Consider the following 57,671-nt stretch of genomic DNA (forward strand, 5'->3'; position numbering starts at 1 on the left):
CTATTCTATCCGTTGAACTACAAGGCTTTATGACGAATTATCAATATCTGTTGGCTCAGTTGTTCACTTAGTAAACGGCTTTGAGCTTCAATTTTATGCCCTTGAATAGCTCATACGTTTAGGAAACCTCTATTCTATCCGTTGAACTACCAGGCCGGATTGAGTGGTGCAAAGATAAGAAATTAATCTCACTTGTCACTATTTAGTTGAAGAAAAAAGATTAATGAGGGTGTAGCAAATGTCTTAATTTTGCTACACCCTCATCTGTTTTTGGGTCATCGGCAACGCGTTTAAAGCGCGTCGACCGCAGCTTTCTCGACCGCAAGACCGCGCTTGTAGCGCTCTATGTAGCGGTTGAAGCCTTCGACATCTTCAGGCGCAGGGGCTATCTCCGAGCCGGTATTGCCAAGGAACACACACTCGTTGAGCCATCCCGGTAGAGAGAGACGGCGGGGATTGTTGACAGCATAGGCGGCAAGCAGCGCTATACCCCAGGCTCCGCCTTCACCGGCTGTCTCCATCACAGAGATGGGAGAGTCGAGAGCGGCGGCAAGCACACGCTGCCCTACCCCCGGAGTCTTGAACAGACCGCCGTGACCCGTGATACGGTCAACCTCGACATTTTCTTCGTTGAAGAGGATGTCATTGCCTATCTTCAGCACGGCTACGGAGGCGTAGAGATTTGCCCTCATGAAATTGGCAAGATTGAACTTGTCGGTAGAGGAGCGCACAAACAGGGGACGCCCCTCGGCAAGACCCGTCACCGGCTCGCCGGAGAAATAGTTGTAGCTGAGAAGTCCGCCGCAGTCGGGCTGTCCGTCAAGAGCGGCATTGTAGAGCTTTCCGAATATCTCGTTCATGTCGACGGGGACACCGAGCAGTTGCTGGTATTCCTTGAATATGCCCACCCATGCGTTGAGGTCTGACGTGCAGTTATTGCAGTGGACCATCGCCACGAGGCTTCCGTCGGGGGTGGTCACCATGTCAATCATCTCGTAGGGGCGCGACAGCTCTTTTTCAAGCACAATCATCGAGAAAGACGAGGTGCCTGCCGACACATTGCCGGTGCGCTGAAGCACGGCGTTGGTAGCGACCATGCCGGTGCCGGCATCGCCTTCGGGCGGACAGAACGGCACTCCGGGTTTAAGATGGCCCGACACGTCAAGACGGCGCGCGCCATCTTCGGTGAGGCATCCCGCAGGTTCACCGGCGACAATGCTCTCAGGCAGGATGTCGGCGAGCTTCCAGGGATAGCCCTCCGGAGCCACAAGGTCATCAAACTTCTTCACCATGTCGGCACAGTAAGTCTTTGTCGACGGGTCGACGGGGAGCATACCTGACGCGTCGCCCACTCCAAGCACCTTCTTGCCTGTGAGCTGCCAGTGGATGTAGCCGGCAAGAGTCGTGAGAAACTTTATATCCTTCACGTGGGGCTCTCCGTCAAGTATAGCCTGATAGAGATGGGAGATGCTCCAGCGCAACGGTATATTATAGACAAACAGCTCTGAAAGACGCGCGGCAGCCTCACCGGTATTGGTGTTACGCCATGTGCGGAACGGGACAAGGATGTCGCCGTCGGCGCCAAAAGGCATATATCCGTGCATCATGGCGCTTACGCCTATCGCGGCGAGACTTTCAATCTCGATGTCGTAACGGTCGCGCACATCCTCGCGCAATCGTGCATAACTGTCCTGGAGCCCATACCATATCGCCTCGGTGCTGTAGGTCCAGAGCTTGTCGACAAGCTGGTTTTCCCACTCGTGGGCACCTTGTGCGATAGGGTTGTTGTCTTCATCGATAAGCACCGCCTTGATTCGGGTCGAGCCAAACTCTATGCCGAGTATCGCCTTACCCGACTCAATCGTGGCTTTGGGATTATTCTTAGTTTCCGCCATATCGCTTACTTGTTAAGCATGTAATAGACCTCGTTGTAGCGCAACTCTTTCTTGAGGGCGCTTATAGTGGTCGACTTGTCGATATGCACCATCTCTATGCCGGCAATCTCGGCGTAGTCTTCCCAGTATTCGGGAGTGAGGTCGTAGGAGAAGCAGGAGTGGTGAGTGCCGCCGGCAAGAATCCACGCGCCCGCGCCTGTCGCGAAGTCGGGCATCGGAATCCAGAGAGCCGATGCAACCGGAAGCTTGGGTAGAGGCTTGGATTTAATACACTCGACGTCGTTGACAATGAGGCGGAAACGATTGCCCATGTCGATGACAGTAGCGGTGATACCTGTGCCGGGGTTTGAGGTGAACACAAGGCGGGCTGTCTGCGCCTTGCGGATGCCGATACCGAGATGATGGACCTCAAGGCGGGGTTTCTGCTCGGCGATAAGCGGACACACCTCAAGCATATGGGCCTGAAGGATAGAGCTTTCGGCTCCGTTGAAGTTAAGCGTATAGTCTTCAAGGAAAGAGCATCCGCCCTTGAGCCCGCGGGTCATGTACCATACCGTGCGGTAAAGAGCCGCCGACTTCCAGTCGCCTTCGGCGCCAAATCCGTAACCCTCCGCCATAAGACGCTGTGAGGCAAGACCGGGTATCTGGTCGAAGCCTACAAACTTCGGGTCGTTGATGTCGTCGGTGCCGAGGTCGTCAAAATTGGTGGTGAAGCCCTTGGCGCCCTTTGCCTGCAGACAGGCACGGATGGCAAGCTCGGCACGCGCGGCATTGCGCACCGATGTATTGGCTGTTGTGCCGGGACGGGCAAGTTCCTCGTCATAGTCATATAGAGAGAAGTATGTGTCGACAAGCGCGTTGACATCATCTTCATTGACCTTCTTGTAATATTCCATAAGCTCGCTTACCGGACAATAGTCGACATGATAGCCGAGCTGCATCTCTGCGGCAACCTTGTCGCCGTCGGTCACAGCCACATTGTTCATCTGGTCGCCGAAACGGATAATCAGCATGTCCTGTGCATCGGCCCATGCCGCGGCAACCCTTGACCACACTGCGATGCGCTCCTGAGTGGCAGGGTCGCTCCAGTGGCCTACGACCACCTTGCGGCGCACGTGCATGCGGGCGCATATGTGTCCAAACTCGCGGTCACCGTGGGCCGACTGGTTGAGGTTCATGAAATCCATGTCCATGGTGTCCCAGGGAATCTCGGCGTTATACTGGGTGTGGAGATGCAGAAGAGGCTTGGTAAGCTTCTGAAGCCCGTGAATCCACATCTTTGCGGGAGAGAAGGTGTGCATCCATGTAATCACGCCGACACACTTTGAGTCGGCGCTCGCAGCCTTCATCACCTCCTCGACCTCCTTGGATGAGTTGGCGGTGCCTTTATACACGATTTTAACAGGCAGATTTCCGGAATTGTTAAGACCCTCTACCATCTCCTTGGAATGAGCGTCAACGAACTTTACCGCGTCACCACCATAAAGAAGCTGGGCACCTGTCACCCACCACACTTCAAGATTATCAAAAATATTGCTCATAAGTTACTTGTTTTTTTTTACGTTTTTTTAATCGGTTGATATTGTTATTAATCGGCAAGCGCTTGTCAACGCTGTCCGTAATAGGCATTGGGACCATGCTTGCGGTTGAAATGCTTCTCGATAAGCAATTGATTCATGGTAAGCCCAGGATTTATCTGATAGGCGATAGCAGCCATCTTGGCAACCTGCTCCATCACCACCGCGTTATGCACGGCGTCATGAGGATTCTTCCCCCAGGCAAAGGGACCGTGGTTCTTAACAAGAACACCCGGAGTGTGCATAGGATTTATGCCCTCAAACCGCTTCACAATCACGTTGCCGGTCTCAAGCTCATAGTCACCGTTGACCTCCTCGGCAGTCATGTCGTCGGTACAGGGAATCGCGTTATGGAAATAATCGGCATGGGTAGTGCCTATATTGGGGAGGTCGATGCCCGCCTGCGCCCATGCGGTAGCATAGGTCGAATGAGTGTGTACGACTCCGCCTATTTCGGGAAACGCCTTATAAAGCGCTATATGGGTGGGAGTGTCGGACGAGGGGCGCAAAGAACCCTCGACCACATTTCCTTCAAGGTCGACGACAACCATGTCAGACGCTTTCATCACGTCGTAGTCGACGCCGCTCGGCTTGATTACCACAAGACCGCTTTCACGGTCGATACCTGACACATTTCCCCAGGTAAATATCACAAGTCCGTGTTTCACCAGGTCAAGATTGGCACGAAACACTTCTTCTTTCAATTTTTCAAGCATGATCGTTATATCTTAAATTTTAATGTATCGTTATAAGAGTCTTTATTAAACCTGTACATCGTGGCTCCGCGACGCGAGGTGAGCTTATCAATCTTGTCGGTAGCCTCGACACACTCGTTTTCAAGCAGCCGCCGGCGGAAATTGCGCTTGTCGACCGGCTCGCCGAGTATCTTCTCACACAAAGCCTGCACCTGCGCGATAGTGAACAGCTCGGGAAGCAGATTGAACGCCACAGGCTCACGCGTCACCTTACGGCGCAGAGCGGCGAGAGCGCGCTCTATCATGAGCGGATGGTCAAACTCAAGGTCGGGCAGCGACATCACGCTGACCCACTCCGCCCCATAACCGCCTACCCTCCTGTCGATAGCCGCGTCGCTCTTAATCAACGCATAATACGCGACAGAGATAACCCTGTCGCCGGGGTCGCGGTCAAGAGCGCCAAAGGCGCCCACCTGCTCCATGTACACGTCATCAAGTCCGGTCAGTTCCGACAAGACCCTGCTCGCCGCCTCGTCAAGAGTCTCTGTGAGCTTGACAAAACCTCCCATGAGCGACGGGGCGCCAAGCTTGGGCTCAAACCGTCGCGGCGCGAGCAGCACACTCAGCTCCCCGCCGTGCAGACTGAATATTATACAGTCCACACTGACGGGATAGCGGTCGCAGGCGGCATAAAAGCCTCCGGATGTAGAATTAATAAAGTCAGTCATTTACCAGAAATACCAATAGAATGCTGCGGTTATACAAAGTATTATCACTGTATGGATTACATCCCATGAGTTCCAGCTCGCACGAGTCGCCGCCTTCTGCTCAGGAGTGGATGTGCCAAATACAAGACCTTTGATTTTCTCGGGGTCGGGCGCTTTGGTAAAGAGACTCACCACAATCACCACCGCCATACAGAACACAAGCATCCATCCGCAGAAGAAGAGCCAGTTGGAGTCGTAGAACATCCACTTGAACCAGTTCTGCTCGCCGGGAAGCAACGCCGCGTTGCTGTAATAGATCTTTGCACAGAGGCGGGTGATGCCGATACCGAGTCCGGCGATCAGTCCCCACATTCCACCCTGCGCAGTGGCGCGTTTCCAGCATATACCCATGAGGAATGCCGCGGCGATACCGGGAGCAAGCACTGACTGCACGTCCTGCAGGTAATTGTAAAGCACGTTGCCGATAGAGCGCATGACAGGAATCCACAGCACACCGAGCAACACGATAACCACCGTCGCGGCCTGTCCGATCTTGACAAGCTTCTTGGGGTCGGTGTCGGGTTTGTAGCGCTGATAGAAGTCGATAGTGAAGAGTGCGGCAGAGGAGTTGAAGAGCGACGCGAGCGAGCTCATAAGCGCGGCAAGTATACCACACACGATAAGACCCTTGACTCCGGCGGGAAGAAGCTTTGCGACCAGTGTCGGGAAAGCGGCGTCGGGAGTCGTCAGCTTGAACACCTCACCGTTAATCTCGATGCCACGGGTGCTGAGCGCGAAGGCAATCATGCCGGGAATAAGGAAAAGGAACACGGGGAGAAGCTTGAGGTAAGCGCCGAAGATTGTGCCTCGGCGAGCCTCTTTCTCATCTTTGCCCGACAGCACTCGCTGCACGATAAACTGGTCGGTACACCAATACCAGAAACCGATCACAGCCGAGCCTATCAGCGCGCCGAGCCAGGGATATTGCGGGTCACGGTTGTCGCGGATAAGATTGGTCATCGTGTCGCCATAGTCATTGACCACCACCTGCGAGCATGTGGCAATCATCTCGTCCCAGCCGCCGAGAGCCTTCAGCCCGAGCACAAGGATGATAAGCGAGCCGAGGAGCAGTATCGGGGTCTGTAGCACAGAGGTGTAGAGCACTGACTTCATACCTCCGACAATAGTATAGAGCGCGGTAAGCACGACAAGGCCTATAGCCGCAATCCAGAAGAAGTCGATGCCCCACAGGGTGTCGATACCAAACACCTGCTGAAACACGAGTCCGCCGGCATACACGGTAACGGCTACCTTGGTGAGCACATAGCTTATAAGCGAGATAAGCGACAGGATGGTGCGTGACGCGGAGTTATAGCGTCGTTCAAGAAACTCCGGCATGGTGTAGACCATGCTTCGGGTGTAGAACGGGACAAAGACCCATCCGAGGATAAGTATCATCCAGCCCTGTATCTCCCAGTGAGCCATAGCCATACCGCTTGACGCGCCGGCTCCGGCAAGTCCGATAAGATGTTCAGAGCCTATATTGGACGCGAAAATCGAGGCACCGATGGCAATCCAGGTTGCATCCTTTCCGCCGAGGAAGTAGTCGGCGGCATTGTTCTGCTTTTGCCGCATTACCCATACGATAATGCCGATAAGGGCGATAAAAAAGAGCCCTATTACAATCCAGTCAAGTAATTGCATGATAATTTAAGTGCTTATTAAGGTTATTATTTTTCGACGCCAAACTTATAGATGCAACGGCTTGAATAAGTCTGTCCCGGCTCAAGCCATGCCGAAGGCCATTCGGGCTTGTTGGGAGAGTCGGGATAATGCTGTGACTCAAGTGCCACACCGCTGTTGCGCACGTATTTCACGCCGCCTTTGCCCTCTACCGTGCCGTCAAGGAAGTTGCCGGCATAGAACTGAACGCCCGGCTCGTCGGTGTATACCGACAGGGTGATGCCGGTCTCGGGCGAATACATCTCCACGGCAAGCTTCTCGATGTCGCCTGCTGTATTAAGCACCCAGTTATGGTCATATCCACCGCCGTAGATTACCTGGCGGTCGGTAATAGAGTCGCCATATCCGTCACCGATAGCGTGGCGCGTTGTGAAGTCCATCGCTGTGCCCTTCACGGGGAGTATCTCGCCTGTGGTCATGAATGTCGAGTCAACCGGGGTAAAGCTGTCGGCATTGATGTAGATTGTATTGTCAAGGATGTCGCGCGAGGGGTCGCCGTTAAGATTGAAGTAGGAGTGGTTGGTAAGATTGACGGGGGTCTTCTTGTCGGTCACGGCGCTATAGGAGATATCAATCGCGTTGTCGGGGGTAAGACGGTAAGTCACCTCGGCGTTTACATTGCCCGGGAAACCGTTGTCACCGTCAGGCGAAGCCATTGTGAGGGTCAGGGTCGAGTCGGTCGACTCCTTAACGCCATAGACCTTATACTGCCATCCGCGCGGACCGCCATGCAGTGTGTGTCCGAAATTATTGGTCGGAAGTTTGACGGTGTCTCCGTCGACCACAATGATGCCGTGACCTATGCGGTTGGCGTAGCGACCGATTGCAGCGCCGAAGTCAGAGAGGTTGTTTTCAGGGAAATATGCCTGAACGCTGTCGAAGCCAAGCACGACATCGCGAAGGTCGCCCTGACGGTCGGGCACCATGACGGAGACTATGCGGCCTCCATAGTTAGTGATGCACACCTCCATGCCGGAAGCGTTTTTCAGTGTGTAGAGTCCGGTCGCTTTACCGTCGACCTCGGCAAGAAACTTTGCGGGATCAAGTCCCGATTCTGTCAGCTGCGGAGCTTTTTCACTGCGTCCGCATGCACCTAAAACTAAGATTGCGGCAGCCGCTGTGGCTGCACCGGTTTTCATGTTAAGCATTTGGTTAGCAATTAATAGATGAAGAATAAGTGTAAAATTAACACTCATTCCATTCGCCACCAAATTTTATTATATGTTTTACAACATAAAACTCCACACTTGACTTGCAAAATCAGCCGATATGACATAATTCAATATGCCACTGCCGCCGTCCTCATACCATATGACAAGGGTTCGACTCCAAATTGCAGATTAACTTGTAAATGTCAGAATTTTGTGATAATTTCGCAACAATATGACTAATCAAACTCTTGACAACAAACCACATATTGTCAGAGCCAAGGATTTTCGGATTGACTCCGACTATGTAACATGGCTCTCGGAAATCAAGCGACGCTATGTTTCCGCTCAAATCAAAGCCTCCATCAAAATCAACATAGAAAAGTTACGTTTTAACTGGAGCATGGGGCGTGACCTTGTAATACGTAAGGCTGAAGAGAAATGGGGCAGTGGTGTTGTAGAGCAGCTAAGCCTCGATTTACAGGAGACATTCCCGAAAGAGAAAGGATTCAGCAGCAGGAATATGTGGCGAATGAAGCAGTGGTATCTGTTTTTTTCTACTACGGAGGCTAATGAAAAACTGCCACATCTTGTGGCAGAATTGCAAAATATAAAATCCCCATATCTCATAAATGTGCCACAATCTATGGCAGTTTTAAATGGCGAACTGTGCTTTCCAACGGTTCTCGGCATGATTCCATGGGGACATCAGACTGACATAGTCTCAAAATGCAAGACTATTGATGAAGCCATCTTCTATTTGCGCGAGTGTATATTGGGCGGTTGGAGTCGACAGACATTGAATAATTCGCTTAAAGCAAACTTATACAAAACTCAAGGTAAGGCTATCAGCAACTTCACTGAATATCTCCCTGAAGCACAAAGCCGTATGGCTCAAGAAATCACCAAAGACAATTATGACTTTGGATTTGTCTCCGTGCCAATCAATTACAAGGAAGAACAGTTGGAGGTCGCGCTTGAACAAAACATAACCCGGTTTCTCCTTGAGCTTGGCACCGGCTTTGCATTTGTAGGACGGCAAAAAGAACTTATAGTTGGCAATCATTCTCGAAAGATTGATATGCTGTTTTATCATATACGCCTAAAAGCATACGTTGTAGTAGAACTTAAAGTCAAACCTTTTAATCCTGAATATGCCGGCAAACTAAATTACTATGTAAATGCTGTTGATGAACTATTGAAAGGACCTGATGACAACCCTACAATAGGCTTGCTTATATGTAGCGACAAGGATGAAACCGATGTGAGATGGGCTTTTAAAGGCATTCAGACTCCTATGGGAGTCGCATCTTACGATAATGTTCAGATAGCGCCACCATCATCTTTTCTTCCATCAGCAGAAGAGTTGCAAGCTCGTGTAAGGTTAGTGGAAGAGGAGCTAAACAATAACCAAAGTAAAAATTTGACGGATTGACAATTGTAATGTTTATTATTAAACCAATACTTGCAAAATGATTATCAGAAAAGTATCTCTTTTACTTCTATTATGATTCTCTGATAATCGGTCAAGCACTTTTTTTATATTATGGATATAGAGTCATTAAGAGAGTATTGCCTGTCATTGCCGCTTACGACAGAGGATTCCGCGTTTGGCGAGGGTATTTTGCTATTCAGGGTAGGAGGCAGGATATTTGGCTGCCTGTCGCTTGACGGCGACGACTATTTCGCTTTAAAATGCAATCCGGAATATGCCATCGAACTGCGTGAGACCCACGAAGAAATCGATGGTGCATATCACTGGAACAAAAAATACTGGAATCAGCTACGCCTCTCAGGCTCTCTGCCCGACGAGCTTATAAAATCGCTTATACGCCACAGCTATTCAGAAGTCGTGAAGAAGCTGACGAAACGCATGAGGACAGAACATCCGGAAATCACGGAAATCCACGGGGAGGCATAGCCGGTCGTCATGCCTCGACCGCGCCTATGCCGGGGCGGTCGCGGGGGATTTCGACCTTGCCGTCGACAATCTTGGCTCCGTCAAAGCAGTCGTTGGTTATGAGGAGGTTTCCGTCAAGGTCGGCCCACTTCGCCACGGGTGCAAGCTGAGAGGCGGCGGAGATGGCACACGAGGTCTCCGTCATGCAGCCGAGCATCACGTCCATGCCGAGCGCCTGAGCAAGCTCCGCCATCTGTTTTGCCTCGCGCATCCCGGTGCTCTTCATAAGCTTTATGTTGATGGCATCGTAGACCCCGTAGGCGCGCCTTACATCGTCAAGGCGCTGCAGAAACTCGTCGGCTACGATGGGGAGCGGGGAGCGTTCGCGAAGCCACGCCGTCTCGTCAATCATCTCTTTCGGCATCGGCTGCTCCACAAAGAGGCAGTTGCGCTCGGCGAGCCAGTGACACATCTCCAGCGCGTGGTGCTTGTCGGTCCACCCTTGGTTGACATCCACACATATGGGGCGAGCCGTCATCCGGCGTATGATGTCGACGGTCTCCGTGTCATGGTCAAGCCCCATTTTCACTTTCAGTATCTTGTAAGGTTCGGCCTCGGCTACTTTCTGACGCACAATGTCGGGGGTGTCTATGCCTATGGTAAACGAGGTGTCGGGTGTATTTTCAGGCGAGAGCCCCCATATCCTGTACCAAGGCTGCCCCATCAGCTTTCCGGTAAGGTCGTGGAGCGCGATGTCGACCGACGCCTTTGCAGCACGGTTGTCGGGCGCCACCCTGTCCATGTAATCGTGGATTTCAGCAAGGCGAAACGGATCGGCAAACTGAGACAAGTCGAGCGACGAGAGGTAGCGCGTGACCGACTCCACGCTCTCTCCGAGATAGGGAGGCATGGACGCCTCGCCATAGCCCGTCACGCCGTCAAGCTCAATCTTGACAAGTACATCGGGCGTAGTAGTGCGGCTGAATTTCGCAAGGTTAAACGAGTGGCGCAACTGCAGCTCGTAAGGCGCAAATGAGAGTTTCATCCTCCCTCCTGTCATCTCCCTGACCGGTGACCCGGGCGCCGACACGGCAGATGCCGCGGCTGTAATCCACCTTGGAGCGGCAATCACAGCCGCCCCCATCATAGCTCCTTTTAAAAATTTACGTCGATCCATAGATTACAAATATAACACATCTCCCCCACTCCCGCACCGCTTCCCACAAAATTTCCCCTTAAATAATATAAAAAATGGCATGCCTTATTTTGACATACCATATATTATAAGAAGTATCAATTATTTCGCGCTTTTATTTTGAGCGTCTTGAACATGGCGACACCGTATGTGATTCGCGATACGCAGACTGTCGTCATGTGCCACGCTTTCCATTTTAACACCGTCGGCACTGACAGCATCACCATACCTTACACTTCCGAGAAGCTTTTGTATATAATCATCTCTCCGTGATAAACCCTCGTCAGTCATGACCACTTTCATAAGCAATGCGGGATGCGCATACTTGCGAAGATACAAGCCTACACAATTAGAGTATCTTCCGAGGTATGATTCAGGGAGTTTCATATCATAAACATACACGACATCAGCATTACCATATCGCGACATGTCTTCAAGCTTAATTTTTCTGACGCTACCGCTAACATCCTTATTCTCATCACCCAAAGCCGCATGCAGTTCACGCTCAGGCGTACCGTGCAGCATAGGGATTGTCGGTGAGATTACCGGATAAAGCAACACACACTCTTTATTATCCGACTCAAGAGCCACAGGGTGCAGCGCAATCACCCGTTCACCTTCATACAGAGCGTCGGCGGGTTTATAATTCTTATTGACTACAAGCACATCGGCGCCATTCTCGTAAACCGGGTGAAATCCATCAGGCTTCTGAATATAAACATCAGCCTTCTCCGCATTGCCATCCCAATTATAGCACTTGTCAAACAATCCATCTTGGGCATATTGCGAAAGACAGCACATAACAAACATAAAAAATACAAACAGTCTCTCCATAATCTCAAATTCTAATAGTTATACACGTATTTATCAGCATCTTATATGGCTTTACTTTTTCTCCCACATAAAATACACATAATGATATTAAGAAACAGAATTGCATTAAATAATATTTAGGGGCAATATATTTATCAATGAATCCTTCTGAGCATGTAAATACAGCACCTCCAAATAAAAGTGCCACTATTAGACATTCAATATTTATATATCTCTTAATATTTGAATGTACCATCTTTTTTATAGCATAATTGCGGATTAACACTATATCAATCATGTTGCAAATTAAGGTAATTTTTTTACAATCTGATGCAGCAATATATTACAAATACGTCTTAATACGTAACATTTTTACACCTAAAAAGAAAAATAAATCATATTCCACAATTATAACATATAGTATAAGACATGCCAAGCGGAGGTCTATATATATTGCGAAACCTCACAAAAGGACATGAAGAACGTATTTTCACTTATGAAAACGGGCAACAAATCTGGTGGTAAATAAAAAGGTCGTGCATAACTTCAATGGTATGCACGACCTTTTTCAGCTATATATGATAGCGGTTATTTTCTGGAGGGGTTGATGTCGGCAACCTCAACTTCAAATACGAGAGTCTGGTTGGGGCCGATCTTAGCGTAGGGCTGACCCTTCACACCGTAGGCAAGGTCGCCGGGGATGTAAAGCACATACTTGGCGCCTTTCTTCATGAGCTTCAGACCTTCACCGAAGCCGGGGACTACCTGATTCGGGCGGAAGTTGCGTGCCTCTCCCTTGGAATCATCAAATACAGTGCCGTCGGTAAGAGTACCCTTGTAGATTACGGCAACCTGGTCGTTGTCAGTGATGGCTGCGCCTTCACCTTCTGAAATCACCTTGTAGGAAAGGCCTGAAGCGGTAGTCTTCACTGTAGCGTCAGCTTTCTTCACAGAGTCGATGAAAGCCTCGCCTGCCTTGCGGCCGGCAACCGCCTCGGGAGCGTTGTTAAGCTCTTCAAGCTTGCGTTCCTCGGCAGCCTTCTGGGCGCGCTCTATAAGGCTGTTGAGAAGAGCCTGGTCAATTGCAGTGTCAGCGACAGAGTCGGCGGTGAGAGCAGCCTTGAACTCTTTCATGAAAAGGTCGCGGTCAACGTCAACACCAATCTCCTTTGAGAAATAGTTGAACTGCTGCGCGAAACGCACACCTGTGCTCAGACCCTGGAGGTAAGACTCCTGGGTAGAATCAGCGGCAACGGCGGTCTGTATACCGCGGAGGAAAGCCTGCTTGTCAAACTTGCCGTCGCTCTGACGGGCGAAGTTTTCAGAGAACTGGCTACCGATAACCTTACCGAAGAGGATTGAAACAGAGTCGTTGAGAGCAGCGTCACCGGTTGAAGCCGCATTGGATTTGCCACAAGCGGTGGCGCTCATAAGGATAGCACCTACACCACAGGCAAGAATAAATTTCTTCATGTGAATAATGTTTTATTGTCTTATTGTCTTGTTTAGTTTACCTTGATAAGCTCCACGTCGAAGATAAGGGTGGAGTTAGGTCCGATTATATTGCCGGCTCCGTTAGGACCGTAGGCAAGCTGAGAGGGGATGAAAAGACGCCACTTGGCACCTTCCTTCATCAACTGGAGAGCCTCAACCCATCCGGGGATTACCTGAGTCACACCGAATGTGGCGGGAGCGCCACGCTCGACAGAGCTGTCAAACACGGTGCCGTCAATCAGTTTTCCGGTATAGTGGACAGTTACGCTGTCAGTTGCCACGGGCTGCTTGCCTGTGCCTTCCTGAAGCACCTCATACTGAAGTCCTGAAGGGGTCACGCTGACTTCAACGCGCTTGCCGTTTTCTTCAAGAAATTTCTTTCCCGCAGCTTCATTGACTTCTCCCATCTTGGCGGCGGCAGCCTGCTGCTCAGCCTCCATAGCCTCAAAGAAATTCTTTATCTCAAGCTTTGCCTCGTCGTAGGTCATCTTGGGCTCTGCGCCTTCAAACACGGCTGCGACACCATCGGCAAAGTCCTTTACATTAATAGTCTTGATACCGGAGCTGCGGAAATTGTTTCCCATGCTCAGGCCCAACGCATAGCTTATGCGGTCTAAATTCTGGTTATCCATAAAAAAGTAATTTTAATTTTCTATCCTTTTCGGCTCGCAAATTTATACAGAATATTTGGATTGTCAAAAAATAACTGATTTTGAGCCGATAAAGTTCATTATATCAAAACCTATATCAAAAAGAATAGAGGCCGCCCACTTCACAGGGAACGGCCTCCAGGTCATTAATCAAAATCTTCAAGTGACCCCATTACCGGTCACTAACTATGAAAAAGTAATTATTTATACATTTTAGTAGTAACCACCTCTCCGTCGGCATATACGTCAACGCGTATCACCACGCCGGTGTAAGTATCGCTCACGCGCATACCCTCAAGGTTGTACCATACAGTGCTTACCGGCTCGGCGGCAACGGCAGTACCGTCGATTGAGACAGTCCCGCCTACCTTTACGGCATCACCGAGACCACCCATCTCATTGGCGGCACGTACAGAGTAAACCGCGTCAGGGTTAGCTACAGTGTATTCAGGCTCGGTGGTAAAATCCACAATCTTGCCATTCTCACATACAGCCCAGCAGAGCGCATAGTCGCTGTAATCCCAGATAAGCAATGTGCCTTCAAGGCTTACATTGGTGGGAGCGGGAGCCTGCTCGGCGATTGATGCCGGATCCCAGTCGTCGTCGCCGCCCATCACTACAGAGAGGGTCAGAGCCTCAGCTTCTTCCTTGGTAAGGACAGGATTATTGGGGTGGTTGCCTGTTCCGAAGCTCTTCTTACGCTGGCTAAGGTCGATAGGCGTACCGGCTGAGGTAAACGAGTTGTATTCGGCAAACTGCTTGGGATAGCCGTCGGAACCCATATCGTTCCATCCTATAGCCGAAGGCTTAACCTTCATCTCGGTGTCGATGAACAGGGCGATAGGAGTGCCGCTACCCCACGGACGACCGAGAGTGTACTGACCGTCAACCGATTCGGGACCGGTAATCACACAGTCTTTGAACACATAGCCATACTGCTTTGCAACCGAAGGCACTGCAAGATAGCCGGCGCCACACATACGCAGTTCGACAGCGTTGTAGTAAACATCGCCCTTACCGCAGAGGAAGTCGGTCCTGCCTCGCAGCACACCGCCCTCGAAGTAGTAGCGTGACCGGTCATTGTTAGACACATAGGTGTCCTGATAAGCCCAGAGGCACACATCCTTGCAGACAGTCTTGTCGGAAGCGTCGTTGAGCACGATGTTACGTCCCGACTCGTCGGGCATTGCGCTCTTGAGGGTGACATCCTGGAAGTAGGTTCCGGTCGCCTGCTTTGTAAGCTGCAGCACATCGCCGCGTCCGATACCTTCAAGCACATGGCTTCCGCCCTTGTATTCAGGCACAGTGTTGACAATCGAGGTGCCTTCCATGCTCTCGCCGATAATCGACACATTGGGCACGTTGATGATTGTAGTGGCGCTGGGATACTGCTTTCCGTCGGTACCTTCCGCAAAACGGTCGGTTGCGGCAGGAATCACGTAGTCGCCATCTTTGTCCTTGATGAAGATACGGAAACGCTTGGAAGTGTCCTCGCGCTTTTCAGCAGCGGCAAGAGCCTCAAGGATAGAGCCGTCGTCGGGCACTACAAAGTCATAGAGAGCCTTTGTCACGACAGGACGGGTCCTGGTAGTGAAATTGATAGTAATCTCTTTGTCAAGAGCATTGTCGGTAAGGTCGGTCACGCTGCCGGCAGCAAGAGTGAATGTGTATTTTGTGCCATAAGCGAGGTTCTTGTACTGGAACAGCACGGTCTTGCCGGTCACCTGAGGCTGGAGAGCGACACTGCCGAGTGTAGCGGCAGCTTTTTCGCTCAGCTTCACTTTCTCGTCAAAGGTCAGCACAATCTTGCCGTTGATGGAAGCATTGTCAGAGCCTTCAGCCGGAACAAACGATACAAGCACAGGAGCAGTGCCGTCGTCAACGAGCTTCTCTGTACCGGTGATATAGGTTGCGCCAAGGGCTATACCGTCATTATTGGACTCGGTACCGTCGACGGGCGATGAAGTATCGGAAATCCAACGCAGGTGAAGCACGGGGCTGTTGTCGGCCTCGGCGGGGATGTCAAATTCAGCATCGGTCCAGTTCTTGCGACCGTCGATAGTTATGTTGCCCAGAAGCTTCCAGGTATTTCCGTCGAGTGAATACTCTACATTCTGCACAGTGTGGGCATTGTAGTTGTAAGCCATTGCGGTGATAAGCTTCATGCCGGTAAACGCCGAGGCATTCACGGTAGTCTGCCAGTAATATTTTCCGAGACCGTAGGTGCGCCAGTTCACAGCTGCGGGACGTCCTTCATAGCCGCCTGACTCCTGGCTCTTGTCAAGCCAGCCTTCAGTATTGCCGTCGGCGTCACGAAGCACAAGAGCTGAAGCATCATTGTCGGCCGACGCGAAGTCGGCTGTTCTGCCGTTGGCGCCTTTGCGATAGAAGTCCCAGCCGGCGACAAAATCCACAGCCGAATACACGGCGGTGATGTCGCGGTCCTCATTCATCACCATAGAGATTGATGCCGAGGTCTGACCGTCGTTCCAGTTGCTGAAAGTGACGATAGGATTGCTTGTAGCGGAGAGAGTCACCTCAGTGCCTTCCTCATACATGTTCTTGCCGTCGACAATCACGGGAGCGGGAGTAGCCTGAACCATATAATAGTTGGCACCGCCCTCTACCTTATAGTCGAGGCAATAGGTATTGATTGCCTCAAAATTGGCGGTCAGCTTGGAGTCGGCGGCAAGAGTGAACTTGAACTTGGGCTCGGCGGAAACTTCCTTGCCTGCCTCATCGGTCCAGTTGACAAACTTATAGCCGAAGTTACGTGTAGCGGTCAATGTAAGCTCTGTGCCTTCATCGAAGGTAGAGCCGTTGGGGTACACGCTCACGCTACCGCCCTCTTCGGGCGAAGCGACAGCTCCGAAAGAAAATTTCTCGACAGGAGCCACTGTTCCGTCAACAGAGCCATAGATACGGACATCGCTGATTCCGGCTTCCTTATTGTCAAGGTCATAGATGTTGATGACGAGTGAGAATCCGGCAGTCGTGGCAAGTGTCGGGTCATCAAGAGTGAATTCAAATTCAGGAGTGTAGGCGGGATTGGAGCCATGGTCATCTTCGGCAGTCGACTTGTTGTCGCGGGGAGGAATCAATCCTGTAGCGAGCACCTTTTCAACGCCTTCAGAAGTGCGGACACTTATGTCCATCTTGCCGCCGTTAGTACCGAAACGGCAGAGCTTTCCGCTCACTTTCACCGGAGTAAAGGTAAGACCCTTGCAAGGCACGACCTTCCATTCAACGGCATTTGCGGCAGAAGCGCCTGACTCTTTTGACTTGGGCTTGAAGCCGACGAAGCGGCCCCACACTGACGAGGTCTTTCCGGCAACTTCAAGAATATTGTCACCTACAGAGAATGAATTGAGGGAGAAAGCGCCTTCGGGAGTCACCTCGGGAGCATCTTCGCTTGAAGAGTCAAACGCCCAGAGAATCGCTGCGTCGGCATTGCTGAAAGAAGCTCCGCCGAGACTTCCGCTTACAGTTCCATCAATATGGACATCGCTGAATCCTCCCTGCTTGGTATTGCCCACGCCGATTGTGGCAACGAGGGTAAAACCGTCGGTCGATGCAAGCTTAGCCTGCTGCTCGGGAGTAAGAGTGATGTCAAATTGCTGGGTGTAATTGGCATTTTTACCAAAATCATCCTCAGCCTGTGTCAGTTTATTACGCGGTGCAGTGAAGTTGCCAAGCACTTCCACAGTACCGTCGGCAAGACGCGCCGACACGGTCACACCGTTTTCAGCATTGGTTCCGAATCGCTGAATGTAAGCGCTCACGCGTACCGGAGTGAATGTAAGCCCGCGAGAGGGAGCCACATACCACTCGACTGTGTCGTCGGCAGAGTTCTTGGGCTGAATTTTAACAAAAGTAACATCAACATTGGTACCATTTTCTGTACCTTTCACCACGTTTTCACCGAGGTTGAACGACGCGATCGATATAGCGTCGGGGTCAGAGACTGTAGACTCCGCATAAGTGTCGGCGGAATTAAAATCCCACACTATCGACACCGGCGCATTGTCATAAACGCCATTGTTCTGCGCCGACATGTAGGCAGGCGAAAGCCATGTCATACACATCAGGGCACAAACAAGCCTAAGCAATTTGTCTGTCATAATGATTGTTTGGTATTAAATTATAAAAGTTGGTTATGGGTTATCTTCGTGCTTTTGTGCAAAGTAAGCTTATTTTGACATAACCCGCAGTGTAAAATCTATCGAAAACACGGGAAGATTTATCGTATAGTCAACAGTCACAGCATCGTAAACCCGTGAATGACTCTTTACAAAAATAAGTGACAAATGAAATCATTCAGCCTCGCCGAAGAGAGCATATAGCCTGTCGAAACGCTCCAGCGAGTCTCCGCCGTGGCGCGCTATGGAGTTGCGCACACGCGACAGCGGCTTCTTCTCCATTGTGCCGCTCTTGGAGTAAAATTTGTCGGCGTAACACACGAGCTTTTCGAGCAGCGTCTCGGGGCAGTAATCGGCAAGCGGCAAAGGCAGATTCTGCGCAATTATGTCTTCCATGGTTATTCCCGTGCCGGTGTGGCGTTCGGCGACACGCGCCCACTCTTCCGGCGCCCCTTCCTCGCGAAGAAGCCTGCCGCCTATCACGCCGTGCATCATATAAGGCTCGTCGCCCTCACAGCCGATGCCCTTTGCATCGGTGGCGAAGATACCTATGTCGTGGAGCATTGCAGCCGCCTCGACATCGTAAGGGTCAAGCCCGAGATTGCGCCGGCGGTTGATGGCAAGCGCAAGCCCGGCGACCTGCCCTGCGTGCTTGAGATATATGGCACGCAGGCGGTTGTCGTCGGGATAATATCGGTCGATTATCGCCCTGAAATCGCAACGGTTGTCTGACATCAGTCGATAATGGTGTTCCAGCCGTGGATGTCCTCCTCTTCGCCAAGCTGAATGGCGCGCAGACGGTTATAGAGAGCGGTCACCACGGGACCTGCCTTTCCGTCGGAACAGAGCACATACTTCTTGCCTGTGTCAAGGTCGTCGATTTCAGCGACAGGCGAAGCCACAGCCGCGGTGCCACATGCCGCAGCCTCCTGGATTTCGGCAAGCTCCTCAACGGGAATGTGACGCTGCTCCACCTCGATGCCCATGTCGCGGGCTATCTGCATGAGGCTCTTGTTGGTGATGGAGGGAAGTATCGATTCAGAAGCGGGGGTAATGTATTTTCCGTCCTTGATGGCAAAGAAGTTGGCGGGTCCACACTCGTCAAGATACTTCTTTTCCCTGGGGTCAAGATACAACACCGCTGAATATCCGAGCGAATGGGCTTTCTCGCCCGCCTCAAGGCTCGCGGCATAGTTGCCGCCTACTTTCCATCGTCCGGTGCCCTTGGGCGCCACGCGGTCAAACTCACGCATGATGCAGATGTTGGTGGGCTTGAATCCTTCCTTGAAGTAGGGACCCACCGGGGTCACAAGGACGAGAAACAAGTATTCCTTGGCGGGCTTCACGCCTACCTGGGCCGACATGCCGATTTCCAGGGGGCGTATGTATAATGACGCGCCGCTTCCGTAGGGAGGCACGAAACGCTCGTTAAGCTTCACCACTTTCTTAACCATCTCGGTGAACAGTTCAACCGGCACGGGCTCCATCATTATACCCTTAGCCGACTCGATTATGCGGCGGGCGTTTTCTTCGAGCCTGAATATGCGTATCTTTCCGTCCTTTCCACGGAAAGCCTTCAGTCCTTCAAACACTTCCTGACCATAGTGAAGGCAGGTAGCTGCGATGTGCATGTCGACGGTCTCTGACTGCGACACCTCGATGTCGCCCCATTTACCGTCGCGGTAATAACAACGTACATTGTAATCGGTGGGCATATACCCGAAAGAGAGGTTGCCCCAATCTAATTCATTATTCATAGTCATTTATGACAGGTTATATCCGCGAATATAGTTATAATTATTTAAAGCCACACTCTTTCTTGTCGAAAAATGTCATCAAGACCCGTTAATTTGCGTCAAACGGGAGTCATCGCCACGTGGAGGGCGATGGCACGGGTCATGAGGATGTCGTCGTGAAAGCCGGGCTTTGCGGCGTAGCGTCCCGAAGAGTCACACTCATACATGTCAAGCTCGTCACACGCCGCCATGTCGCGCTCGATGTAGGCGCCGTCGCGCACCATGCCTATGAGCCTGGTGATTACCATCGCCTTCGTGGAGCGGTTGGTGTGAAACCCTACCCTTGTCTCCAGGGCGAGAGTCACCCTGTCGCGCGCGACCCTGTAATAGAGATTACGGTAGACATGGTTAAGCTCCGAGAGCGTGAAAAGCGAATTGTCGGAGTCCTCGGTCTCAAGTGTGTTGCTCTCGATCACGAGCAACGCCTCGTCATACCATTGCGCGATGGCAGCCGCCTTCCATGTCAGGAGGTCATGGTCGATGTGTCCCCTCCATTGTGCCACCACCTCGGGGCGACCGTCGGGAGTCACGGTGTCAATCACGGAGATTACTGAAAAGTCGCTGCTTTCCGACCTGCCGCCGATGTCGACGGCAGCCACGTAGCGGTTGTAGTACCTTCCGCCAGGTTGCGGATATTTCCACACTTTCAGTTTGCCGAGCGGGTCGTCACGGAAGCCCCTCACCACAAGGGCGCCGGAGCCTGTGGGAGCGGAAGTGGCAAGCTCCCCTACCGCCACCGGCTCGCAGCATCCGGCACGAAGCGCCTCGACACCGGCTCGGGCAAAGACTGAGCGGGAGGTGGAGGCAAACGCCTCAACATCGTCGGAGGGAAACTCGGCAGCCATCTGGGCATGGGTGGCATATTCCCGACGCTTGTCGTGATACCACTGTATCTGCTCCAGGGTGCAGCCTTTTTCCCAGAGTCCGCGCTCATAGGCGTCCATAGCGCGATAGAGCGCTGACACGTCGGCGACGGGCGAAGCATATATGTCAATCTCGTGCCAGGGGACAAATACGGGAATCTTGTCGCTCTCTCCGCGCTTGGAGCGCATCCACTCGGAATGGAAGTAATTGCCGACACCGTTGGCGGTGCTTTCAAGCACAATCATGGAGCAGTCGACACGCGCCACACCGCCGCACACAGCGCGGATGAACGCCTCGGGAGAGCGCTGTGCCGAGTCACACCAGAATGCCACCTCGCTCAGATGAGCCATCACGAAGTCGGCTCCTCTCACTGCATCCTGACGCTCGCTGGAGGCAAGCGTGACACGACAGTCGCGCCCGGGGATGACGCGGGTGTTGACCGAACGCTCAAAAGCCCTGAACTCGGGCGGAGTGTCCTCTTCCCAAAGCTCTTCGGGATAGTGGTCGAGCATCTTGGCATACATAGCCCTTATCGTGGCGGAGGTGTCCTTGACGTGGGCGCATATCAGGGAGTGCCAGTTGCGTCGCAGACAGCACTGTATCCACGCCATGTACATAAGTATCAATGTAGAGCCGCCCCATTGCCTCGCCTTCAGCATGATAAGCCGCAATGGCTCGCGGGCGAGTCGCCGCTCCTCAAGCAGGGCGAGCACGCGCCTCTGAGGGCGGTTCAGGCGCAGACGGGTGTCGACACCTGAAATCTTGTCGCGAATCATGACACACGTAGCCGCCCAATACTCGAAGTCATGACATATCCTGAGGCGACGCCACGCAATGTCGGAGCCTCCCACCACGGCATAACGCGGATCTTCCGTCATGGCGACAGGCACATGCTGCAACGAACCGTCGGGGGCAGTCACCGCCACACGGGTGCCTGTAGCGCCGTTTCCGGTGACCGGGTCGTAGGGTATGTCAAGCAAAGCCTTGCGGCGCGTGTTTTCAGCCACGAGACTTGAAATGTCTGCTTTCATAAGGCAATCAGTGGATTAGTTTTACAGCTGTTATCAGGGAGCCGGGGGCGAGGCTGCCCTCGATTTTCAGTGAGAAGTAGATAAACGGACAGGGGAAGATGACCGGCAACACGACGGGCGCGGTAATCTCGCCTTCGACATCGACCGACGTGATAAGCCGGGTGACAGCCGAACCGTTGTCGCCATAGAGGCCTATCGTAAGGCGGGCGGCGGGCGACGACATGTGAACCTCGACACAACGGATAGCCTGCGGCACTCCGCCACGTGCAAGCATGAGCCTGCGCTTCCAGTACACTGCGGCGGAATCGGCACGGGCGGAAGGAAGCGTGATAAAACGAGAGCCGGAGTAGACGACAAGCCTGTTGCCGTCGCCTGTCATGGCATACTCTGATGTGCCGGGCAGCTCACGCGTATGCCATGAACCGTCGGGGCTGCGCACTGTCACCGCCGCCACCCCCGAGGTGCAATATAGAGAGCCGTCGGCGCCGCTCCACCCTATCCCTCCTGCGGTCACGCGGTCGTCGACAAGTTCGGCCCGCGACCCCTTGACGAGAAGCAGATTGCCGGCGGAGAGGGCATATACACCGTCGGGCGACCGGGCGACATGGGCGGCGGCAGTCACGGCGCGTGAATCGATAAGATGAGCCGACACGGATTTCATCGCGGAGCTTACGGCTACGGCATGAATGCCTCCCGAACCGAAAAGATAGAGATGACGGCGGGCAAAATCCCATGCGCTCGACGACCTTGACGCCGGTGTCACCGCCACAATGGTGCCGGAGGTGGCTGTAAGCGCCGACAGCGGTGTTAGCGGCGAGGAAGAGAGGGCGGTCAGCATCAGTCCGCGCTGACGGCGGCGTCGGCGCCTCGTGACAGGCATGAGCGGAGTTGCGCCTGCGGAAAGGGTGTCACCGGTTGACGATGTACCACGGTTCATGGCGGCTGCGACCGAACCGTAAGGTGTCAAAGGGAGCGACAGGCGCGTAACGCCCGAGGGGCGCGTAATCTCGATCTCGATGAGACGCGCCGAGGGGTGAGGATAAGATATAAGCCGCGAGAGCTGCACGGGAGCGTTTTCGGCACCGCTCTCTTCCAGTGAAAGTATCTCCGGCTCCCCGGTATCGGTAGCGATCGTGACCCTCACGACCGCCGACCAGGGCTCTGCCGCGGCAACTGCCGTAGCCCAGGCGGAGACACTCTGCGGGAGTGCGCTCAACGGGGTTATGTCGCCCCACACTGTCATGTCGCCGTCGACACATGAGGCAGCGGCTGAAAAGGAGTGAGGCGGTGCCACTCCGGCAAGCATATCGGTCAAGGGGATGCGCCGTGCCGCGGTCCTCATGTCGGCGACGGCTGCGGTCATGGATGTGGCATTTCCCGGCGGAAGAGCGACTCTGCGCGCCGCCCCGCTGCCGGGGTCGAGGTTGATGACAAAAGTGTCGCAGTCTTCCTCGCGAAGTGTGTCAAGGAGCCCGGTCACTACGGAGTCGTAACGCCTGAACGGGGGAACGGAAAGCCGCAGCACGGGCGAAGAGGAAGTGCCGGCAAAGGTAGCGGCAAAAGGCGCAGTGACATCAACGCCCGGGAGCGGACGCGAACGGAACACCTTGACCGTGACGGCATCGCCCCACGCTGAAGCTTCTGCGGCAGGCACCACGACATTCAGCGTGAAGGAAGGCAGCGACAGGGCTGACGGCGACGTGGCTGCATAAGCGCTCCCCGACCGGCTTACCGGAAGCTCGCATGACAGCCTGCCGGCAGCCGGCTCAGGCTCCACCAGTACAGGACTTGAGCGGTGAACCACGGAGCCTGCGGCATCGAGCAGATGATACCACACAAGCACAGGGGCGGGATAACGCCCCTCGGCAAGCGCTGCGGCAAAGCAGCGGTCGACGGCACCGCGCATCTCCCCGGTGAGGGCATCGGCATCCAAAGGGTCAAGAGGTCCTGTCCAGTGGGTATAAGTGCCCTTGAAGGTCACGGGGCGCACTGTCGACTCCGAGGCGGTGACTGCGGAGGCATGGAAGGCGATTGACGGATAGAGGGGTGTATTGCCCCTGACGCTGACATTATCGGTAGCAAGGTCGTAATCGACCGTCCAAGGGCCTTCGGAGGTCATGAAGACAAGACGGCTCCCTGTGTCGGCGACAGAGAGGAAATCGCCGTGCATGGTACCTACAGGGACTGAGCCGGAACTATCGGTGACCGAGAGGTTGCGCCCAGAGAGCATAAACAGGCGTGTTCCAAGACGTGGCGAGTGTTTTATCGCCACCGGACGGGTGCCGGGGAGCATGTGAGATGATTCAGGCACAGGCTGCGGCGACAGCGCTCCGTCAACGCCCGGAGCAAGATTTCTCACGATAAAACCCGTGTCGCTGTAGCGGCGACACGAGAGCGAGGGTAGCAAAGTGCGTGTCATGGTAATAGATATTTGTGTGTGTATATGTCTGCAAAGGTAATCACGCCCGACACGTCACCGATGTCGAAACCGGAAAAATCACCGGCTATATACCGCGAGGATGGGATGATACGAAAAAAGGGTTGTGCCGGTCGGCACAACCCTTTATAGAGTGTAACGTGGAGATTATCAGTTTTTACCGCGCATGATACCTGCGATTGACTCGTTGATTGCAGTACCGTTGTAGCGGTTGATGTCACCGCCTGTCTCCCAGTAGAAGGGAACACAGCCATTGGTAAGAGCCGCACGGGTGACAATCTCGTTCCAGTAAGCGCGTGAAGCGGCATGCTTTGCATCATCAATGCCGGCATACTTGTCGGCAGTACGGATATTAGAGCCGTACTCACCTACGATAACGGGGAGTCCGTTGGCGACAAACTTGTCATGCAGCTTTTTGAACTGGTCGGCGATATATGCCTCGTTACCGTAAGAGCCGCTGTTGTGGTCGCTGCCTGCAACCAGATTTTCAGAGCCATAATACCACCAGGTCTTGCCCCAGTCAGCATCGTCCTCCATGAGGCAGAACTGATAGGGATCATAGAAGTGAATCTCAACCATCAGACGGTCGGCAACAGGGTCAACCGGCATCACATAAGATGGGTCAAGGGTCATGTCGACATTGGTCTGCGGGCCCTGGACAACGAGTGTGCGGGTAGCGTTGTTACCACCGGTAGCGCGCACTGCGTCGATAAACGCCTGCTCATATTTTGTAAGAGCCTCAAGAGCCGGAGCTGTAATCTGACCGCTCATGCCGGGCTCGTTAAGACCGGCAAAGAGAAGATGCTCGTCAAACGGATTGAACTCGGTGGCAATCTGTGTCCACATGTCGGCAAGCTGCTCGGCGAGTGAAGAGTGATAGCCCTGGTCAAAGGTGTTTTCAATCCAGCCGGTGTCCCAATGGTCGTTAAGCACCACGTAGAGGTCATTGTCGATACACATGCTGACAACCTCCTTTACACGTGCCATCCACGCCGGGTCGATGGTAGTGGTCAAAGAGTCATTGCCCATGACATCCTTGACGGTCATATAATGATTGTACCAGTTGCAGGGAACACGCACAGCGTCAAAGCCCATAGCCTTCACGCCGGCAAGATATGTCTGGCTGATCATCGGGTTGTTCCATGCGGTCTCGCCGCCGGTAGCCTCAAGAGTGTTACCGATATTTACAGCGACACCCATCTTTGCTGCAATCTGGGCGGCAGAGCTTTCCATCGGGAGGTCACCGTAGTTGATTTCATAGTCCGTTACGACACCTTCCTGGTTGACCGCGATGAAACGCGCTGAATTGAACGCGCTGATTGAAATAACACCGCTACGGGGAGCCTGTACATTACCGTCGGCGTCAGTATTGGGCTCGATGGTGAAATTAAGCTTGTAGGTGTTGTTTTCAGCGGCTATAGGCTCGCTTACTATAATCCATGAAGCATCGGCTGAAACTGTGGGACGCACAGTGGCAGTGACATCAATCGACCAGTCCTGTCCTGCGGCAGGCACGGCAAGCTCAGTGGCGGGCACGGTAACCTCGTTTACCACCGTTGTGTCGTCGTCATCGCAGGCGCCCATGGTGAAACCAAGGGCGACTGCCGACGCAGCTAATAATATAGATTTGAATTTTATCATCGTTTAAATGCTTTTATCGTTTAGAACTGAGGAGCCTTGAAGAGATTCTGGATGGTAAAGTCAACTTTCACGCTGTTAGAGAATGCTGCCGCGGGAAGGAGTTCTCCGACAGGAGCACCGAGGGAGGAATTTACCTTCAGAGTCTCATTCCACTGATTGTAGATGGTGAGCTCGTAGTCCACACCGTTGCCGTCGGCAGAGCCGTTAAGCGCGAGAGAAGGATCGACAATAGCCACTGCATTTCCGTCAACGGCAACACCGTCAAGCGAACATTGCATGTCGGGGAAAAGACCGTAGAGTCGGGGGATTCTCACACAAAGCACGCGGGGTCCTGCCTGGAAGCCTTCTGCTACCAACTCGGCAGACCATGAGGTAGGACATGTGAATTCAATCTTATTGTTGTTGATATTCACATTGAAACTCTGAGCGCCTGCGGGAGCATCCCATACACCACCCCAATTTTCGTTCATACCGCCGACAAACGGGGTGAAGGTCGAAGTTTCGCTGACAAAAATGTCAAATTCAATCTTTTCTGTGAAGTTGATAGCCGGTTCAACCTGCATGTTCTGACCGTTGCTGAACGGTGATTCAACAACTACGCCATCGGCAGAACCCTTACCGTACACGTTGAAGAGCTCAAAGCGGTAAGCACCGTTATTTTCGATATCGCCGTAGAACATTTTTGAACCGTCGAAAGCGATTGACTCTCCGTCAAGACGGATATCGGTAACTGTAGCTATCGCACCGGGGAACTTTTCTAACAGTCCGACAATATCAATCAGGAATACCTTAGGATCCTTGAATGAGCCTTCATATACAAGTGTATGCTTGCCAAAGATTTCGTCGGGAAGGATTGATGCAAGTTCTGCACCCCAGATGTCGTTTCCGTCGTTGCCAGCGCAGCTAAACTCAACAGAAAGACCATACTTCTTGCCCTGCGGAATCATGTTGACGCTGACAGTAGCGGGGTCGCTGTCGCGGAAGAAACCGATCTGGAAGCGTTCGCTGTCAAGAGCAAGAATCTTGATATTGGTCTTATAGTCGGCATAGCCTGACATAGCAGCGGGATGAAGGAGGTCGATAGAAGAGGTGATAGTCATGTCAGACTCGTTGACGGTGTAAGTACCTTTAGCCTCTGCGCCATCCTGCATCTTCACGATTATATTGCCATCCTCGGTAAGGGTCATGTAGCCTGAGCAGTCACCGAAAGCCCTTTCATTTGAAGCATCGGCTTCCCAAGCCCATACATCTCCGACAAGGGGCTCCTTGTTGGTAACTGTGCGCCAGCAGTCGTCAGTTCCGTAGAAGTGAACCGGACCGTCAAAGCGGATAGACTTTCCTGCATTATAGTCAATCTCCCAAGTGTTGTAGAGCAACGACTTGTTGAAGGGGACACTGCGGGCGGTAGAAACGGCACGCACTGAGAGAGCCTGATAAACGGGAGCGTTTACCTTTCCTGCTGAAGAAGAAGAGAAGTTGTAGGCTACGGCAAACTTGCTGCCCTCGCCAACGATAGAACCAGTGGCATACATACCGTCGACACCCTCGCCGCTCACCTCATTTACGGTGCGGCTGCCGGCTGCCGGCATGAAAATAGAGTTACCGTTAGGACCGGTGAACTTATAGCCTGAAACGCCATCCTCAAGAGTGATCCACTCCTTGGTACAGTTGTCAAACAGTTCCTTGAAGTCAGCGGCAGAAGGAAGAGTGGCACGACCGCCATAAGCACTGTTAGCCACATCGTAAGCTGTGCGGTAAATATCGGAAGAAGCATAATCGCTTATAACGGTGGTGTTAAGCACACCGTAGATGTCACCGAAACCGAAACGACCGCCAAGCTCTCCTTCGGAATGTGCACCGACATTATACTTAGCCCACTTTACAGAGAGGCCAAGGTCAACAAGGTCGTCATTTACGTCAATGGTTGACTCAGAAGTGGTGAAAGTCACCACTTCTCCATAGATGACACCGGCTCCGAGATCGGCGTAACCGGCATACTTATAGGTAGTAGAGGGCACAAGACCGCTCATGGTGACAACGAAATCTTCGGCATTGACATCAGCGGGAACAATAAGTCCGGCACGTACATCCTCGTCAGCCTCGACAGTGGCGGGGGCGATGACGATACCATAGGTGGTTCCTGCGGGAGCATTAGTTACGGTAGCACCGAGAGTTGCAACCACATCAGATATGTTACCTACCGTCTTTGTCTCGACGGTAGCGTCAGTAGTCGTAAGCGATTTTACCTCACCGGTGAAAGTCACCTTGCCCTGAAGCTTGGCAAAAGCCTGATAGTAGATGGTTGTGCCATCGGCAAGTCCGGTAAGCTCGGCGGTAACCACACCCTCTGCAAGCGAACCGTTGACGCTCTGAGTAAGACTGTTCTCGTCCATACCGTAGTTAAAACCTACGGTATAGGACTGAGGGGAGCTGTTTTCAAGGCCCTTCACGGTAGCGTGGAGGGTTGCGGTAGTTGCGGTCACGTCAGCCGAACCGGTCACTACCGACTGGGCGTCGAGAATCGGGGTGGTGTTGACAGTGATGTCATCATCGTTACAAGCCGTGAAGGCAAGCCCCGCAAACAGCGACAGATAAAGAAATATTTTAGATTTCATAGAAAAATTCTTTATAATTGGTTTATTCGATAGTCATCGAGGTAATCACGGGTGTAACGGCGGTCGGGTCGATGTTTCCGTCCTCATCAAGCGGGCTGGCAACAAGACCTGCCTGCTCGATACAGATAGAAAGACAGCCGGCATCAAAGGTAACAGCACCGGAACCTTTGGTATTGTCATAGACAATGGTAGTCTCACCGCCGGGCGCTGTGTTGACTGCTACAGAACCGTTATTGAAACCGGAACCGTCGGCACCGGGCCATACACCGTCTCCCACATTGTGGCAGAGAAGCGCGCGGGGAGCTGCACCTGCATTCCACTCAACACCGTCAAGCTTTAATGTAATCTTCAATACCTGCTTTTTCTTAACCTTGATAGCGTTGATGTCAACGGGCCATACCTTGTCACCGCCCCATGCGTTGAAGAGCTCAAGACGATAGCAGTTGGCGTTGCCGCTGTCAAGATAAGACTGAGCTTTAAGGGCATCGTTGTCAACATTGATTACGGTAGGTCCGGTCTGTGCGCCGCCTGCGGGCTCGGGGATAAGATTGAGCACGATGTAGCGGTTTACAGTGCCGTTCTGGTCGGTTCCATAAGGAATACCGAGCTGAAGGCCATCGTCCACGTTACAGGTGAATACCTGGAAATCAGTACCGGAAATCTTCACGTTGCCTGCCTGGAGAAGAGTCACCTCATCTTTGAAGATAACCTGGTTGTCGGCAACCGAGAATGACGTGTTAAACTCGTCATTGCTATATCCGGCATAGAAATCGTTGACGATATTGGCTTTAAGGCCGTCGCGGGTAAGGGTAAGTGCGAAATCGCCTTCATATACGGGAAGGTCGATATTACCGTAGAGACCCTGTGACTCCCACTTATTGGCACCTGTACCATTCCACTGAAGGATGTCGTAAGGGGTCTCCTCGTCAAGATGATAAATCACCTCAGCTCCCACATAGGTGGTAGTTGCACCGGGAACGGTGAAGAGAAGAGTCTCAAGGTTTTCATGTTCGGGGAACTCGGGCTTAGCCTCCTCGATTAACTCGGGACCGGTGGGGATAGTGACTGTGCCGTCCTGAACATCGGCGGCAACAAAGTTCCACACGAGCCACCACGGACCTTCAGAGTTGGTACGCATTGTGGCAAACTGTAGCACGTAAGGAGTACACTCGATAATCTTGATGTCCTGAGTATAGTTGTCACATACGCCGTCCATTCCCTGGTTGTGCATTGCAAATGTACCACCGTTGAAAGTGATTGTGGGACGCTTGAGGTCAGAGACATTGAGAGTGAAAGTGCCCTCGACGAGCTCTTCGCCTGAAGCGGTCTTACGCATCTGGGTAAGAGTACAGCCCTTGATGGGGTCGAGACCGAAGATCATGTAAGACTCCATGTAGGGGTCAGTGTCAGGTATAAGCCAGCTCTGGAAACCGGGGTCCCAGTTGGGTGCCCAGTTTTCGCTGCCCAAAAGAAGGTCCTTGTTTTCGACACCGTCATTTTTGACATGGTCGGGGTCAAGATACATCACGGGAGCGGAACCGTAGCCAACACCGTAGCTCTTGTCCATTACGACCCACTTCTTGGGGTTGCCGTTGCCGTTTTCATCCACACCACCGGCGAGGTTGGTCCAGATGGGGTCGGACAACATGGAGAAGTCATTCTGCGGCACATTGAAAGTATAGGGATTACCATAGACGGGACCGGCCTGGGTCATTACGCCGAAAGTAACCTCATAGTCACCTGCAAAGGGGAGGTCGATAGTATAGTCGGAAGACTGGGAACGGCCCTGGGGGGTAACCCACAGGGGAGTCACGCCTTTCATCTTTGACGTGAGGTGGATGACATTGGGATTTTCCGCATCGGGCTTCACCTCGAAGGCTGTACCCTGCACGAGCTGTGAGGGGTCAACGGAAGCGGCATCCAGGCTGTAGTCATCGTCGGAGCAAGCGGAAGCCACGAAGAGCATGCCTGCCGCTGCAAGAAATGAATAAAAACAGTTTAGCTTCATAGTTTTTTCTGGAATTAATTTTCGCAAAATCTAATTGATAGTAAAAGGTTTATGGCTATAAACGATATAAAATGATGGAAGTCATCAGGCGGAGGATGCCGCTCTGAGGTAAGGAACGATTGTATGCTTTCAATGTTCCAAACGCCGCTTCTTGTCCTATATTGCACATAACTGTTTATTTTATAACCTTTTAACTTTTAGATGATTGAATTGCGAGTTAGCGATTATAAGATTAGTACCAGCCTTCGTTCTGTTTGAGAACACCGTTGGAAAGGGTAATCTGGTCTTCGGGAATCTGGTTGAGACCCTTGGTCCTGATAATCTTTTCCTTGTTATAGGTCACTGTGCCCGGCACACCACCGTTAAGCACATCGCCTCCGGAAGCGGCTACAGCGTCGGCAAGAGTCTCCACGCCCTGGCGCAGAAGGTCCCAGTAACGGATACCCTCGAAAGCAAGCTCGCGGGCACGCTCGTCCATGATGTTCTGCTGAGTCAGCGCGAGTGCGGGCAGACCTGCGCGGCTGCGCACTGCGTTAAGATGATTTGCAGCCTGTGCAGAGCCAAGCTCGGCAGCCATAAGAAGCACGTCGGCATAGCGCACGATCACCCAGGGCTGTGCGTTACATTCCTGGAATCCGGCAGTACCGGTAGCGTTGGTGGCGGGCAGTCCGTTGCCAAACACCATCGGGGTATATTTCTTCACGGTGTAGCCTGTATATTCGCGCCAGTCGTTGACAGAGGTCTGCCATCCGTCTATCTTGTCGCAACCCTCAGCCTCAAGGTCGATCACAGAGGCGGTGTAACGGGGGTCGCCGGCGAGATACTTGTCAATGAAAGCGGGAGTGATGTTGCAGGCGCCCCATCCTTTGCCATATCCCTTTTCGGTATCGTTAAGGTTACGCATACCCATCATCACAAGCCAGCGGTTAGAGTCATTGTTGCCGTCATAGTCCTGGGTCGGGGTGAAGTTCTGGGCAAGAATCACCTCAGAGTTGGCGTCGCCGGCATAGGTAGATGAAGAAGACCATCCAAGCTCCCCGGGTATCGGGTCGAGGGAAGCGGCGGGCCAGAGATTCTTGAAGTTGCTTACAAGCGAGTAGTTGCCGCTTGAGATAACATCCTCGACTGCGGCAAGAGCCTCAGCCTTGGTGCAGGTACCGGTTGTCTCGCCTGCCTCATTGGTGAAGCCGAGTTCTTTTCCGTAGTAACCGGTATAGTATAAGTACACGCGTGCGAGAAGAGCCTCGGCGGCATACTTGGTGATACGTCCGAAATTGTCAGTGCCGAGATTGGCATTGGCGGGGATATTGGCTATCGCATACTTCAGGTCGTCGACGATGAGGGCATAAACCTCGGCGGGGTCAGCCTGAGCGCGGTTCTCTTCCGACGGAGCGGTAAACAAGGGGATGTTACCCCACATGCGCACCATGTCGAAGTAAAGCAGCGCGCGAAGAGCGTGAGCCTCACCCATGTAGAGACCCTCGTTGGCGGGATTGCTCCAGGTGTAGGTGTGGGTCAGCATCTCGTTGCAGCGGTAAACACCTGCGTAATATACCTTCCAGTTGGTAGAGAAATACTGAAGGTCGGAGGGAGACTGCGACTGGTCAAACTGGTCGAGCATCTGGAATCCGCGACCGTCACCGTTACCTGTCGAACCGTAGCACTCGTCGCTCATGACGGTTGCCTGGAGATAGATATTGGCGCTACCGGGGTTGGAAGAAATCTGACGCCATCCGTCATAGCATCCGATAAGCGCACGCCAGGCGTCGCCCTCGGTCTTGTAGAAGTTGCCGGTGGTGGACTCGGTCTTTGACGAGACGTCAAGGAAGCTTTCGGAACAAGACCCGAGGCTGAGTGCCGTAATCACCACGCCGGCTGTCAATATGTTGGATTTGAATCTTTTCATTGTCTATTCAAAGTTTTGTAATTTTTCAATCTTAGAATGCAAGGTTAACACCGATCAGGAATGTGCGGGGACGCGGATAGTAACCGAGGTCTACACCCGACACCCAGCTCTGGGTACCGTAACCGATTTCGGGGTCCATACCGTCATACTTGGTGAAAGTAAGGAGGTTCTGAGCCTGGAAATAGAGGCGGCACTGGCTGCACCACTTCTGGTTCATCAACGGCGCGAAGTCGTAACCGAGAGTAACGTTGCTGATGCGGAGGAAGTCGCCGTCCTGGATATAAAGGTCGCTGAACTGCCAGTTGATATTGGTGTTGGTCACGCGGGGTATCTTGTTGGATGTGCCCTCGCCTGTCCAGCGGTCAAGGATGCGCTTGGTGTAGTTGGCTTTCTGGTTTACCTGGTTGCGGTAGCTCTGTACAAGCTTGTTGCCGGCAACTCCGGTAGCAACGATTCCGAGGTCGAAGTTTTTCCAGTAAAGGTTGATGTTGAAGCCATAAGTGAATTTCGGCATACCGTTACCGAGATTTGTCTTGTCGTTGGCATCGATCACGCCGTCATGATTAACATCGACATAGATTACATCACCGGGGCGCGGAGACTCCTGAAGCACACCGTTGCCGGCTGCGATCCAGTCGTTGATCTGCTGCTCGTTCTGGAAGATACCGGCGGTCTTGTAGCCCCAGAAGTAACCGATGGGCTGACCGTTTTCGGCACGGTAGAATTCAGCTGAGTTGTCATAAAGCTCATTAGAGTTACCGTGGATGATACCGTCCTCTGTGGGGATAGAGCCTACTTTGTTCTTGTTCCATGCGCCGTTTACGCCGATGCTGTAAGAGAAGTCTTTTCCTATTACATCATTCCAGGTGACGTTAAACTCGATACCGGTGTTTTTCACGCTACCGCCGTTGATGAAGGGAGCGTCAGTACCGGCAGTGGCGAGCACGGGAGCCACAACGAGCCAGTCTTTGGTATTCTTTATGTAGTAGTCGAAGTTAACGGCAAGACGGTTGTTGAGGAAACGTGCGTCAAAACCGAAGTCGGTCTGTTCCGAGGTCTCCCAAGAGAGGTCGTAGTTGCCGAGACGGCTGGGATATGCACCCCAGTTGTTGCCGAGCACTGTGTCGTAACCTCCGTTGTAGACACCGTTGGGTCCGAGATATTCACCGAAGAAGTAGTGGGTGTTCTGAGTCTTGATAGGAGCGAGGAACTGATAGGGGTCGATGCTCTGGTTACCTACGCGACCCCAGCTTGCACGGATTTTGAGGAAGTCAAGCCATCCGCGGGTAGATTCCATGAACGACTCGCTTGAGAGGTTCCATCCTGCCGATACAGAGGGGAACCATCCGAAACGGTGACCGCGGGCGAAGTTGGAGGAACCGTCGCAGCGGAGAGTGAAGTTAATCATGTATTTTTCCGCCCAGTTCCAGCCGAGACGACCGAAGTAGCTGACGCGGCGGGTCTCATTTTTAGGATAGCCGGAAGCGCTGAGACCGTCGCCGGTAGAAGCGGCTGTACCGTTGCTGATCCACGCATAAGGCCATGTGTCAAATCCTTCTTTCAGGTAAGCCTGGTTGGCACCAAGGTAAGTACCTGCATAGCGGTAAGCCTCCATACCGATAAGGGCGTTGAAAGCGTGATCCTTGATGTTCCAGTCATAAGAAGCGGTGTTGGTCCATGTCATATCAAGGTCATGGTTCATGTTTTGTGACACACGGGTCTGGGAAAGGTTCTGGCTGTAGGGCGAGAACTGATAGAGCGGAGTGTAGCTGCGGTATTCAGCTGAAGAGTAGCCGATACCGTACACTGTGCGTATGCGGAGGTTCTTGATAGGCTCGACCTGAGCGTACACGTTGGCGTTGAAGCGGGCCACCTTGTTTTTATTATTGGTGTTGGTCATCATCGCTCCGTAGGGGTTACCCTCGGTAGTGTACCAGTCAGAGTCGGAGGTGTCGTTGTAGGGTGAGCCGAATTTGCCGTTGTCGCTGTAGACGGGGGCAAGCGGAGTCATGTCAAACGCACCGCGAAGAGAGTTGTTGTACTGGTTGCCGACACCGATACCCACACTCTTTGTATAAGAGAAAGATGCCTGCTCGCCTACGGTCACGATGCCGTCGAAGAGCTTGTGGTCGGAGTTTATACGGAAGTTATAGCGAGAATAGTTGGACACATCCTTACCGCCGACGATACCTTCCTGGTCGATATAGCCGAGTGAAAGAGCGTAGGTGCTGTTTGCCGAACCGCCGGTCACACCGAGGTTGTAGCTCTGAGTGGTGGCGTTGTCCTTGAACATGGTGTCAATCCAGTCAGTGTCGATGACGCCTGTCGGCTGACCGTCGGCACCATAGTTCCAGATGCTCTTGAAGCTGCCCCAGTCATAGGGAGCGGCGCCTGAGTTGAGCATTGACTCATCCTGGATGGTCATATATTCATAGGCGTTGAGCATCTCCATCTTCTTTGCAGCGCTCTGCCATCCGAAATAGCCGTCAAAGGTCACCTTGGCGCGACCTTCCTTACCCTGCTTGGTGGTGACGAGCACAACACCGTTGGCAGCCTGCGCACCATAGATAGCGGCAGAGGCGGCATCTTTCAGCACGTCGATTGACTCGATGTCGGAGGGATTGAGGGTGTTGATGTCGCCGGGCATTCCGTCAATAAGGTAAAGCGGAGATGAATTTCCGGTTGTTCCGAGACCACGCACAGTCACTTTCATGCCTTCACCGGGCTGACCGGAACTTGAAGCGATATTAACACCGGGGAGCTGTCCCTGCATTGCCTGAAGAGGGCTGGTGGTGTTCATCTTCGCGATGTCATCACCCTTGATCTGGGCGGTGGCTCCGGTGACAAGCTTTTTCTTCTGCACGCCGTAACCGATCACTACCACCTCGTCAAGCACCTCGGCATTTTCAGAGAGAGCCACGTCAAGGCTCGAACTTGTGACGGTAATCTCACGCGGAGTCATTCCTACGTAAGAAAACACGAGGGTCTGTCCCTTGTCAGCCTTGATAGTGTAATTGCCGTCAATGTCGGTACTGGTACCGGCTGCGGTACCCTTGACCTGCACAGTCACGCCGATGAGAGGTTCACCGTCGGATGCAGAAGTCACTGTACCGGCCACAGTCAAAGTCTCGGCGCTTATGAAGCCGACACTTGCCAACAGGCACAATGTCACCAATGCCGCACGGAAGAAACGCGACTCCCGGCAATGTTCCATTAGTTTTTTTCCCATTGAAAAATGAATTAAAGTGTTAGAATTAAAGTTTGTTTTAGGTTTGACTTATTCAGACTTAAAAAAGGCTAAATTTTTCAATCGTAAAAGTAGGTTAATTCGATTTAAAAGACTTTATAAAATGTGTTGTGAATGGGTATATTTAGCACAAGAAAGTGGTTAAAATGTTACATGAACATGTATAAAATGTTTACTTAACATTAAAATGTGTTATATAGCATGATTTTAACAGTGGTAAAATTGCAAAAATTGCACTAATTTTGGGTAAAATAATATCTGACATAGCACAGCTTATAATATTTTATGAAAACTCTTGAGTTATTAACATTATTCCTGCTGCTCCTTATAACTGATGCCAACGCCGCAAGCCTCCGCTTCAAGCACATAGAAGCAACCGACGGGCTCTCGGACAACAAAATCAACACAATCCTGAAAGACCGCGACGGATTTGTGTGGATAGCCACCGTGTCGGGGCTAAACCGATATGACGGTTACGACATCAAAATATACCGCCACGAGACAGGCGACTCGACTTCCATCATCGACAACTTTGTAGACGACATCGTGCAGGCCGCCGACGGCAAGCTATGGATTCATGCCGGCGGACGTTACATAATATATGACCCGGAGACCGACGCTTTTGACAACCATCCCGAGAAGACGTTCTCCGGAATGGGGATAAGCGAAAACCCCGACAAGATAGTGTCGGACAGCGAGGGAGAATGGATATATGTAAGTTCGGAAGGCCTGTTCCGTCACTCCGGCGGCAGGACAACAAGACTTACCGGCGTAACAGCGGGCAACAGCGAAGTGACCGACATATGCCCGCTCAACGACAGCATACACACGGCAATCATCGACAACAACGGATTAATAACCATTGTCGACAGCACCGGGGAGGTGACACGACGCGACAAGACGCTTGCCGACATCACCGAAAGCCACACAAAATTCTGGCTCTTCGCCGACCGCGAAGGGCTCCTTTGGGTCTACGGGGACAACGGAGTGTGGGTCCTTGACACGCACTCCGGAGGATGGATCCATCCTCCGCTGCCTGCCGGAATCACACCGGGGTCACTACGCGCAATCGCCCAGGACGACACCGGCAGAATATGGCTCGGACTTGACAACGAAGGCGTCGCAGTTATCGATAAAAGCGGGTCGGAAATGAGAGTGGTCAACAATCCCAACGATATATATTCGCTCGGCAACAACTCCGTGACATCGCTCTTTGCCGACAACAAGGGCACAATGTGGGTAGGCACACAGAAGAAAGGTGTGTCGGTCTATAGTGACAGCGAGTTTAAGTTTGACCTCGAAGCGATGCCCGACGTCAACTGCATCGTCGAGGCGTCACAGCCCGGGGAGTTCTGGATAGGCACCGACAATAACGGGCTGATGCTCTGGAACAGGAAGACCGGCTCACTGAAAGCAGTGCTCGACCCTGCCGACAAAGATCATCCCCACGCGATAGCCACAATAACCAAGGCTGCCGACGGCTCACTCTGGATAGGCACTTTCAACAACGGTCTTGTCCATTATGCCGGTGGAGTGTTCACCCACTACAACACCGCCACAGGGCTGCCCAACAACAATGTGTGGTCAATCATGGAAAATCCCGACGGTTCGCTCTGGATAGGCACCCTCGGTGGAGGACTGACACTGATGAACCCGTCGACACGCTCATTCACCACCTATAACGCAAGCAACTCGGAGCTGCCCGGCGACTTCGTGATGACAATGGCAAAGGGAAGCGACGGAAAGCTCTATGCAGGAACCTCCAGCGGCCTTGCAACCCTCGACCCGGTGACCAATAAAATCACGGAGACAAAGGGCACCCGCGACAATGGCACCCAGCTCGAAAACAGGACCATAGGGCAACTCTTTACCGACAGCCGCGGGCTACTGTGGATAGGCACACGTGACGGACTGTGTGTTTACGACCTCAAACATGACAAAATCTACGAAGTGCCCCTTCTCCCCGACTTGTCACGCCCTTACATACTCGGCATGATAGAAGACTCGGCGCGCAACCTCTGGGTAGCTGTAGACGGAAGCATAATAAACGTGACCGTGGCCCCCGACATAAACGCTTCAGGCTACAGCTTCACGCCACGCGTATATTCCGGCAAGGACGGTCTTCAGAACAGCACCTTCAACCAGCGGTCAATGGCGAGGCTCGATAACGGCGACATAGTCGTGGGAGGACTTTACGGACTCAACGTCGTGTCACCGGGAAGCATCCGCTACAACCTGTCACGACCCAAGGTCATCTTCACCGACCTCATCCTGCAAGGGGGAGAGCCCGTAAGACCGGGCAAGGAATATGACGGGCATGTCGTACTGTCAAAGACCCTCGACCACACCGCCAAAGTCACCCTGTCATACCGCCAGAACAGCTTCACCATATACTTCGCCACCGACAACTATATCCTCCCGGAACACACTACATATTATTACAAGCTCGAAGGGTTCAGCGACGAGTGGCTTGAGTGTCCGGCAGGAATGCACCATGTCACCTACACCAACCTCAGCCCCGGCGACTACCGACTGATAATAAAGGCAGTCAACAGCGACGGCGTGGAAGGCGACGCAGAGCGGTCGCTTGACATAGTGATTACGCCTCCGGTATGGGGCACAGTGTGGGCAAAAATCATCTATGTGATTCTCGCCATAGCACTGATAACCCTCCTGTGCATAGGATTCAAGCGTCAGGAGCGCCGCCGTTACGTAAAACGCCAGCAGGAGGAGTCGGCACGCAAGCAGGAGGAGCTTAACCAAATGAAATTCAAGTTTTTCACCAACGTAAGCCACGAACTGCGCACTCCCCTCACCCTCATCCTGTCGCCCCTTGAATCCATGATGCGCGACAACACCGACGAACGCACGGCAAAGCGCCTTGACACGATACACGCCAATGCGTCCCGACTGCTGTATCTCGTCAACCAGCTCCTCGACTTCCGTAAAAATGAAGTAGCCGGACTCACCTTCAACGGCTCGACCGGCGACGCAATCGGATTCCTGCGCAGCGCGTTCAACTCATTTGCCGACATGGCGGAGAAAAAAGATATAGAGCTGTCGTTCAGGACCAACATCGACCGCCTTGACATGCTCTTTGACGCCGACAAGCTCGGCAAGGTGATAACCAACCTGCTCTCCAACGCCATGAAGTTCACCCCCTCGGGAGGAAGCATCGACGTGACGACAGAGCTTGTCGGACAGATGCTGAGAGTGAAAGTGATCGACACAGGATGCGGCGTGCCCGACAACGAAAAGACCCACGTGTTTGAACGCTTCTACCAGGGAGGCGGCAACAAGGGCAGCGAAAGCGGCTCAGGCATAGGGCTCAGCCTCGTCAAGGAATACATAAGGCTCCACGAGGGCGACGTGTGGGTACAGGACACCCCCGGCGGAGGCTCTACATTCATCGTCGACATCCCCGTAAGGCAAGGCGCGGCTACAGCGTCACAGCAGTCCGCCGACACCACGGCAGGAACCGAAAGCGCAGCCAACTTGCCTACCCCCACCTCAGAACGCCCCACCGCACTCCTTGTCGACGACAACCATGACTTGCTTGAGTTCATGCGCGACGAGCTCAGCACCGATTTCAACATACTCACCGCCGCCGACGGCAAAGACGCGCTCAAAACACTCTCCGAACGCAAAATCGACATCATCGTAACCGACCTGATGATGCCTCATATCGACGGCATAGAGCTTTGTCGACGGCTGAAAACCGACCCCCGCACACTCGACATCCCCGTTATCGTTGTGACCGCAAAACAGGATGTACGTTCAGTTGTCGAAGGACTCACGGTAGGAGCCGACGACTATGTGACAAAACCGTTCAACAACGAGGTGCTGCGGCTGAAGATGAAACATCTCGTGGCGTTACGGCGCAAAGGCGCGACACGCAGCCCGCTCGTGCCCGAACCGGAGAAAGTCAAAATCACCTCGCTCGACGAGAAACTGATAGAGCGCGCTGTAAAATATGTCGAAGACAACATTTCCCGAAGCGACCTCTCCGTAGAGGAACTGAGCAAGGCCCTCGGCATGAGCCGCGTCCACCTCTACAAAAAGATACTCCACATCACCGGAAAGACCCCCATCGAGTTTATCCGCATCCTGAGGCTCAAACGCGCCACCCAGTATCTCCGCGAAAGCCAGCTGAATGTATCGGAGATAGCCTATCAGTTAGGCTTCAACAACCCGAAATATTTCAGCAAATACTTCCAGGAAGAATTTGGGATATCACCGTCAGAATACCAGAAGCGGGAAGGCATATAACATTTTATACCCACAGGAAAAACAATTTAATCGCCGTCTAATCATTTTTTACGGCAACAATCAACATATCAGCCACTCGTCTACGCAATCAGTTGTGTAACTTTGTAGATACAAACCAACAATCACGAACCCTTAAATATGAAATCAAGACATTTAACCTTTACACTCGCGTCAGCGCTTCTGGTGACATCGTGCGCCACGCGCCCTTACGAGAAGTCTGATACCGGAGTGACAGTCAACGTCAGGGATGTCAACGAAAACGGCACACGCCTTGTCAGGCTGCAGGTGCTGGGCGACAAACTGATACGCGTATCCGCCACCCCCGACAAAAAATTTGCCGACAATCCCAGTCTGGTTGTCGTGGAGCAGAAATCAACCCCTCGCTTTGAAGTAGTCGAGACCGACTCGTCGGTACAGGTCGTGACCTCACAGCTCACAGCCGATGTACTGCTGGCGTCGGGCGACGTAAAATTCTTCGATAGCGAAGGCAAGCTCATCCTTGCCGAAGACAACGGTGGAAGAAGCTTCACCCCGATTGAGGTAGAGGGCAAGAAAGCCTATACTGTAAGACAGCTCTTTGAATCGGTCAACGACGAGGAAGGCATCTACGGACTCGGACAGCATCAGGCCGACGAGTGGAACTATAAAGGAAAAAACGAGGAACTTTTCCAGTATAACACCAAAGTGTCGGTGCCATTTGTGGTATCGACCGACAATTACGGAATCCTCTGGGACAGCTACTCCCTGTGCCGCTGGGGCAATCCCGCCGACTACAAGCAGCTCGGCGGAGTGTTCAAGCTCTACGATAAAGACGGAAAGGAAGGCGCGCTCACCGGAACCTACGTGCCGGCTCAGGGAGAGACTCTCGTGCAGCGTGAGGACTCGATCTATTTCGAGCATCTCATACGCGGCGACCTCGCCCATGTCGTGAATCTGCCTCAGGACTTCAACTTCGCGGGCGCTCATGTCACCTATGAAGGCTCTATCGAAGCCGACGAGACCGGGCTTTACCGCTTCATCCTCTATTACTCAGGCTACCAGAAAGTCTATCTGGACAATGAGCTTATTGTCCCGGAGCGCTGGCGCACAGCCTGGAACCCCAACAGCTTCAAATTCTCGGCAGAACTTGAGGCGGGACGCCGCATCCCCATCAAAATCGAGTGGGAACCCGATGGTTCTGTAGCCTACTGCGGACTTCGCGTCTACAGCCCGACCGACGCCGACGAACAGCTGAAGATGAGCTGGTGGGGCGAGATGCAGGAGCAGATCGACTACTACTTCGTGTATGGCGACTCAATGGACGATGTTATCAGCGGTTACCGCACCCTTACCGGCAAGGCTCCGATCATGCCGAAATGGGCTATGGGCTACTGGCAGAGCCGCGAGAAATACAACACCCAGGAAGAAGTGCTTTCGACCTTTACCGAATTCCGCAAACGCAATATCCCTATCGACAACATCGTAATCGACTGGCTCCACTGGAAAGAAGATTCATGGGGAAGCCATGAGTTTGACCCCGTCCGTTTCCCCGACCCCAAAGGCATGGTTGACTCCATCCACGACATGGACGGAAGGGTCATGATATCGGTATGGCCGAAATTCTACGTGACCACCGACCATTACAAGGAATTTGACGAAAAAGGCTGGATGTACAAGCTGCCCGTCACCGACAGCATCCGTGACTGGGTGGGACCCGGCTACCTCAGCTCATTCTACGACGCTTACGACCCCGAGGCACGCAAGCTCTTCTGGCAGCAGATGTATGAGCACTACTATCCCCTCGGCATCGACGCATGGTGGATGGACGCCTCCGAGCCCAACATCCGCGACTGCACTGACATCCAGTATCGTAAGGACCTCATCACACCCACAGCGCTTGGACCGTCGACCGAATATTTCAACGCTTACGCCCTCATGAATGCAGAAGCAATCTACGACGGACAGCGTGGCGTAGATCCCGACAAGCGCGTGTTCCTACTCACCAGAAGCGGATTTGCAGGCGAACAGCGCTACTCTACAGCTACATGGAGCGGCGACATCGCGACTCGCTGGGAAGACATGGCGGCACAGATTTCAGCCGGACTTAACTTCGCGATGAGCGGAGTGCCCTACTGGACAATGGACATCGGCGGATTCTGCGTTGAAAACCGCTACGTGAAGGCACAGCAGGAATTTAACAAGACAGGCAAGGAAAACGCCGACCTCAAGGAATGGCGTGAGCTCAACACACGCTGGTATCAGTTTGGAGCATTCGCACCGCTATTCCGCGCCCACGGACAGTGGCCTTTCCGCGAAGTGTTCAACATCGCGCCTGAAAGCCATCCCGCCTACAAGTCCATCCTCTATTACACCAAGCTCCGCTACAACCTGATGCCCTACATCTACTCTCTCGCGGGCATGACCTATTACAATGATTATACAATCATGCGCCCGCTCGTGATGGACTTCCCAGCCGACAAGAACGTGCGCGACATCAAGGATGAGTATATGTTTGGTCCCGACCTGCTTGTGGCACCCGTCTACACTTACGGAGCCCGCAGCCGCAAGGTTTACTTCCCCGCAACAGAAGGATGGTATGACTTCTACACCGGCAAGTTCATCGCAGGCGGTCAGACTCTTGACATAGCGGCTCCCTATGAGCGCATGCCGCTCTTCGTGCGTGCCGGCTCAATCCTGCCTGTTGGCGGTGACATACAGTCCACAGCCGAAGTGTCGGCAGAGCCCGTCACCCTCTTTGTGGCAGCAGGTGCCGACGGCAGCTTCACCCTTTACGATGACGAAGGCATCAACTACAACTACGAGAAGGGCATGAAGTCGACCATAAGCCTGAGCTACGACAACGCTACCTCAACGCTTACTATCGGCAACCGCGAGGGCGAATACCCCGGAATGTCGCAATCACGCAAATTCAATATAGTCAAGGTTGACCCGACCCATCCCGTGGCATTTGACAAGAAAGCCACCGGCAAGATGGTCGACTATACAGGTAAAGAGATTAAAATAACCCTTGACTGAGTATAATTTCTTTGTAAAAAAGATTTTTGGGTTATAAACAGCGGGCGGCTCGTGATGAGCCGCCCGCTTTGCGTTCCGACAAGCCGCGGCATTGCTTACATGAGGGCGAACTCTCACTTCCCCCTAAATTGCTTGCACAGGTGTCTGTACAGAGTGTTATCGCGTAGCCGCGGGGGGACATCGCGTAGATGCCGGGGGACATCGCGTAGCCGCGGGGGGACATCGCGTAGCTGTAGGGGCGAGTGGAAGCTCGCCCGAAATATACGGATACAAAAAGAGAATGTGCCAGAATTACTTCTGACACACTCTCCCACTTTTATAGAATATGGAATAATGGATTTACTTCACGAGCACCTTGGTTGTCACAGTCTTGCCCTCGGCTTCATATTTTACCACATATACACCTGCCGGCACTGACACTGAGCCATAGCTTCCGCGGATAGCGCCTACAGTCTTGCCGTCAATGCTGTAAACCACGGCGTTGTCATAGTCGCCTTCCATGCGGATTCCGCCGTCGACAGCGACTATCGACACCTTCTCGCGGGTCATGACATCCACTGCGGTCACTGCGGGAGAGTCAGTGTTAAACTTAAAGTAGGAAAGCTCTGTAGTCGGAGCCTCATCCCAGCCGATAGCCATTATATAATAGTCTCTGCCTTCAATAATTTCAGGCATTATGATTCTTGAATATCCGTCGGCAAACATGGAATAGCCCATAAACTGGTAAAACAGGTAATCATCTACCTCGTCATTTTCCATGTAATAGTCGAGAACCTTGGTTTCTGCATATTTAAAAGCAAACTGTTCTCCCTCGACAGAAGGCAAAATATCTACGGCAACAGTATATTTCTTTCTGGTGTCTGTAGAGTTCTTTTCATCAAGCTCGACGCTATATACCTCAAACTCAAATGTCATATCAGACTTATTGCACTCCTTGGTCTTGAACTCGACGAAAAATATATCGGTTATTCGCTCGCAGTCTTCATTAAGACCGTAGGCATACAGAACCATGTCAGTGCCCCAGCGCAGTTCAGGTCGGCTATCCTCATCCATATCAGCTGTGTGACTGTCGATTGTGCCCTGAAGCAGATTAGGTCTCATCAATTCCTGCCATGTGTACTGACCATTGTAAAGCGATGCGACATACTCCCACCATCCTTGTTCGATTTCAACATCCACTACCTCAATTCCGCCATGATTCTCAATAACTTCGGGTGTTGTTATATGCCATGCGAAGAGCATGTCCTCTGTAGGAGGCACAATCTTGATGTGGGCATTGGTCTGGGTTATGTCAGTCACTTCGATGGTGAACACCGGCTTCTCAGGCTGCATCTCCACAGTCTTGTATTCGGTCATGTCGGGCGCAGTTGTCGGGGCGCCGTCTTCAGCACCTACTGTAACGACACAGAAATCACGGTCGGCACGCTGCTTCGTAAACGTCACAGTCTGCTCTCCCGAATATGTCTTTCCATAAGGCATAACCTGATCTTTCAAAAACTCAGTCTCACCCGCCGACCCCGGGGTAAGGTCATAATGGTCAAGCAGTCTCTTCTCAAGAGCGTGGACGAGATAGGGGTCATCGTTTGACGGAGTTATCTTAACGGTGGTTGTCATGTAATATTTGCCGTCAGGCTCTATCGACACCACCTTCACGTCAAATGTATTTTCCGACACCTTCGGGTCAATGGTCTTGAACGACTTTGTCGTAAGCGGAACAGTCACCTCGCCTTCGCGATTCATGCCAAAGGCATATACCACATATTCCGCACCGCCCCATTCAAGCATGTCATATTCTTCTGATACTATAGCCTCATTCTCCCCTGAAATAAGAGAATATGACATCATGTCCTGCCACGTAGTATCATCGTAATATGACGCATTACGCTCCCACGACGCTATATGATTGGCAATGATATTGTCAGAGCCGATTTCGTCAAAATCCGCCCTGGGGCGCATATTCCAATAATAGCTGAACGTGTCATCGGAGGGTGTCACCGTGACAACGGCGTCAGTACATGTGATATTGCTCACATTGATTTCAAGAGACTTCTCCTGCGCCTCCATTGAAATCATTCCGGAGACAGCGACCATAGCCGCAATCGCCTTGACTTTCCGAGTAAAATAAACCATAACTTAACTTTTTTATGTAATGAAATGTGATATCTCAAGCATGAACTAAAGCTCATTCACAAAAATAGATATAGTTTCACTCAAAAAACTTAACATAGATTAAGAAATGACACAAAAGTCACTTTTAACAATCCAAAATTAACAAAATGCCACTTTCACAAGCGATATTTATATAAATTGTCAACGCCGGGATTTTAGAAACTCCCTTTTCAGCTTGCTGAGATATTCGGGTGTCACCCCGAGATAGGACGCGATGTTTTTCTGCGACACCTTTTCCATGATTTCAGGACGGTCGCCTATCATGCGGCGGTAGCGCTCGGCAGTGCTTCCGTTATGAACCACGGCATTCTTATATTCCTGGAAAAACAGTTCGCCATAGGCATACTGCAACATCCATATCGTAAGTTCGTGATAGCTCGTCACCACATCCCAGAAGTCATCTTTCTTAATGTGCATAAGAGTCGTGGGACAGCATGCCTCCACTCTGTAATAGGATGGCAGATTCATGACAAATGAATGTTTTGACGAAAACATAGTGCCGGGGAGCCCGAAACCGAATGTGCGCTCCTTATCACCGTTCATGTCGACAAAACGCACTATCCCGTCTTCAACGATATACACGTCGGGACATTTCATTCCCTCTTCTATCACGATGCCTCCCCTTGAAAGATTCATAGTCTCGCCGCGCGAGAAAAGCACCTCAAGACCATCTCCGTCGGGAAGATAGCCAAGCTCGTTTTTCAGCAGCGATTTCAATCTTTCAAATGCCATGTCACGATAAGTTAATAATGCAAATATAATAAATATTCCGCACATGACCGGCACCCAGCTCGACAGCGGTCATCACTTTATTGGTCAAGCAGCCCGGGGCGAAGGCGGCGTGTGCGCTCTACCGCCTGCTCGTGGCGCCACTCGTCGATGCGCGCCTGATGACCGGATAGAAGTATGTCGGGCACCTTCCAGCCGTTATATTCAGCGGGACGCGTGTAGATAGGGGGAGCAAGCAGATTGTCCTGGAAGGAATCGCTCAGCGCGCTCTGCTCGTCACCGATAGCGCCGGGGATAAGCCTCACAATGGCGTCGGTAATCACAAGCGCAGGCAACTCGCCCCCCGTCAGCACATAGTCGCCGATTGTAATCTCGCGAGTCACGAGATGCTCGCGTATTCGGTAGTCGACGCCCTTGTAGTGACCGCAGAGTATTATGATATTGTCAAGCATCGACATGCGGTTTGCCATCGGCTGAGTAAGCTGTTCGCCGTCGGGTGAGGTGAATATGACCTCATCGTAGTCACGCTCGCTCTTGAGATGGGCAATAGCACGGTCTACCGGCTCAATCTGCATCACCATGCCCGCCTCGCCTCCGAAGGGATAGTCGTCGACTTTACGGTGACGGTTGGTAGTGTAGTCACGGAGATTATGCACCACAATCTCTGCAAGCCCCTTGTCTTGGGCGCGCTTCAGTATAGAGCATCCGAGAGGCGACTCAAGCATCTCGGGCAACACGGTCAAAATGTCTATTCGCATGTCAGTCTTGATTTTCTACGGCAAAGTTACGACAATTCCACGGCAAAATGAAACATGAATGTCCGCTATCCGTCACCGCCATTAACTTTTATTGTATAACGGCTTTAATTGTTAACCAACCGGGATTGCATTTCATATTAATGCTTAATCAACCCGGCGGCAAGTGAACAAACAGTGCAAAAAGCGATTATTAGTAGTACAACGAAAAGATTAATCGACATGAATACCGACAATGGCTCAGCAAAGCAAATATTATTAAAAAAATGTAATTACGGAAATAATTCCGTATTTTGTATTCGTGATTAAAAAAAATCACTTAACTTTGCACGTGGTACAATAGGTAATTGTCTCCAAGATTTAATAATGACTCAAATTCAAGAATTCAATAAATTTAATGTCTAACAAAATGAGCAAAATCGATTTAACACAGTACGGTATCACCGGTACTAAAGAAATCATTTACAATCCTTCCTACGAAGAACTCTTCAAAGAAGAGACTCTCCCCACTCTCGAAGGTTTTGAAAAAGGTGTAGTGACTGAACTCGGCGCTGTCAACGTAATGACCGGCGTTTACACAGGACGCTCACCCAAGGACAAATTCATCGTGCTCGACGACCAGTCAAAGGACAATGTATGGTGGACAACCGAAGAATATCCCAACGACAACAAGCCCGTGACCGAAAAGACCTGGGCTGCTGTAAAGGAAATCGCCACCAAGGAGCTTTCTAACAAGAAACTTTATGTTGTTGACCGCTTCTGCGGAGCCAACAAGGACACCCGCATGGCTGTACGTTTCATCGTTGAGGTAGCATGGCAGGCTCACTTCGTGACCAACATGTTCATCGCTCCTACCGAAGAAGAACTCAAGGACTTCAAGCCCGACTTCGTAGTATATAACGCATCAAAGGCTAAGGTTGAAAACTACAAGGAACTCGGCTTGAACTCTGAGACCGCAGTTGTATTCAACATCACTTCACGCGAGCAGGTTATCATCAACACATGGTATGGCGGCGAGATGAAGAAGGGTATGTTCTCAATGATGAACTACTTCCTTCCCCTCGAAGGCATCGCTTCAATGCACTGCTCTGCCAACACTGACAAGAACGGAGAGAACACAGCTGTATTCTTCGGTCTTTCAGGAACCGGTAAGACTACCCTTTCTACCGACCCGAAGCGTCTTCTTATCGGTGACGACGAGCACGGATGGGACGACAACGGCGTGTTCAACTTTGAAGGCGGTTGCTACGCAAAGGTTATCAACCTTGACAAGGAAAGCGAGCCCGACATCTACAAGGCTATCTCTCGCGACGCACTTCTTGAGAACGTGACTGTTGACGCAGAAGGCAAGATCGACTTCAAGGACAAGAGCGTTACTGAAAACACTCGTGTTTCTTACCCGATCAACCACATCGAGAGCATCGTGCGCCCCGTATCTGCAGGTCCGGCTGCCAAGAACGTAATCTTCCTTTCAGCTGACGCATTCGGCGTGCTTCCTCCCGTTTCTATCCTTACTCCGGAGCAGACCAAGTATTACTTCCTCTCAGGATTCACCGCTAAGCTTGCAGGTACTGAGCGCGGTATCACCGAGCCTACTCCTACATTCTCAGCTTGCTTCGGACAGGCATTCCTTGAACTCCACCCGACCAAGTATGCTGAAGAGCTCGTTAAGCGCATGGAAAAGAGCGGAGCAAAGGCTTACCTCGTAAACACCGGCTGGAACGGAACAGGCAAGCGTATCTCTATCCGCGACACCCGTGGTATCATCGACGACATCCTTGACGGCGCAATCCTCAAGGCTCCCACCAAGAAGCTCCCGATCTTCGACTTCGAGATTCCTACCGAGCTTCCCGGCGTTGATCCCAAGATTCTTGATCCTCGCGACACCTACGCTAACCCCGAAGAGTGGGAAGTTAAGGCTAAGGACCTCGCTGAGCGCTTCATCAAGAACTTCAAGAAATACACCAACAACGAAGCCGGCAAGGCACTCGTTGCTGCAGGTCCCCAGCTCTAATCGAGCCTGACCGATAAACAACCGCAGGGGCTGCGTCAATCGACGCAGCCCCTGTTGCATATATACCGGCTATACAATGATTACTAATCAGTTGGGCAAAAGACTGAAACGTGCAGAAATTACAACGGGCGAGTCTCACGACTCACCCGTTGTAATTAACCTTAAATCTAATACCATGAAAAACACAGTGCAAATATAGTAATTATACCTTTAGAACAAGAGCCGCAGGGAATGGTTCAGTTCAAGCGTAGCTTTAACAGAAATTAACAGAAATATCCGTTTTTTCTGTCTAACTTAGCGTGGATAAATAAATACAGACTGCAAATGAGGATAAAAATACTTGTGGTAGACGATGAAGAGTCTATCTGCGACATACTGAAATATAACCTTGAACTTGACGGCTATGATGTAGACTACGCCCTTTCCGGCGAAGAAGCACTCGGCTACGACCTGTCAAGCTATTCACTGTTCATCCTCGACATAATGATGGACAAGATAAGCGGATTTGACTTCGCAAAAAGGCTTAAAGTCAACGCCGCTACCGAAAACACCCCTATCATATTCTGCTCGGCTCTCGACGGCGAGGACGACACCGTAATGGGGCTTAACCTCGGAGGCGACGATTACATAACCAAGCCGTTTGTCATAAACGAGGTGCTTGCGAGAGTGCGCGCCGTCCTGCGCCGTAGCCACGCCTCACAGCAGTATGCCTACAACATCTCGAAGAGCATCCAGGAACCCGACATCACGTTCAAGACCCTGCGCGTCGACCGCAATGAAAAGACTTGCTATCTTAACGGCGAGCCGGTGACACTCACAAAGACCGAGTTTGAGATACTGCTGTTTTTCCTCTCCCACCGCAACCGCATCTACTCGCGTGAAGAAATCATCCGCGAGGTGTGGCCGGAGGATGTAGTCGTGTCGGACCGCACAATAGACACCAACATAACCCGTCTGCGCAAGAAAATAGACCCCTACGGCAACAATATCATAACAAAGGTAGGCTTCGGATATGGGTTTAAGGAAACCAATTAGCTATCAGTGGCGATTGTTTTTCCCGCTTGTCGGGTTGTTGTGGTCGATAATAATCGCCCTCGCACTGTTTCAGTATGAGCGCGAGAAAGATTTCCGCACCGCCCGCCTAAACGACGAGCTGACACTTATTAACTCGCGCATTATCAACGCCTACGAGAACGACCTCGACATGGAGCCGTTCATGCGTTTCCTTGCGCAACACTATGAGCACTCCGTCCTGAAAGGGATAAGAGTGTCCGTATACGACGACAAGAACAACCTCCTCTACTGCATCGGCACCCCGATACCGAGGATGCACGACCAGACGTTGCCCCCGGAGCTCGCTGAAGCGACCGTAAAAGGCTACGGCACGGCTCTGAGAAAAAGCGACGTGGAGGTCAACAATCCCTACTACTTCTTCGGTGTGCGCACAAGTGAGGACGGAAAGATATATGTCCACACGGCGATGCCCTACACGGGAGCCATCTCTGAACGCGTATCGGTCGACAGGAGCCTCTGGATACTGATTATAATCCTCGCTGTGATAGTCACGGCTATAGCCTACTTTTCCACGCGCTACCTTGGCAAAAACGTGAAATTGCTCCACGAATTTGCCGACCGCGCCGCCAACGACCGCGAATTTGCCAATCTGGACTACGAATTTCCCCAGGACGAACTGGGCTCGATATCCCGACAGATTGTGACCCTGTTCCGCGAGCGCGAGGAAGCCATAGAGCGCTCCGAACGCGAACACCGCATAGCGCTCAAGGTTACCGAAGAAAAAATACGCGTCACAAAACAGCTGTCAAACAACATTAACCATGAGCTGAAGACCCCCGTAGGCATCATAAAAGGCTATCTCGACACCATGGCAGACCACCCCGAGATGGACGAGGCGGCGCGGCAGCGCTTTATCGGGAAGGCGCAGGAACACATGGAACGACTCTGCAACATGCTCAACGATCTGTCGTCAATAACTCGCCTTGAGGAGGGCGGCAAAGGGCTTATGCGCGAGAAAGTGGACTTCCATGAGCTGCTTGCCAATGTCGAAAGCGAGTTTGCCAACATAAAAAGCGAGGGCTCACTGCCGTTCAGCTACGAAGTGCCGCCTCGCTGCAATGTCGTAGGCAACTACAACCTGCTCTTCGGCATGGTCACCAACCTGATAAGAAACTCCAACTTCCACTCCAATGGCACAATGTGCTGCCTGAAACTCATAGGAGAGAATGACCGGGAATACAGGTTTTCATTTTTTGACGACGGAAGAGGCGTCGAAGACGAGCACCTTCCGCATCTGTTTGAGCGTTTCTATCGTGTAGACAAAGGGAGGTCAAGGAAGGTGGGCGGCACCGGGCTCGGACTCCCGATTGTAAAAAACACAATAAATGTGATGGGAGGCACAATACGTGTCCTCAACCATAAACCCCACGGACTTGAATTTATATTCACCCTCATAAAATGGCGCGAACAAGCCTGAAAACATGCAGCCCGGCAGCAGTTATTCGGGTCTAAGACCGTCAATATGAATAAAAAGCCATAAGTTTGTCAAAATTGGCACACAGTTGTAACACGATTGCAACGACAAATGATTACCTTTGCATAATCATAAGAGAGAGCTTGTATCCTCTTATAAGCAAAGCATAGAATCATTACCACAACTAAGCATTGCTTGCAAAATATAGTAATTTTGACAGAAATTTGTGGACTCTACGCCTTTCCAAGAGCAGAGAGAGGCACCGGAACCCCGGACAGAGCAGGAATTAGCCACAAAGGTCGAGATGACCGAAGATTCCGCACCACAAATCACATATGACATAATTTAGTCATCAAAGGCTGCCGATTGGCAGCCTTTACTTTTTTTCTCCATAAGCCAATAAAACCCACCACTTCCTGCTGCCACAAAAAAAATGTCCCGGGCGCAATAAATTGCAATCACCGGGACATCCTCTCTCCTCACTGCAAAGATAGCAATAAATCACTTTCCGGCGAAATTTTTAACAATAAACTCGCAAGCAAAGATTAAACCGAGCATTAAACCGAGCATCCGACACCACAGACAAGCATAAAGACACAATATAAGACCGACAAAACATCAATATGACATGAATTTGGTATATTTTGTAGATTTTTTCTTAAATAATTTGCTTTTTAAAGAATTTTATCTAAATTTGCAATCATCACAACAAATACAAACTGCAACGCAAACGAGTAAAACAATTAAATTCTGTTACTTTTATGAGGAAATTTACATTACTATTAAGCGGAATCATTTTTGCCGCGTCTACAGTATTTGCCAACACACCGACACAGCGCCTGGCGCTTCCGGCTTTAGAAAAAACAAGCGCCGAGAAAGCGGTCAAGCCCGCAAACGCAACAAATCTCAGCATGAAACGCGCTGCCAGCCCGGCGAGAATAAAGAAAGCCGCCGCATCAACGGGATTCGATATGCCGATAATCACCGAGGCTCCCGCAGGCGAGACCAAGATATACAAGAAGTCGGCGGCAGGCTACTTCGTGTATTTCATGTGGATTGCATCATATGAGGACACATTCAGCTCGGAGATTGTATTCACCGACAACAACGAAGTGTACATCAAGGACATCTTCGCCAACCTCCCCGTAGGCTCTTATGTCAAAGGAACCGTATCTGACGGCGTCATCACAGTCGACCTTCCACAGTGCATCATGTATGATGAAGAATATGAAGACTGCTACAAGATTGCAGCAGTAAAATATTATGAAGACGAAGAGACTGCGACATACCTTCCCGACGAGGATGTAGACAAAATCACATTCACCATCGACGCCGACGGATCAATAACAATGGACGAGAACATCACTCTCGGACTTCTCTACACAAGCGACGATTACTGGGCAGGATATGCCGACCTGTATCAGAGCTACGAGGTATTTGATGGCAAGCCTGTAGCGAAACCAGAATCAGTAAGCACTGAAAAGTGGGCGCTTACCACCCCCGACGGCAACGGACATTTTGTAAACGTAGGCATCGATGGCAATGACATGTATATCGGCGGCCTTTCTGAATCAATGCCCGACGGATGGATCAAGGGTACAATCTCAGGCGACAAGGTGACATTTGAAAACGACCAGTACATCGGCATAGCAAACAGCCATTTCATGTACTTCTTTGCCGGAATAAGTGTATTTGATGAGGAATATCAGGAATACTACTACACTTTCAGCGACAAGCCGGCTGTGCTAAATTATGACGCCGAAGGCAAAAAACTCACTTCACCCGATGGACTGACACTGCTTGTCAACGCCTCGGAAACGAAAGTGTACTACCTTGACACGTTTGACGAGCCGACCATCAAATACCAGGGAGCGATGAAACCAGCAACCCCTGCCAATCCTCACAGCCTGATAACCAACGGCTACGAACCTGATTATGGAGGACAATTCTACTTCATCCTGCCAATGGTAGACACAGAAGGCAACCTGCTTGACCTGGACAACTACTATTACAACATCTATTTCGATAACGAGCTGTTCACATTCTATGCCGACGAATATAAAAAGTTTGAAAATTTTGGCATTGACGAACTAACCGACATCCCCTACAACTTCACCGAGGACTGGGATTTCTATATCAACGGATCTGAGCACACTATTTATTACTACGTCGACGGATTCGAGACAATCGGAGTACAGGCGGTTTACACCATTGACGGCGTGACAAACAAATCGGCCCTCGTAAACTTCAACCTGGAGACCGGAAAAACAAACATCGTGAACCCGGCTGCCCTTGAAACAATCGAAGGCGCAAAAGAAGTGAGCGCGACAGTTTACTACGACCTTACCGGACGCAAAGTAGACAACCCGTCAAACGGACTCTTCATCAAGAAGACTATCTATAGCGACGGCACTGTAAAGACCGTAAAACGCGCAGTAAAGTAAACAGCATCTATCTGCGATAAACAATTGTAAGAAAAAAGAACGCGATGATAAAAAAAGCAATAACCACAGCACTCCTCTGCTCCGCCATTTTGGCGGATGCAGGGGCTGCTACAATCAACTTCACATACGCCGGCAAGGACTATTTCGCCTGGGGAACCGGCAAGAAAGAGAACTATGACGTAGCGATGCGCATAGACAACCCGGAGCTTGTAGGCAAAAAAATCACCAAGATTAGCGCCTCTTTATATGCGACAGAAGGCATATCGGGCACAACAATGTGGATGACAAAGGAGCTGAGTCTGAATGACAAGAAGCAGAATGTCCCCGACATAACTTCAGTAGAGGTAGCTCCGTCAGAATACGGCGACATGAAAGTGACCCTCGAATCGCCCTACACCATCACATCCGACGGCGTATATATCGGCTACTCCTTCATAATCGACGAGTTGAATGACGAAACCGAAACACCGCTGCTGCTTGCCGAAAAAGCGCATGAAAACGGGTTTTACCTACATTCATCGCGCACTGTGCGCAAATGGATGAACTACGGGACCCCACGAGTTGACGCATCACCTATAATCGAGGTGACCATAGAGGGCGACTTCCCCGAATACTCGATGAGCCTCACATCGCTGCCCGTGATATATGGCAAGGCAGGAGCCACGGCGACAGTTAACGTCGGCGTACAGAATTTCGGTTCAGAACCGGTCAATGAAATCGAATACACTTACACAATCGACGGAAATACAAAGACCGGAAAACAGACATTGACCGCCCCCATAGCGAGCGACTATGTACACAGCACAGTGGCGCCCCTTGTATTTGAAGTGCCGGAAGCAATCGGCGAGTATGACATCGAAGTTAAAATCGACAAGATTAACGGAACGGTCAACGGCTCATCTTCAGCAACCGCATCGGGTAAGTTCAACGCAGTGGCAATCGTGCCCCACCACCGTCCTCTCGTGGAGGAATACACAGGCACATGGTGTGGATGGTGCCCCCGCGGATGGTATGCCCTTGAAAAGATGAACCGACTCTACGGAAGCGACTTCATCGGCATAGCCTATCACAACGGTGACCCGATGGCAACTGTCTCGCCAAGTGACTATCCGGTATATGTCAACGGTTTCCCGGCGGCAACAGTCGACCGCGGTAGCGTGATAGATCCATATGACGCAGAAGAACCGTGGAAAATCTCACGCGAACAATTCACTCCCGCGGCAATAAGCCTCTATGCATGGTGGACCGACAAGGAAAAGACTTCGATTGAGGCTGCATCGTTTACAAAATTTGCCATCGCAGAGGAAAACGCCGACTACCGACTGGCCTATGTGCTATGTGCCGACGACCTGCACAGCACTGATTCCGATTGGGACCAGAGCAACTATTTCCCGGGCTACAAATCAGATTACGAAGGCACAGAGCTCGAGGTGCTATGCGACATGGGCAACCCCATCAAGAACCTGCATTTTAATGAAGTGGCTCTTATCGCCGACACCCCCGACGGAATTGACGGCTCTCTTCCATCATCAATCGAGACCGACAAGACCACAGAGGACCACTATACATTTGACACAAAACCGGTAAAAAATCTTATCCAGAACCCCGACAAGCTATTTGTAGTGGCAATCGTCCTTGACGGCAAGACCGGCAAGGTGGTAAATGCGATAAAGGCTCCGGTAACAGCCGAGGCAGGAGTTGACACCGCAATCGCCGAAGAGGCAAAAGACGCCGTGTCGGTGCGCTATACCGACCTTCAGGGACGTATCGTCAAGGCTCCCCGCGCAGGCATATACATCAAGACCGTAAAATATAGCGACGGCTCCGTGAAATCGGAAAAGGAACTCATAAAGTAAATCCAATATATCCATCTATTCTGCAAGCGGCAGCCCCGGAACATCACGTCCGGTGGCTGCCGTGACTTTTTTGTATCACCGCGCGTTGCGGTTACAAGACAAAAATCATACCTTTGCCGTAACAACCACCTCATACTGCCGCAATGCTGAAATCACTTCAATCACTGAGAGGCATATATGCCATAATGATATTCCTGCATCATTTCCCCGTAGACGGGAAAGGGCTGTTTGCGGCGGGCGGTGACTGCGGTGTCGATTTCTTTATCATGCTGAGCGGATTTGTCATGAGCGCAGGATATTTCCGCCGCCTGACGGAAGGAAACGAGCGTTACAGCCGCTACATGTGGCGTCGTGTCGCCAGGCTCTATCCACTCCACTTGCTGTGTCTCGCCTTTTATCTCCTGCTTTACGGAAGCCGGCTTGGCATCGGCTCATGTGTCGTGCTCCTGCCCAATCTGCTGCTCCTGCAAAGCTGGATACCGGTGGAGGCGGTCTACTTTTCCGGCAATGCGGTGTCGTGGTGTCTCAGCGACCTCATGTTTTGCTACGCCATTTTCCCGTTTCTCGCGATGTTTTGCCATCGGACAAGGAAATGGTTCACTTTATGCACAATCGCCGCCACAGCGGCTTATTTTGCCCTTATCTGGCTTATTCCCGACCGGCTTGAAACCGCACTTATCTATATCTTCCCTCCAACCCGTCTGCTCGACTTTGTGTGGGGCATGATACTATGGACTGTGTATTCCGGCATAAAACCATCCGCCACCACGCGTAAAGGCGGCTTAAAAAAGAGCGTTGCCGAGTTTGCCGCCATAGGCATCACCGTGGCGGGCTGCATATATTTCGGCGACATCACGTCAAGGCTCACCCTCGCCTCCTACTGGTGGATTCCGTCGGCAGTCATGATCATGACCTTTGCGGTCAACGACGGCAATGGAGGCATTGTGAGCAAGGCGCTTTCATCGCGACCGCTTGTAGCCTTCGGCAATGTCAGCTTCAGTTTCTATATGCTCCACGTGCTGCTGATTACCTGTTACAGGCGCCTTGTCGAAGCAGGGTTGGCTCCGGCAAACCCGTGGATAGCACTCCCTGCTCTCTTGATAATCACGGCAGGGCTGTCATTTCTGGTATATTACAAGTATGAAAAGCCGATAGGCACGTGGCTCAACGGCAAAAGATAAAGAGAATCATTCATCGGGGTCATGCAACGCATTGTAAATCAGCGATGCACGCGCAGGACCCGTTATCTCAGCGATAGCGTCAATAGAAGCCTCGCGCAAGCGCTTGACGCTCTTAAACGTCTGAAGCAGAGCTTCTTTAGTCTTCGCTCCCACTCCTTTTATATCATCCAGCTCGCTCACAATCTGCCCCTTGCTTCGGCGATTGCGGTGATGGGTGATGCCAAACCGGTGTGCCTCGTCGCGCAGATGCTGCACCACACGCAACGATTCGGAATTTTTATCAATATACAGCGGTATGCTGTCGCCGGGAAAGTATATTTCCTCAAGACGCTTTGCAATGCCGACCACGGCAATGGTGCCACGCAGCCCCATGTCATCAAGCGCCTCCACCGCGGCACTCAGCTGCCCTTTTCCGCCATCGACCACGATAAGCTGCGGCAGTTCCTCGCCCTCTTCCATAAGGCGCGTATAGCGGCGCGTGAGCACCTCCTTCATCGAGGCGAAGTCATCGGGTCCTTCCACGGTCTTGATATTGAAATGACGATAGTCGCGCTTCGCGGGCTTGGCATTGCGGAACACCACACACGAGGCGACAGGATTTGTGCCCTGGATATTTGAGTTATCGAAACACTCGATGTGGCGCGGCAGCTCCGTAAGGCGGAAATCCGCCTTCATCCTCTGGAGGGTGCGCTCGACTCTCTTTTCAGGGTCGTGCTTCTCCATCATCTTTAGCGAGTCGACCTTATTCTGGCGCGCATTGTGCGACGAAACCTCAAGAAGCTTCATCTTGTCGCCACGCTGCGGAATAGTGTAAGTGACCCCCTCAAGCTCAACGTCGGGCAACACGGGCACAACCACCTCGTCATAGCTCAGCGCAAACTTCTCCTTTGCCTCCATGATGGCATAGCCGAGAATCTCCTCCACCGGCTCGTCAAGGCGCCGCTTATACTCAAAAGTGATGCTCCTTACAATCGCCCCGCGCCTTACGTGCATATAATTCACGTAAACCTGCTCGCGGTCATCATCGACCCCAAACACATCAATATCGTCAAGCGTCTGGCTGACGATTACGCTCTTGGACTGATAACGCTCAATCAACTGATATTTCTCCTTCAGAAGCTGCGCTTCCTCAAACCGCAGCTCAGCCGCAAGCTCCCCCATCTCGTTGCGGAGATAGTCGAGCAACTCCTGTGTGTCGCCACGCAGAATCTGCTTGACGTGGTCAATCATCTCTCCGTATTTGTCCTGAC

The 57,671-nt window shown here is 51.9% G+C and carries 34 protein-coding genes (1 of these 34 running past the window's edge); 10 read left to right on the forward strand and 24 right to left on the reverse strand.

Translation table 11 applies throughout. The annotated features are described in order from the left end of the window. Positions 1-290: 290 nt before the first annotated feature. The 6 genes from E4T81_RS07460 to E4T81_RS07485 form a co-directional block, all read right to left on the reverse strand. Positions 291-1,895, reverse strand: a complete 1,605-nt coding sequence (locus E4T81_RS07460) for a xylulokinase (RefSeq protein ID WP_135042978.1) — start codon at positions 1,893-1,895, stop codon at positions 291-293. 5 nt (positions 1,896-1,900) lie between these two features. Next, positions 1,901-3,436: an L-arabinose isomerase gene (araA, locus tag E4T81_RS07465; RefSeq protein WP_135042980.1), complete on the reverse strand. Its 1,536-nt coding sequence runs from the start codon at positions 3,434-3,436 to the stop codon at positions 1,901-1,903. 65 nt (positions 3,437-3,501) lie between these two features. Next, positions 3,502-4,188 (reverse strand): L-ribulose-5-phosphate 4-epimerase, encoded by a 687-nt coding sequence (locus tag E4T81_RS07470; RefSeq protein ID WP_135042982.1) that lies wholly within the window; start codon positions 4,186-4,188, stop codon positions 3,502-3,504. Between the two features lie 5 nt (positions 4,189-4,193). Further along, entirely contained in the window at positions 4,194-4,895 is a 702-nt protein-coding gene (locus E4T81_RS07475; RefSeq protein WP_135042984.1) for an NUDIX domain-containing protein, read from the reverse strand. Further along, positions 4,896-6,578 (reverse strand): sodium:solute symporter, encoded by a 1,683-nt coding sequence (locus E4T81_RS07480; RefSeq protein WP_135042985.1) that lies wholly within the window; start codon positions 6,576-6,578, stop codon positions 4,896-4,898. It abuts the gene before it with no gap. 26 nt (positions 6,579-6,604) lie between these two features. Continuing rightward, positions 6,605-7,756 (reverse strand): aldose epimerase family protein, encoded by a 1,152-nt coding sequence (locus tag E4T81_RS07485; protein WP_135042987.1) that lies wholly within the window; start codon positions 7,754-7,756, stop codon positions 6,605-6,607. A gap of 244 nt (positions 7,757-8,000) precedes the next feature. Between E4T81_RS07485 and E4T81_RS07490 the strand changes: the two genes are divergently transcribed. Both E4T81_RS07490 and E4T81_RS07495 read left to right on the forward strand, forming a co-directional pair. Then, on the forward strand, positions 8,001-9,200 hold the full coding sequence (locus E4T81_RS07490; RefSeq protein ID WP_135042989.1) for a YhcG family protein: 1,200 nt from the start codon (positions 8,001-8,003) through the stop codon (positions 9,198-9,200). A gap of 111 nt (positions 9,201-9,311) precedes the next feature. Continuing rightward, positions 9,312-9,686, forward strand: a complete 375-nt coding sequence (locus tag E4T81_RS07495; RefSeq protein ID WP_135042991.1) for an MmcQ/YjbR family DNA-binding protein — start codon at positions 9,312-9,314, stop codon at positions 9,684-9,686. Positions 9,687-9,693: 7 nt separating this feature from the next. Here E4T81_RS07495 and E4T81_RS07500 read toward each other — a convergent pair whose 3' ends face one another. The 14 genes from E4T81_RS07500 to E4T81_RS07565 form a co-directional block, all read right to left on the reverse strand. Beyond that, positions 9,694-10,842: a dipeptide epimerase gene (locus E4T81_RS07500; protein ID WP_135042993.1), complete on the reverse strand. Its 1,149-nt coding sequence runs from the start codon at positions 10,840-10,842 to the stop codon at positions 9,694-9,696. 120 nt (positions 10,843-10,962) lie between these two features. Further along, positions 10,963-11,694: a hypothetical protein gene (locus E4T81_RS07505; protein ID WP_135042995.1), complete on the reverse strand. Its 732-nt coding sequence runs from the start codon at positions 11,692-11,694 to the stop codon at positions 10,963-10,965. 567 nt (positions 11,695-12,261) lie between these two features. Then, the gene (locus tag E4T81_RS07510; RefSeq protein WP_135042997.1) at positions 12,262-13,146 is read right to left on the reverse strand and encodes an FKBP-type peptidyl-prolyl cis-trans isomerase; all 885 of its coding nucleotides are present in this window, start codon (positions 13,144-13,146) and stop codon (positions 12,262-12,264) included. A gap of 32 nt (positions 13,147-13,178) precedes the next feature. Continuing rightward, complete coding sequence (locus E4T81_RS07515) at positions 13,179-13,799, reverse strand: FKBP-type peptidyl-prolyl cis-trans isomerase (protein WP_135043000.1); 621 nt, start codon at positions 13,797-13,799, stop codon at positions 13,179-13,181. A gap of 218 nt (positions 13,800-14,017) precedes the next feature. After that, positions 14,018-17,938 (reverse strand): pectinesterase family protein, encoded by a 3,921-nt coding sequence (locus tag E4T81_RS07520; protein ID WP_135043002.1) that lies wholly within the window; start codon positions 17,936-17,938, stop codon positions 14,018-14,020. A 192-nt stretch (positions 17,939-18,130) separates the two neighbouring features. Beyond that, complete coding sequence (locus E4T81_RS07525) at positions 18,131-18,691, reverse strand: HD domain-containing protein (RefSeq protein WP_135043004.1); 561 nt, start codon at positions 18,689-18,691, stop codon at positions 18,131-18,133. Further along, positions 18,691-19,713, reverse strand: a complete 1,023-nt coding sequence (locus E4T81_RS07530) for a branched-chain amino acid aminotransferase (protein WP_135043006.1) — start codon at positions 19,711-19,713, stop codon at positions 18,691-18,693. The genes E4T81_RS07525 and E4T81_RS07530 overlap by 1 nt, the downstream gene beginning before the upstream one ends. A 98-nt stretch (positions 19,714-19,811) precedes the next feature. Beyond that, positions 19,812-21,647 (reverse strand): hypothetical protein, encoded by a 1,836-nt coding sequence (locus E4T81_RS07535; RefSeq protein ID WP_135043008.1) that lies wholly within the window; start codon positions 21,645-21,647, stop codon positions 19,812-19,814. Between the two features lie 7 nt (positions 21,648-21,654). Next, on the reverse strand, positions 21,655-24,066 hold the full coding sequence (locus E4T81_RS07540) for a hypothetical protein (protein WP_135043010.1): 2,412 nt from the start codon (positions 24,064-24,066) through the stop codon (positions 21,655-21,657). A gap of 168 nt (positions 24,067-24,234) precedes the next feature. Further along, the gene (locus tag E4T81_RS07545; protein ID WP_135043012.1) at positions 24,235-25,725 is read right to left on the reverse strand and encodes a cellulase family glycosylhydrolase; all 1,491 of its coding nucleotides are present in this window, start codon (positions 25,723-25,725) and stop codon (positions 24,235-24,237) included. A 20-nt stretch (positions 25,726-25,745) separates the two neighbouring features. After that, positions 25,746-28,340, reverse strand: coding sequence for a hypothetical protein (locus E4T81_RS07550; protein WP_135043014.1), 2,595 nt, complete (start codon positions 28,338-28,340; stop codon positions 25,746-25,748). Between the two features lie 22 nt (positions 28,341-28,362). Further along, complete coding sequence (locus E4T81_RS07555; protein ID WP_135043016.1) at positions 28,363-30,348, reverse strand: hypothetical protein; 1,986 nt, start codon at positions 30,346-30,348, stop codon at positions 28,363-28,365. Positions 30,349-30,580: 232 nt separating this feature from the next. Next, positions 30,581-32,254, reverse strand: a complete 1,674-nt coding sequence (locus E4T81_RS07560; RefSeq protein WP_135043018.1) for a RagB/SusD family nutrient uptake outer membrane protein — start codon at positions 32,252-32,254, stop codon at positions 30,581-30,583. Between the two features lie 31 nt (positions 32,255-32,285). Beyond that, on the reverse strand, positions 32,286-35,483 hold the full coding sequence (locus tag E4T81_RS07565) for a TonB-dependent receptor (protein ID WP_135043020.1): 3,198 nt from the start codon (positions 35,481-35,483) through the stop codon (positions 32,286-32,288). Positions 35,484-35,786: 303 nt separating this feature from the next. Here E4T81_RS07565 and E4T81_RS07570 point away from each other — a divergent pair, with 303 nt between their 5' ends. Both E4T81_RS07570 and E4T81_RS07575 read left to right on the forward strand, forming a co-directional pair. Continuing rightward, positions 35,787-39,770 carry a two-component regulator propeller domain-containing protein gene (locus E4T81_RS07570; RefSeq protein WP_135043022.1) on the forward strand — a complete coding sequence of 1,328 codons (3,984 nt, stop codon included), beginning with the start codon at positions 35,787-35,789 and terminating at the stop codon, positions 39,768-39,770. Positions 39,771-39,908: 138 nt separating this feature from the next. Then, the gene (locus E4T81_RS07575) at positions 39,909-42,785 is read left to right on the forward strand and encodes a TIM-barrel domain-containing protein (protein ID WP_135043024.1); all 2,877 of its coding nucleotides are present in this window, start codon (positions 39,909-39,911) and stop codon (positions 42,783-42,785) included. A gap of 339 nt (positions 42,786-43,124) precedes the next feature. Here E4T81_RS07575 and E4T81_RS07580 read toward each other — a convergent pair whose 3' ends face one another. The 3 genes from E4T81_RS07580 to trmD form a co-directional block, all read right to left on the reverse strand. Then, complete coding sequence (locus E4T81_RS07580) at positions 43,125-44,915, reverse strand: T9SS type A sorting domain-containing protein (protein ID WP_135043026.1); 1,791 nt, start codon at positions 44,913-44,915, stop codon at positions 43,125-43,127. 180 nt (positions 44,916-45,095) lie between these two features. Then, the gene (locus tag E4T81_RS07585; protein WP_167761775.1) at positions 45,096-45,686 is read right to left on the reverse strand and encodes a Crp/Fnr family transcriptional regulator; all 591 of its coding nucleotides are present in this window, start codon (positions 45,684-45,686) and stop codon (positions 45,096-45,098) included. Positions 45,687-45,763: 77 nt separating this feature from the next. Next, complete coding sequence (gene trmD, locus E4T81_RS07590) at positions 45,764-46,441, reverse strand: tRNA (guanosine(37)-N1)-methyltransferase TrmD (RefSeq protein WP_135043030.1); 678 nt, start codon at positions 46,439-46,441, stop codon at positions 45,764-45,766. 406 nt (positions 46,442-46,847) lie between these two features. Here trmD and pckA point away from each other — a divergent pair, with 406 nt between their 5' ends. The 6 genes from pckA to E4T81_RS07620 all read left to right on the forward strand — a co-directional run bounded on the left by pckA (position 46,848) and on the right by E4T81_RS07620 (position 56,421). Beyond that, the gene (pckA, locus tag E4T81_RS07595; protein ID WP_135043032.1) at positions 46,848-48,452 is read left to right on the forward strand and encodes a phosphoenolpyruvate carboxykinase (ATP); all 1,605 of its coding nucleotides are present in this window, start codon (positions 46,848-46,850) and stop codon (positions 48,450-48,452) included. A gap of 303 nt (positions 48,453-48,755) precedes the next feature. Further along, complete coding sequence (locus tag E4T81_RS07600; RefSeq protein ID WP_371683035.1) at positions 48,756-49,487, forward strand: response regulator transcription factor; 732 nt, start codon at positions 48,756-48,758, stop codon at positions 49,485-49,487. Beyond that, positions 49,465-50,943 (forward strand): cell wall metabolism sensor histidine kinase WalK, encoded by a 1,479-nt coding sequence (locus E4T81_RS07605; protein ID WP_135043037.1) that lies wholly within the window; start codon positions 49,465-49,467, stop codon positions 50,941-50,943. Before E4T81_RS07600 ends, E4T81_RS07605 begins: the two co-directional genes overlap by 23 nt. A gap of 758 nt (positions 50,944-51,701) precedes the next feature. Next, positions 51,702-53,384, forward strand: a complete 1,683-nt coding sequence (locus tag E4T81_RS15880) for a hypothetical protein (protein ID WP_245207033.1) — start codon at positions 51,702-51,704, stop codon at positions 53,382-53,384. Positions 53,385-53,428: 44 nt separating this feature from the next. Continuing rightward, the gene (locus E4T81_RS07615; RefSeq protein ID WP_135043039.1) at positions 53,429-55,240 is read left to right on the forward strand and encodes a hypothetical protein; all 1,812 of its coding nucleotides are present in this window, start codon (positions 53,429-53,431) and stop codon (positions 55,238-55,240) included. 143 nt (positions 55,241-55,383) lie between these two features. Further along, entirely contained in the window at positions 55,384-56,421 is a 1,038-nt protein-coding gene (locus E4T81_RS07620; protein ID WP_135043041.1) for an acyltransferase, read from the forward strand. Between the two features lie 6 nt (positions 56,422-56,427). Here the strand turns inward: E4T81_RS07620 and uvrC are convergent, their stop codons facing one another. Next, positions 56,428-57,671: the 3' portion of an excinuclease ABC subunit UvrC gene (gene uvrC, locus E4T81_RS07625; protein WP_135043466.1), read on the reverse strand. 541 nt of this gene lie beyond the right edge of the window; 1,244 of the gene's 1,785 nt are visible here — the last part of the coding sequence; its start codon lies beyond the right edge, outside the window — the gene reads right to left on this strand; it ends in the stop codon at positions 56,428-56,430.

Origin of the sequence: Barnesiella sp. WM24 (assembly GCF_004570975.1) — a bacterium.
Lineage (GTDB): Bacteria > Bacteroidota > Bacteroidia > Bacteroidales > Muribaculaceae > Muribaculum.

Excerpts from the sequence above, each read along its gene's own strand:
- E4T81_RS07460 (WP_135042978.1), bottom strand. The coding sequence starts at position 1,895 with ATGGCGGAAACTAAGAATAATCCCAAAGCCACGATTGAGTCGGGTAAG.
- pckA (WP_135043032.1), top strand. The coding sequence starts at position 46,848 with ATGAGCAAAATCGATTTAACACAGTACGGTATCACCGGTACTAAAGAA.
- E4T81_RS07615 (WP_135043039.1), top strand. The coding sequence starts at position 53,429 with ATGATAAAAAAAGCAATAACCACAGCACTCCTCTGCTCCGCCATTTTG.
- E4T81_RS07570 (WP_135043022.1), top strand. The coding sequence starts at position 35,787 with ATGAAAACTCTTGAGTTATTAACATTATTCCTGCTGCTCCTTATAACT.
- E4T81_RS07560 (WP_135043018.1), bottom strand. The coding sequence starts at position 32,254 with ATGAAAAGATTCAAATCCAACATATTGACAGCCGGCGTGGTGATTACG.
- E4T81_RS07490 (WP_135042989.1), top strand. The coding sequence starts at position 8,001 with ATGACTAATCAAACTCTTGACAACAAACCACATATTGTCAGAGCCAAG.
- E4T81_RS07470 (WP_135042982.1), bottom strand. The coding sequence starts at position 4,188 with ATGCTTGAAAAATTGAAAGAAGAAGTGTTTCGTGCCAATCTTGACCTG.
- E4T81_RS07515 (WP_135043000.1), bottom strand. The coding sequence starts at position 13,799 with ATGGATAACCAGAATTTAGACCGCATAAGCTATGCGTTGGGCCTGAGC.
- E4T81_RS07575 (WP_135043024.1), top strand. The coding sequence starts at position 39,909 with ATGAAATCAAGACATTTAACCTTTACACTCGCGTCAGCGCTTCTGGTG.
- E4T81_RS07580 (WP_135043026.1), bottom strand. The coding sequence starts at position 44,915 with ATGGTTTATTTTACTCGGAAAGTCAAGGCGATTGCGGCTATGGTCGCT.
- E4T81_RS07550 (WP_135043014.1), bottom strand. The coding sequence starts at position 28,340 with ATGAAATCTAAAATATTTCTTTATCTGTCGCTGTTTGCGGGGCTTGCC.
- E4T81_RS07480 (WP_135042985.1), bottom strand. The coding sequence starts at position 6,578 with ATGCAATTACTTGACTGGATTGTAATAGGGCTCTTTTTTATCGCCCTT.
- E4T81_RS07485 (WP_135042987.1), bottom strand. The coding sequence starts at position 7,756 with ATGAAAACCGGTGCAGCCACAGCGGCTGCCGCAATCTTAGTTTTAGGT.
- E4T81_RS07555 (WP_135043016.1), bottom strand. The coding sequence starts at position 30,348 with ATGAAGCTAAACTGTTTTTATTCATTTCTTGCAGCGGCAGGCATGCTC.
- E4T81_RS07540 (WP_135043010.1), bottom strand. The coding sequence starts at position 24,066 with ATGACACGCACTTTGCTACCCTCGCTCTCGTGTCGCCGCTACAGCGAC.
- E4T81_RS07520 (WP_135043002.1), bottom strand. The coding sequence starts at position 17,938 with ATGACAGACAAATTGCTTAGGCTTGTTTGTGCCCTGATGTGTATGACA.
- araA (WP_135042980.1), bottom strand. The coding sequence starts at position 3,436 with ATGAGCAATATTTTTGATAATCTTGAAGTGTGGTGGGTGACAGGTGCC.
- E4T81_RS07495 (WP_135042991.1), top strand. The coding sequence starts at position 9,312 with ATGGATATAGAGTCATTAAGAGAGTATTGCCTGTCATTGCCGCTTACG.
- E4T81_RS07530 (WP_135043006.1), bottom strand. The coding sequence starts at position 19,713 with ATGAATAATGAATTAGATTGGGGCAACCTCTCTTTCGGGTATATGCCC.
- E4T81_RS15880 (WP_245207033.1), top strand. The coding sequence starts at position 51,702 with ATGAGGAAATTTACATTACTATTAAGCGGAATCATTTTTGCCGCGTCT.
- E4T81_RS07620 (WP_135043041.1), top strand. The coding sequence starts at position 55,384 with ATGCTGAAATCACTTCAATCACTGAGAGGCATATATGCCATAATGATA.
- E4T81_RS07585 (WP_167761775.1), bottom strand. The coding sequence starts at position 45,686 with ATGGCATTTGAAAGATTGAAATCGCTGCTGAAAAACGAGCTTGGCTAT.
- E4T81_RS07475 (WP_135042984.1), bottom strand. The coding sequence starts at position 4,895 with ATGACTGACTTTATTAATTCTACATCCGGAGGCTTTTATGCCGCCTGC.
- E4T81_RS07565 (WP_135043020.1), bottom strand. The coding sequence starts at position 35,483 with ATGGGAAAAAAACTAATGGAACATTGCCGGGAGTCGCGTTTCTTCCGT.
- E4T81_RS07510 (WP_135042997.1), bottom strand. The coding sequence starts at position 13,146 with ATGAAGAAATTTATTCTTGCCTGTGGTGTAGGTGCTATCCTTATGAGC.
- E4T81_RS07535 (WP_135043008.1), bottom strand. The coding sequence starts at position 21,647 with ATGAAAGCAGACATTTCAAGTCTCGTGGCTGAAAACACGCGCCGCAAG.
- E4T81_RS07505 (WP_135042995.1), bottom strand. The coding sequence starts at position 11,694 with ATGGAGAGACTGTTTGTATTTTTTATGTTTGTTATGTGCTGTCTTTCG.
- E4T81_RS07605 (WP_135043037.1), top strand. The coding sequence starts at position 49,465 with ATGGGTTTAAGGAAACCAATTAGCTATCAGTGGCGATTGTTTTTCCCG.
- E4T81_RS07525 (WP_135043004.1), bottom strand. The coding sequence starts at position 18,691 with ATGTCAGACAACCGTTGCGATTTCAGGGCGATAATCGACCGATATTAT.
- trmD (WP_135043030.1), bottom strand. The coding sequence starts at position 46,441 with ATGCGAATAGACATTTTGACCGTGTTGCCCGAGATGCTTGAGTCGCCT.
- E4T81_RS07500 (WP_135042993.1), bottom strand. The coding sequence starts at position 10,842 with ATGGATCGACGTAAATTTTTAAAAGGAGCTATGATGGGGGCGGCTGTG.
- E4T81_RS07545 (WP_135043012.1), bottom strand. The coding sequence starts at position 25,725 with ATGATAAAATTCAAATCTATATTATTAGCTGCGTCGGCAGTCGCCCTT.